Annotated in this window: 52 protein-coding genes (1 of these 52 cut by a window edge); 41 read left to right on the top strand and 11 right to left on the bottom strand. The window is 70.9% G+C overall.

Annotated features, from left to right (window positions below):
- Window positions 1–133 precede the first annotated feature (133 nt).
- The 8 genes from ctaD (at window position 134) to ABGB14_RS14405 (ending at window position 9362) form a co-directional block, all read left to right on the top strand.
- On the top strand, window positions 134–1837 hold the full coding sequence (ctaD, locus tag ABGB14_RS14440) for a cytochrome c oxidase subunit I (protein WP_347644123.1): 1704 nt from the start codon (window positions 134–136) through the stop codon (window positions 1835–1837).
- Window positions 1838–1903: 66 nt separating this feature from the next.
- A complete protein-coding gene (locus ABGB14_RS14435) occupies window positions 1904–2137 on the top strand; it encodes a hypothetical protein (RefSeq protein ID WP_347644122.1) in 234 nt (77 codons plus the stop codon).
- Between the two features lie 5 nt (window positions 2138–2142).
- Entirely contained in the window at window positions 2143–3876 is a 1734-nt protein-coding gene (gene frdA / locus ABGB14_RS14430; protein WP_347644121.1) for a fumarate reductase (quinol) flavoprotein subunit, read from the top strand.
- A gap of 25 nt (window positions 3877–3901) precedes the next feature.
- Window positions 3902–4642 carry a succinate dehydrogenase iron-sulfur subunit gene (sdhB, locus tag ABGB14_RS14425; RefSeq protein WP_347644120.1) on the top strand — a complete coding sequence of 247 codons (741 nt, stop codon included), beginning with the start codon at window positions 3902–3904 and terminating at the stop codon, window positions 4640–4642.
- Window positions 4639–5067: a hypothetical protein gene (locus ABGB14_RS14420; RefSeq protein WP_347644119.1), complete on the top strand. Its 429-nt coding sequence runs from the start codon at window positions 4639–4641 to the stop codon at window positions 5065–5067. Before sdhB ends, ABGB14_RS14420 begins: the two co-directional genes overlap by 4 nt.
- Window positions 5064–5405 carry a fumarate reductase subunit FrdD gene (frdD, locus tag ABGB14_RS14415; protein WP_347644118.1) on the top strand — a complete coding sequence of 114 codons (342 nt, stop codon included), beginning with the start codon at window positions 5064–5066 and terminating at the stop codon, window positions 5403–5405. The genes ABGB14_RS14420 and frdD overlap by 4 nt, the downstream gene beginning before the upstream one ends.
- Before the next feature lie 211 nt (window positions 5406–5616).
- Window positions 5617–8271 (top strand): immune inhibitor A domain-containing protein, encoded by a 2655-nt coding sequence (locus ABGB14_RS14410; RefSeq protein ID WP_347644117.1) that lies wholly within the window; start codon window positions 5617–5619, stop codon window positions 8269–8271.
- A 152-nt stretch (window positions 8272–8423) separates the two neighbouring features.
- Window positions 8424–9362, top strand: coding sequence for a diacylglycerol kinase family protein (locus ABGB14_RS14405; RefSeq protein WP_347644116.1), 939 nt, complete (start codon window positions 8424–8426; stop codon window positions 9360–9362).
- Between the two features lie 54 nt (window positions 9363–9416).
- Here the strand turns inward: ABGB14_RS14405 and ABGB14_RS14400 are convergent, their stop codons facing one another.
- Together ABGB14_RS14400 and ABGB14_RS14395 are read right to left on the bottom strand one after the other, a co-directional pair.
- On the bottom strand, window positions 9417–10217 hold the full coding sequence (locus ABGB14_RS14400; RefSeq protein ID WP_347644115.1) for an SWIM zinc finger family protein: 801 nt from the start codon (window positions 10215–10217) through the stop codon (window positions 9417–9419).
- A gap of 2 nt (window positions 10218–10219) precedes the next feature.
- Entirely contained in the window at window positions 10220–13270 is a 3051-nt protein-coding gene (locus ABGB14_RS14395) for an SNF2-related protein (RefSeq protein ID WP_347644114.1), read from the bottom strand.
- 182 nt (window positions 13271–13452) lie between these two features.
- On the opposite strand from ABGB14_RS14395, the gene ABGB14_RS14390 reads away from it, so the two are divergent.
- The 3 genes from ABGB14_RS14390 (at window position 13453) to ABGB14_RS14380 (ending at window position 14901) form a co-directional block, all read left to right on the top strand.
- Entirely contained in the window at window positions 13453–13620 is a 168-nt protein-coding gene (locus ABGB14_RS14390) for a hypothetical protein (RefSeq protein ID WP_347644113.1), read from the top strand.
- Window positions 13621–13696: 76 nt separating this feature from the next.
- A complete protein-coding gene (locus tag ABGB14_RS14385) occupies window positions 13697–14077 on the top strand; it encodes a phage holin family protein (RefSeq protein WP_347644112.1) in 381 nt (126 codons plus the stop codon).
- On the top strand, window positions 14074–14901 hold the full coding sequence (locus ABGB14_RS14380; protein ID WP_347644111.1) for a DUF3618 domain-containing protein: 828 nt from the start codon (window positions 14074–14076) through the stop codon (window positions 14899–14901). The genes ABGB14_RS14385 and ABGB14_RS14380 overlap by 4 nt, the downstream gene beginning before the upstream one ends.
- An 18-nt stretch (window positions 14902–14919) precedes the next feature.
- Here the strand turns inward: ABGB14_RS14380 and ABGB14_RS14375 are convergent, their stop codons facing one another.
- Entirely contained in the window at window positions 14920–15516 is a 597-nt protein-coding gene (locus ABGB14_RS14375) for a TetR/AcrR family transcriptional regulator (protein ID WP_347644110.1), read from the bottom strand.
- A gap of 5 nt (window positions 15517–15521) precedes the next feature.
- The gene (locus ABGB14_RS14370; protein ID WP_347644109.1) at window positions 15522–17069 is read right to left on the bottom strand and encodes an MFS transporter; all 1548 of its coding nucleotides are present in this window, start codon (window positions 17067–17069) and stop codon (window positions 15522–15524) included.
- Window positions 17070–17123: 54 nt separating this feature from the next.
- On the opposite strand from ABGB14_RS14370, the gene ABGB14_RS14365 reads away from it, so the two are divergent.
- From ABGB14_RS14365 to ABGB14_RS14340, 6 genes are read left to right on the top strand one after another with little or no spacing between them, the layout of a single operon-like run.
- Window positions 17124–17843, top strand: a complete 720-nt coding sequence (locus ABGB14_RS14365; protein ID WP_347644108.1) for a DUF1838 family protein — start codon at window positions 17124–17126, stop codon at window positions 17841–17843.
- Complete coding sequence (locus tag ABGB14_RS14360) at window positions 17840–18253, top strand: HIT domain-containing protein (RefSeq protein WP_347644107.1); 414 nt, start codon at window positions 17840–17842, stop codon at window positions 18251–18253. Before ABGB14_RS14365 ends, ABGB14_RS14360 begins: the two co-directional genes overlap by 4 nt.
- A 15-nt stretch (window positions 18254–18268) precedes the next feature.
- Window positions 18269–19450, top strand: coding sequence for a histidine kinase (locus tag ABGB14_RS14355; protein ID WP_347644106.1), 1182 nt, complete (start codon window positions 18269–18271; stop codon window positions 19448–19450).
- Window positions 19451–19483: 33 nt separating this feature from the next.
- Entirely contained in the window at window positions 19484–20233 is a 750-nt protein-coding gene (locus ABGB14_RS14350) for a LytTR family DNA-binding domain-containing protein (RefSeq protein ID WP_132514953.1), read from the top strand.
- A complete protein-coding gene (locus ABGB14_RS14345) occupies window positions 20230–20658 on the top strand; it encodes a hypothetical protein (protein ID WP_347644105.1) in 429 nt (142 codons plus the stop codon). Before ABGB14_RS14350 ends, ABGB14_RS14345 begins: the two co-directional genes overlap by 4 nt.
- A gap of 31 nt (window positions 20659–20689) precedes the next feature.
- A complete protein-coding gene (locus ABGB14_RS14340) occupies window positions 20690–22177 on the top strand; it encodes a cation acetate symporter (RefSeq protein ID WP_347644104.1) in 1488 nt (495 codons plus the stop codon).
- A gap of 9 nt (window positions 22178–22186) precedes the next feature.
- Here ABGB14_RS14340 and ABGB14_RS14335 read toward each other — a convergent pair whose 3' ends face one another.
- Entirely contained in the window at window positions 22187–23218 is a 1032-nt protein-coding gene (locus ABGB14_RS14335) for a LacI family DNA-binding transcriptional regulator (RefSeq protein WP_347644103.1), read from the bottom strand.
- 11 nt (window positions 23219–23229) lie between these two features.
- On the opposite strand from ABGB14_RS14335, the gene ABGB14_RS14330 reads away from it, so the two are divergent.
- The 12 genes from ABGB14_RS14330 to ABGB14_RS14275 all read left to right on the top strand — a co-directional run bounded on the left by ABGB14_RS14330 (window position 23230) and on the right by ABGB14_RS14275 (window position 37595).
- A complete protein-coding gene (locus ABGB14_RS14330) occupies window positions 23230–24387 on the top strand; it encodes a PLP-dependent aspartate aminotransferase family protein (protein WP_347644102.1) in 1158 nt (385 codons plus the stop codon).
- Window positions 24388–24488: 101 nt separating this feature from the next.
- Window positions 24489–25742 (top strand): sugar ABC transporter substrate-binding protein, encoded by a 1254-nt coding sequence (locus tag ABGB14_RS14325; protein WP_347644101.1) that lies wholly within the window; start codon window positions 24489–24491, stop codon window positions 25740–25742.
- Window positions 25739–26647 (top strand): sugar ABC transporter permease, encoded by a 909-nt coding sequence (locus tag ABGB14_RS14320; RefSeq protein ID WP_347644100.1) that lies wholly within the window; start codon window positions 25739–25741, stop codon window positions 26645–26647. Before ABGB14_RS14325 ends, ABGB14_RS14320 begins: the two co-directional genes overlap by 4 nt.
- Window positions 26644–27480, top strand: a complete 837-nt coding sequence (locus tag ABGB14_RS14315) for a carbohydrate ABC transporter permease (RefSeq protein ID WP_347644099.1) — start codon at window positions 26644–26646, stop codon at window positions 27478–27480. The genes ABGB14_RS14320 and ABGB14_RS14315 overlap by 4 nt, the downstream gene beginning before the upstream one ends.
- Before the next feature lie 165 nt (window positions 27481–27645).
- Window positions 27646–27975 (top strand): DUF485 domain-containing protein, encoded by a 330-nt coding sequence (locus ABGB14_RS14310; protein ID WP_347644098.1) that lies wholly within the window; start codon window positions 27646–27648, stop codon window positions 27973–27975.
- Window positions 27976–27992: 17 nt separating this feature from the next.
- On the top strand, window positions 27993–29591 hold the full coding sequence (locus tag ABGB14_RS14305) for a cation acetate symporter (RefSeq protein ID WP_347644352.1): 1599 nt from the start codon (window positions 27993–27995) through the stop codon (window positions 29589–29591).
- 272 nt (window positions 29592–29863) lie between these two features.
- Window positions 29864–31255: an extracellular solute-binding protein gene (locus ABGB14_RS14300; RefSeq protein WP_347644097.1), complete on the top strand. Its 1392-nt coding sequence runs from the start codon at window positions 29864–29866 to the stop codon at window positions 31253–31255.
- 46 nt (window positions 31256–31301) lie between these two features.
- Window positions 31302–32195 (top strand): sugar ABC transporter permease, encoded by an 894-nt coding sequence (locus tag ABGB14_RS14295; protein WP_347644096.1) that lies wholly within the window; start codon window positions 31302–31304, stop codon window positions 32193–32195.
- Window positions 32192–33019: a carbohydrate ABC transporter permease gene (locus ABGB14_RS14290; protein WP_347644095.1), complete on the top strand. Its 828-nt coding sequence runs from the start codon at window positions 32192–32194 to the stop codon at window positions 33017–33019. Before ABGB14_RS14295 ends, ABGB14_RS14290 begins: the two co-directional genes overlap by 4 nt.
- Complete coding sequence (locus ABGB14_RS14285; protein WP_347644094.1) at window positions 33016–34368, top strand: GH1 family beta-glucosidase; 1353 nt, start codon at window positions 33016–33018, stop codon at window positions 34366–34368. Before ABGB14_RS14290 ends, ABGB14_RS14285 begins: the two co-directional genes overlap by 4 nt.
- A 3-nt stretch (window positions 34369–34371) precedes the next feature.
- Window positions 34372–36084: a hypothetical protein gene (locus ABGB14_RS14280; protein ID WP_347644093.1), complete on the top strand. Its 1713-nt coding sequence runs from the start codon at window positions 34372–34374 to the stop codon at window positions 36082–36084.
- Window positions 36081–37595, top strand: coding sequence for an FAD-dependent oxidoreductase (locus ABGB14_RS14275; RefSeq protein ID WP_347644092.1), 1515 nt, complete (start codon window positions 36081–36083; stop codon window positions 37593–37595). The genes ABGB14_RS14280 and ABGB14_RS14275 overlap by 4 nt, the downstream gene beginning before the upstream one ends.
- Before the next feature lie 27 nt (window positions 37596–37622).
- On the opposite strand, the gene ABGB14_RS14270 is transcribed toward ABGB14_RS14275, so the two are convergent.
- On the bottom strand, window positions 37623–39302 hold the full coding sequence (locus tag ABGB14_RS14270; protein ID WP_347644091.1) for a beta-N-acetylglucosaminidase domain-containing protein: 1680 nt from the start codon (window positions 39300–39302) through the stop codon (window positions 37623–37625).
- A 32-nt stretch (window positions 39303–39334) separates the two neighbouring features.
- Here ABGB14_RS14270 and ABGB14_RS14265 point away from each other — a divergent pair, with 32 nt between their 5' ends.
- The 6 genes from ABGB14_RS14265 to ABGB14_RS14240 all read left to right on the top strand — a co-directional run bounded on the left by ABGB14_RS14265 (window position 39335) and on the right by ABGB14_RS14240 (window position 48517).
- Window positions 39335–41203 (top strand): MBL fold metallo-hydrolase, encoded by a 1869-nt coding sequence (locus tag ABGB14_RS14265; protein WP_347644090.1) that lies wholly within the window; start codon window positions 39335–39337, stop codon window positions 41201–41203.
- Entirely contained in the window at window positions 41203–42243 is a 1041-nt protein-coding gene (locus ABGB14_RS14260; protein WP_347644089.1) for a LacI family DNA-binding transcriptional regulator, read from the top strand. The genes ABGB14_RS14265 and ABGB14_RS14260 overlap by 1 nt, the downstream gene beginning before the upstream one ends.
- Window positions 42244–42350: 107 nt before the next feature.
- The gene (locus tag ABGB14_RS14255; protein WP_347644088.1) at window positions 42351–43319 is read left to right on the top strand and encodes an ROK family protein; all 969 of its coding nucleotides are present in this window, start codon (window positions 42351–42353) and stop codon (window positions 43317–43319) included.
- Entirely contained in the window at window positions 43312–44028 is a 717-nt protein-coding gene (locus ABGB14_RS14250) for an SIS domain-containing protein (RefSeq protein WP_347644087.1), read from the top strand. The genes ABGB14_RS14255 and ABGB14_RS14250 overlap by 8 nt, the downstream gene beginning before the upstream one ends.
- Window positions 44013–46637 (top strand): glycoside hydrolase family 38 C-terminal domain-containing protein, encoded by a 2625-nt coding sequence (locus tag ABGB14_RS14245; RefSeq protein WP_347644086.1) that lies wholly within the window; start codon window positions 44013–44015, stop codon window positions 46635–46637. The genes ABGB14_RS14250 and ABGB14_RS14245 overlap by 16 nt, the downstream gene beginning before the upstream one ends.
- Complete coding sequence (locus ABGB14_RS14240; RefSeq protein WP_347644085.1) at window positions 46631–48517, top strand: hypothetical protein; 1887 nt, start codon at window positions 46631–46633, stop codon at window positions 48515–48517. Before ABGB14_RS14245 ends, ABGB14_RS14240 begins: the two co-directional genes overlap by 7 nt.
- Before the next feature lie 93 nt (window positions 48518–48610).
- On the opposite strand, the gene ABGB14_RS14235 is transcribed toward ABGB14_RS14240, so the two are convergent.
- The gene (locus ABGB14_RS14235) at window positions 48611–48997 is read right to left on the bottom strand and encodes a helix-turn-helix domain-containing protein (protein ID WP_347644084.1); all 387 of its coding nucleotides are present in this window, start codon (window positions 48995–48997) and stop codon (window positions 48611–48613) included.
- A gap of 190 nt (window positions 48998–49187) precedes the next feature.
- Between ABGB14_RS14235 and ABGB14_RS14230 the strand changes: the two genes are divergently transcribed.
- From ABGB14_RS14230 to ABGB14_RS14205, 6 genes are all read left to right on the top strand, one after another.
- Complete coding sequence (locus ABGB14_RS14230; protein ID WP_347644083.1) at window positions 49188–50099, top strand: nitrilase family protein; 912 nt, start codon at window positions 49188–49190, stop codon at window positions 50097–50099.
- A 4-nt stretch (window positions 50100–50103) separates the two neighbouring features.
- On the top strand, window positions 50104–51309 hold the full coding sequence (locus ABGB14_RS14225) for a hypothetical protein (RefSeq protein ID WP_347644082.1): 1206 nt from the start codon (window positions 50104–50106) through the stop codon (window positions 51307–51309).
- Window positions 51306–52655 (top strand): amidase, encoded by a 1350-nt coding sequence (locus ABGB14_RS14220; RefSeq protein WP_347644081.1) that lies wholly within the window; start codon window positions 51306–51308, stop codon window positions 52653–52655. The genes ABGB14_RS14225 and ABGB14_RS14220 overlap by 4 nt, the downstream gene beginning before the upstream one ends.
- Before the next feature lie 49 nt (window positions 52656–52704).
- Complete coding sequence (locus ABGB14_RS14215; RefSeq protein WP_347644080.1) at window positions 52705–53103, top strand: hypothetical protein; 399 nt, start codon at window positions 52705–52707, stop codon at window positions 53101–53103.
- A gap of 204 nt (window positions 53104–53307) precedes the next feature.
- Window positions 53308–53508, top strand: a complete 201-nt coding sequence (locus tag ABGB14_RS14210; RefSeq protein WP_347644079.1) for an ATP-binding protein — start codon at window positions 53308–53310, stop codon at window positions 53506–53508.
- Between the two features lie 10 nt (window positions 53509–53518).
- Entirely contained in the window at window positions 53519–54232 is a 714-nt protein-coding gene (locus tag ABGB14_RS14205) for a DUF6882 domain-containing protein (RefSeq protein ID WP_347644078.1), read from the top strand.
- A 42-nt stretch (window positions 54233–54274) separates the two neighbouring features.
- Here the strand turns inward: ABGB14_RS14205 and ABGB14_RS14200 are convergent, their stop codons facing one another.
- The 4 genes in view from ABGB14_RS14200 to ABGB14_RS14185 are tightly spaced (each overlapping or abutting the next) and all read right to left on the bottom strand, a layout consistent with a single transcriptional unit that may run on beyond the window.
- Entirely contained in the window at window positions 54275–54862 is a 588-nt protein-coding gene (locus ABGB14_RS14200; protein ID WP_347644077.1) for an ATP/GTP-binding protein, read from the bottom strand.
- Window positions 54843–55238, bottom strand: a complete 396-nt coding sequence (locus tag ABGB14_RS14195; RefSeq protein WP_347644076.1) for a DUF742 domain-containing protein — start codon at window positions 55236–55238, stop codon at window positions 54843–54845. The genes ABGB14_RS14200 and ABGB14_RS14195 overlap by 20 nt, the downstream gene beginning before the upstream one ends.
- A complete protein-coding gene (locus tag ABGB14_RS14190) occupies window positions 55235–55654 on the bottom strand; it encodes a roadblock/LC7 domain-containing protein (protein WP_347644075.1) in 420 nt (139 codons plus the stop codon). Before ABGB14_RS14190 ends, ABGB14_RS14195 begins: the two co-directional genes overlap by 4 nt.
- Window positions 55651–57336, bottom strand: partial view of a nitrate- and nitrite sensing domain-containing protein gene (locus tag ABGB14_RS14185; protein ID WP_347644074.1) — the 3' portion only. Its footprint extends 699 nt past the window's final position; only the last 1686 of its 2385 coding nucleotides appear in the window; its start codon lies beyond the right edge, outside the window — the gene reads right to left on this strand; its stop codon occupies window positions 55651–55653. The genes ABGB14_RS14190 and ABGB14_RS14185 overlap by 4 nt, the downstream gene beginning before the upstream one ends.

Below are 57336 nucleotides of genomic sequence, written 5' to 3'. Positions count from 1 at the left end.
GATATGGACGCTCGCGCGTCGCGGAACGTCCAAGCTTTGCCGCAAAGGGTAAAGAACGGCTTCCCGAGCGGCGGTCATTGGCGTGGAATGGGTAGATCGGGGCAGTTGGCACTCCGCACGGGAGGGAGCGGCCGTGACGACCGTTCGCGAACCCTCGATCGAACAGGTCAGGCGCCGGCACACCGGGACCGTGATCGCCTCCTGGCTGTCGACGACCGACCACAAGGTCATCGGCTACCTCTACCTGATCACGTCGTTCGGGTTCTTCCTCGTGGCGGGCGTCATGGCCATGATCATCCGAGCCGAGCTCGCCGGGCCGGGACTGCAGCTGGTCAGCCAGCACCAGTACAACCAGCTGTTCACCATCCACGGCACGATCATGCTGCTGCTGTTCGCCACCCCGCTGTTCGCCGGGTTCACCAACGTGATCATGCCGTTGCAGATCGGCGCGCCCGACGTCGCCTTCCCCCGGCTGAACGCGGTGGCGTACTGGTTGTTCCTGTTCGGCGGGCTGATGGTGCTGGCCGGGTTCTTCACCCCCGGCGGGGCGGCCGACTTCGGGTGGTTCGGGTACACGCCGCTGTCGACGTCCGTCTACTCGCCGCAGGTCGGCGGCGATCTGTGGATCATGGGACTGGCTTTGTCGGGGCTCGGCACGATCCTCGGCGCGGTCAACTTCATCACCACGATCATCGCCATGCGGGCGCCGGGCATGACGATGTTCCGGATGCCGATCTTCTGCTGGAACGTGCTGCTGACCTCGATGATGGTGCTGCTGGCGTTCCCCGTGCTGGCCGCCGCGCTGCTCGTGCTCGAGTCGGATCGCAAGCTGGGCACGCAGGTCTTCCTGGCCGAGAACGGCGGGCCGCTGCTCTGGCAGCACCTGTTCTGGTTCTTCGGCCACCCCGAGGTCTACATCATCGCGCTGCCGTTCTTCGGCATCGTCACCGAGGTCATCCCGGTCTTCAGCCGCAAGCCCGTCTTCGGCTACCTGGGGCTGGTCGGCGCCACGATCGCCATCGCCGGGTTGTCGATGACGGTCTGGGCGCACCACATGTTCGCGACCGGGCAGGTGCTGCTGCCGTTCTTCTCGTTCATGACGTTCCTCATCGCGGTGCCGACGGGCGTGAAGTTCTTCAACTGGGTCGGCACGATGTGGCGCGGGCACCTGAGCTTCGAGTCGCCGATGTTGTTCTCGGTCGGCTTCCTGGTGACGTTCCTCCTGGGCGGCCTGACCGGCGTCATCCTGGCCTCGCCGCCGCTCGACTTCCACATCAGCGACACCTACTTCGTCGTCGCGCACTTCCACTACGTGGTGTTCGGCACCGTGGTGTTCGCCATGTTCGCCGGGTTCTACTTCTGGTGGCCGAAGATGACCGGCAAGATGCTCGACGACAAGCTGGGCAAGCTGCACTTCTGGACCCTGTTCATCGGCTTCCACATGACGTTCCTCGTGCAGCACTGGCTGGGGCAGATCGGCATGCCCAGGAGGTACGCCGACTACAGCGCGGCGGACGGCTTCACCTTCCTCAACGAGGTCTCGTCCGTCGGCGCGTTCCTGATCGGCGCCTCGACGCTGCCGTTCCTCTACAACGTGTTCAAGACCGCGAGGAGCGCGCCCAAGGTCACGCTCGACGACCCCTGGGGCTACGGCAACTCGCTGGAGTGGGCCACGAGCTGCCCGCCGCCGCGGCACAACTTCACGTTCATGCCGCCGATCCGCTCCGAGAGGCCCGCATTCGACCTGCACTATCCGCGGGAACGGACGAACGTGCCGCCCGAGGTGGACCCCGGGGCGGACCCCGAGCTCCGGCCCGGCGAGGGTACGAGCGACTGACCTTTCCCGAACCGTGACGTGGTGCTTGTGTGGAGGTGACGTTTCGCCTATCTAGGGAGATCGGCGATGACCGGCACGAAGATCCCCTTCGACCCCGAGACGGCTCCCTGCGGGAAGAAGTCCGGTGGTGAACGCCTCATCGACGACGACGAGTACGGCCTGGTGATCCGCGACCAGTTCTTCGACTGCGGCTGCCGCATGATCCGGCACGAGTACCACGACGGCAGCATCCACCTGTCCGCCATCCGCCACGACGGCAAGCGGGTGAAGGACCCGATCCAGCCCGACCACGGGAAGTGACGTACATGATCGACGTGCTCATCGTCGGAGGAGGCGGAGCGGGCCTGCGGGCGGCGGTCGCGGTCGCCGAGGTGGATCCCGCCCTCAAGGTGGCGGTCGCGTCCAAGGTCTATCCGATGCGCAGCCACACGGTCTCCGCCGAGGGCGGCGCCGCCGGGGTGATCGGCCTCGACGACACCCTCGACGAGCACTGCTACGACACGATCTCGGGCGGGGACTGGCTGCCCGACCAGGACGCGGTCGAGGCGTTCGTGGACGAGGCGCCGCGCGAGCTGATGCAGCTGGAGCACTGGGGCTGCCCGTGGAGCCGCGAGCCGGACGGGCGGGTGGCGGTGCGCCCGTTCGGCGGGATGAAGAAGATGCGCACCTGGTACGCCGCCGACAAGACCGGCTTCCACCTCCTGCACACCCTCTTCCAGACAACGCTGAAATATCAGGACATCATCAGGTACGACGAGTGGTTCGTCACCAAGCTCGTCGTCGACGACGGCCGCGTCCACGGCGTCGTGGCCGTCGAGATCAGGACCGGCCGCATCGAGACCATCCCCGCCAGGACCGTCATCCTGGCCACCGGCGGCTGCGGCCGCGCCTTCCCCTTCACCACGAACGCCGCCATCAAGACCGGCGACGGCATGACCCTCGCCTACCGGGCGGGAGCGCCGCTGAAGGACATGGAGTTCGTCCAGTACCACCCGACCGGCCTGCCGTTCACCGGCATTCTCATTACCGAGGCGGCCAGGGCGGAGGGCGGCTGGCTGATCAACAAGGACGGCTACCGCTACCTGCAGGACTACGACCTCGGCACCCCCACGCCCACGCCGAAGCTGCGCAGCATGGAGCTCGGCCCGCGCGACCGGCTGTCCCAGGCGTTCGTGCACGAGCAGGAGAAGGGCCGCACCGTGGACACGCCGTACGGCCCGGTCGTCCACCTGGACCTGCGCCACCTCGGGGCGGGCAAGATCGACGACCGCATCCCGTTCGTCCGCGAGCTGTGCCGCAGCTACCAGAACCTCGACCCGGCCACCGACCTGATCCCGGTGCGCCCTGTCGTGCACTACATGATGGGCGGCGTCCACACCGACATCGACGGCGCCACCCCCGTCGCCGGGCTGTACGCGGCCGGGGAGACGGCGTGCGTCAGCATCAACGGGGCCAACCGGCTCGGCTCCAACTCCCTGCCCGAGATCCTCGTCTTCGGCCGGCGCGCGGGCGTCGCCGCCGCCGGGTTCGCCCGGTCGCACAGGAGCGGCGAGCCGTCCTGCGTACGCGCCCAGGGGGAGGACGAACGGCGGCGGTTGGAACGCGCGCGCGGGGGCAGCGGGCACGGGGAGCGGATCGCCGACCTGCGCGAGCAGATGCAGCACACGCTCGAAGGAGCGGCGGGCATCTACCGCACGGGCGACGCGCTGGCCAAGGCCGCCGACACGCTGGCCGAGCTGCGCGAGCGCGCCGAGGAGGCCCGCATCGACGACACGAGCACGACGTTCAACACCGAGCTGATCAACCTGCAGGAGCTGCACGCCATGCTGGAGGTCGCGCAGACGATCGTCGCCTGCGCGCTGAACAGGAGGGAGTCGCGCGGCGCGCACCAGCGCACCGACTTCCCCGCCAGGGACGACGAGGCGTTCCTGGCGCACTCGCTGGTGCACCGCGCCCCCGACGGCACGCCGTCCGTCGGCCTGCTCCCCGTGACGATCACCCGATGGCCCCCGGGAGAAAGGGTGTATGGCCGTGACTGAGCCGATGAGCGCGTCTGAATCAGGCGTGACTGATGGCAAGGAGACCAGGACGCTGCGGATGGAGGTGTCCCGGTACCGGCCGGGGGAGGACGACGAGCCGGTGCTCCAGGGATACGACGTGCCGCTCATGCCCGACTGGGCCGTGCTCGACGGGCTCAACTACATCAAGGACCAGCTCGACGGCAGCCTGTCCTACCGCTGGTCGTGCCGGATGGGCGTGTGCGGCTCGTGCGGCATGACCGTCAACGGCGAGCCCCGGCTGACCTGCGGCACCTTCCTCACCGAGTACGGCGACGGCCCGGTGCGGATCGAGCCGCTGAAGGGGTTTCCCGTCATCAGGGACCTGGTCGTGGACATCGACGACTTCCTGGCCAAGCTGTCGTCGGTGCGGCCCTGGCTGGTCAGGGAGGGCGAGGACCTGCCGCTGACCACCGAGTACGCCCAGACGCCCGAGCAGCTGGAGGCGTACAAGCAGTACAGCATGTGCATCAACTGCCTGCTGTGCTACTCGGCCTGCCCGGTCTACGTGCTCGAACCCGACTTCCTCGGCCCGGCCGCCATCGCCCTCGCCCAGCGCTACAACCTCGACTCGCGCGACATGGGGGACCGGTTCGACGTGCTCAACCTGGAGGACGCCGTGTGGGGCTGCACGTTCGTCGGCGAGTGCACCCAGGTCTGCCCCAAGCACGTGGATCCGGCCGAGGCCATCCAGCGGTACAAGCTGACCGCCGCCCTGCGCTCGGTGCTGCCGTGGAGCAGGCGATGACCTCCAAGGAGAAGGTGACCCCGAGCGCCGCCGTACGCACCACCTCGGCCGCCTACCGGCCGCGGACCGACCGGCTGTGGTTCGCCCGCAGCCGCCGCTACACCTTCTTCGTGCTGCGGGAGCTGACCAGCGTCTTCGTGGCGTGGGCGATCGTCTTCACGCTGATGCTCGTGGACGCGGTGCTCGGCGGGTCACTGCGGGACTTCGCCGCGCTGGCCTCCCGGCCCTGGATGATCGCGCTCAACGTCGTCGCCCTGGCCGCGACCGCCTTCCACGCGATCACGTTCCTCAACCTGGCGCCCAAGGCCACCGTCGTCCGGCTGGACGGCTGGCGGGTGCCCGCCTGGATGATCCAGGGCGGCAACCATTCGGCCTGGGTGCTGGTCTCCGCGCTGATCGCCTATTTCATCCTGAGGTCGCCATGAAGCGCACGCCCGAACCGTATCTGTGGTTGTTGTTCAGCGGCGGGGGCGTGGTGGCGGCGCTCGTGCTGCCGGTGCTGGTGCTGCTGTTCGGGGTGCTCATGCCGCTCGGCGTCGTCGACTGGCCCGCCGTCGATCATCTGCGCGCGCTGCTGGACGGCGTGGTCGTACGGGCCGCGCTGCTCGTGGTCGTGACGCTGTGTCTTTTTCACGCGGCCCACCGCATTCGTTTCACCAGTGAAGAGCTGTTCGGCATCGCGAGGTTCGATCGGGCGCTGGCGGTGATCTGCTACGGGGCGGCGCTGGCGGGCGTGGCCGTGGCCGTTTGGGTGATGGCCTGATTGTCGTAGTTTGATCACGTTTCAACAATTCCCTTTACGACCCGTTTAGCCACCCTCTAACGTCCGGCATTGCACACCCTATGGCCATGCGCCCGGCGACCCCGGGCAGAAAGGGTTCCTGGTGCCACGTACAAAGCGCCTGTTAGCAACGCTTCCCGCGGTCGCCCTTCTCGGCGCCGCCCTGACCGTTCCCTCCGCACAAGCGTCGTCGGTGGCGGTTTACGAGCCCGCAGCCTCGGACTTCTACATCAACTACGCTCCGCCCAGGGTCGCGGAAGACCCGAAGGAGCCCAAGCTCGAAGATCCGAAGGCGCGCTCGCTCACCCCGGCGCAGAAGTTCGACAGGAAGTTCAGCAGCGGTAACCCCGCGGCCGGCCGCATTCTCGCCGCGCGCGAGAAGGAGGCCATGAGAACCGGCCGAAACCCCGCTGAATGGATCTTCAAGAAGTCCAAGCAGACCCGTACGGCCAAGCTCCTGACGCTCCTCGTCGAGTTCAACGAGCAGGCCAACGACGACTTCTCCGGATTCAACCGGCTGCGCTCGGTCGGCAGCGCCCCCGACGACTGCGTCGTCGAGCCGCCGGGAACGCTCCTGAACGGTCCCCTGCACAACAACATCCCCGACCCGGCGACGCTGCCGCACAAGGACAACAACTCCTTCTGGGTCAAGGACTTCAGCACCGAGCACTTCAACAAGATGCTCTACACGGACAAGGGCATCACCGAGCGGGTGCGCCCCGACCTGAAGGACCCCCGCGACGGCAGGCCCGGCATCGACATCTCCGGCTTCACCATGAAGAAGATGTACGAGGAGATGTCGAAGGGCGCCTACTCCGTCACCGGCGAGGCGGTCGGCTGGGTCAAGGTTCCGCACTCCGAGGCCTGGTACGGCGCCGCGGCCTGCGGCGGCGCTCCCCAGGACATGTCCGGCCACCCCGACAACCAGCTCGGCGCCCAGCAGCTCCCGATCGACTCGGTGAACGCGCTCGTCCAGGCCCAGCCGGACTTCCCCTGGGCCGACTACGACGTGGAGGACGTCTCCGACGCCGACGGCGACGGCAACTTCCAGGAGCCCGACGGCGTCATCGACCACCTGGTGCTGGTGCACGCCGGCAAGGACAAGTCGTCCGACGGCGGCGCCGAGGGCACCTACGCCATCTGGGCCCACTCCAGCGCGGTCGCCGGCGGCTACACCGTCCCCGGCACCGACAAGAAGATCTCCAACTACATCGTGCAGCCCGAGGACTCCGGCGTCGGCGTCTTCGCCCACGAGTACGGCCACGACCTCGGCCTGCCCGACCTGTACGACACCTCGGGAGCGGGCAGCTCGGCCGTGGACTTCTGGGACCTGATGTCCAGCGGTTCCCACTCCGGCCCGATCTTCCAGTCGATGCCCACCCACATGGGCCTGTGGGACAAGTGGGTGCTCGGCTGGGCGAACCCGAAGGTGTTCGACCCCGGTGACCGCTCCAAGCTCGTCACCGTCGGCCAGACCTCCCGCACGCCCAAGCTGACCGAGGACGGCATCCGGGTCAACCTCGCCTCCGCGCCGCTGAAGATGATCGAGCCGCACAGCGGGTCGAACGCCTGGTGGACCGGCCTGGACCAGGAGTGGGCCAACATCGGCATCACCCGCGACGTGCCCGTCCCCGAGGGCTCCGACGTGCGGTTCTGGATGTGGAACAACTACGAGATCGAGTCCGACTGGGACTTCGGCTTCGTCGAGGTCTCCACCGACGGCGGCGCGACGTGGACCCAGCAGAAGGTCTTCGACGAGGCCGGCAACGAGATCACCACGCCCGACGACTACCCGGACCCGAACAAGAACCTCGCCACGTTCGGCAACAAGAAGTACGGCATCACCGGCAACACCGACGGCTGGCGGCACGACTACGTCAACCTGACGCCGTTCGCCGGGCAGACGATCAAGCTGCGGCTGACGTACAACACCGACGCGGCCTTCATGCCGCGCGGCTGGCACGCCGACGACTTCGAGCTCACCAACGACGGCACGTCCGTGTGGAGCGACGACGTCGAGGGCGGGGACAACGGCTGGCACGCCACCGGTGGCACGTTCACCAACACCAGCGGCCAGGGCTGGACCCGCAACAACGGCGAGCGCGAGGTCTCCCGCTTCTACCTGGCGGAGTGGCGCAACTTCGACGGGTTCGACAAGGGCCTGCAGTACACCTACGACACCGACTACTCCCGTGACGGGGCGTGGAAGGTGCAGAAGATCAAGTACAACGCGCCCGGCCTGCTGGTCTGGTACCGCGACTCGACGTACGTCAACAACCACGTGACCGCCGACATCACGGGCCCGCCGAGCCTCGGCCCGAAGGGCAGCCTGCTGGTCGTGGACTCCCACTACGAGCCGCTGCGCCGCACGGGCACCGCGGCCGAGAAGGACCCGACGCTCAACAAGAACCTCCCGGGCCGCGCCCAGACCTCGAACGCCGCGTTCGGGTTCCGCAAGACGTACCCGTTCAAGGAGTGCCTGGAGGCGGCGGACGAGCCGTTCAGCGAGTACTGCACCGACTTCAAGGCGCAGAAGGGCGTCAAGACCTTCACCGACGCGAAGACCTGGTACCCGGGCATCGAGCTGATCGACAACGGGCTGTACTACCGCGACTTCGACGCCTCAGCGGTCGTGCCGTCGAAGGGCGACCAGGCGTACACCACGCGCGTGGTGCACCAGGACGGCACCCCCGCCACCGAGCTGTACGGCCAGGTGGCCGCGGGCTCGGTGCTCGGCACCGGCGACCCCGGTGACGAGGGCAAGGCGCTGGGCGTGCAGTTCCAGCTGCTCACCCCGCTGCCGGGCAACCTGGGCGCCATCGTCCGGGTGGTCCCGCCGAAGAAGTGACCTGCGGGGCCGGCCGTTCCCAGCGGCCGGCCCCACGCCCTGCGCAACCGGCCGGCCGCGTCCAGCGGCCGGCTTCCGCGATCCGCCCTCCGGCCGGCCCGTGTTCAGCGGGCGGCCGAAGGTAGCGGGTTGTGCACTTACGATTGATGACCATGACCGAACTGCGCACCAAGGACGAGCACACCGAGGCGATCCGGAGAGATCGCCGGGTGGCGGTCGTGGTGAACACTCGCTCGCGCCGCGGCCGGCGGCACTATTTCGAGGTGATCGAGCAGATCCACAACCTCGGGTTCGAGCCGCTGGCGGAGCTGTCGGTCTACAACCCCAAGCGGCTGCGCGAGCTGCTCGACACCGCCCTGGCCACCGAGCCTGACCTGCTCATCGTGGGCGGCGGCGACGGCACGCTCTCCTCGGCGGTGCGGCACGTGGCCCACCGCGACGTGGCGCTCGGCGTGCTGCCGCTTGGCACCACCAACAACTTCGCCCGCAGCCTCGGCCTCCCCCTCGACCTGGCTGGGGCGATCAAGGTGTTCGACACGGGCAAGGTGGCCGACATCGATCTCGGCCTGGCCGACGACCGGCCGTTCGCCAACCTGGCCAGCTTCGGGGTGTCGGTCGAGGTGGCGGGCAAGGTCAAGCCGTGGCTCAAGCGCATCGTGGGGCGTCCCGCCTATCCGCTGACGGCGCTGACGATCCTGCCGGGCCACACGCCGTTCCGCGCCTTCATCACCGTCGAGGGGCAGCGGCACGAGCTCCTCACCCACCAGCTCAACATCGCCAACGGCCGCTTCCACGGGGGCTGGCAGGTCGCCAGGGACATCAGCATCGACAACGGCATGCTGGTGGCCTACCAGCTCGGGTCGGGCAAGAAGCTGCGGCTGCTGGGCGAGACCCTGCTCAGGGCGACCACCGGGCGCTGGCGCAGCCTCGCAGGGGGGCCGTTCGTGACGGGCCGCGAGATGCTCCTGGAGACCGATCCGCCGATGGCCGCCGACGTCGACGGCGAGGTGCGGCTGCGCACGCCCATCAGGCTGCGGGTGGTCCCCAACGGGGTGCGCGTCATGGTGCCGTCCTCGTTCGAGGACAACTGAGCCGGCGCCCGACCCCGCTACCTGGCCGCGCTACCTGACCCCGCCGGCCCGGCTTCAGGCGTCGCCCAGGCGCCGGTAGGCGGGCTCCAGTGGGTCCGCCAGGCCGGCGGGCGGCGGGAAGAGGCGCAGGAGGAGGTCGGGGGCGGCGGCGGACGGGCGCCGCTCGGGGCGGTGGGCCGTCGCGCCGGGCGCGTAGAAGTCGGCCAGGCGGTCGGCGAACGGCACGTCGTCCACGTGCAGCGCGTCCACCCCGGCGACCACCATGGCGTCCGCGGCGTCGTCCGCCAGCGAGCCGAGCAGCTGCTCGCGGGTGCGCCCGCGCCAGGCCAGCACCAGGAACGGGTCGTCGTCGAACGACTCGGCCAGCAGATAGAGCACCGCCGACAGGTGCTTGCACGGGAAACCCCAGTCGGGGCACGAGCAGTCCATGTCGAGGTCACGCGGGAACAGGTCGATCCCGAGCGCGGCGAACACCTCCTCGATCTCGGCCGGCATCTCCCCGGCCAGCAGCTTGGCCCGGTGCACGGCCTGCGCCGCGATCGACTCCTCGACGGAGTCCCAGAGCGACTCGCCGTACGCCTCGATCCTGATCACGACGTCGTACGGGTCGCGCCGCGAGCCCTGCACGCCGGCCCGCACCTCCCCGGCCGCCAGGTCGATCGACAGGACCTGGCCCTGCCGGGCGTAGGCGCGGCCGCGCGAGAGCCGTCCCTTGTCGCAGACGCGCTCCAGGATGTCGATGAACCGCCGCGACCACCACGTGGAGCCGATGCTGCCCCGCCGCGTGCGGGCCTTGATGCCGCCCTCGACCCTGATCGGCTGGGCGCCGTCGTACCAGTCCTCGAACGTGACCATGCTCAGCCCACCCCCTCCGCCGTCAGCCGGAACACCTCGCGCAACTCGTCGGTGGACAGGTCGGTGAGCCAGTCCTCGCCGGCCCCGACCACCCGCTCGGCCAGGGCCTTCTTGCGCTCGATCATCTGGTCGACGCGTTCTTCGAGGGTGCCCGCGCAGATGAGCTTGCGCACCTGCACGTTCTTGCGCTGCCCGATGCGGAACGCGCGGTCGGTGGCCTGGTCCTCGACGGCCGGGTTCCACCAGCGGTCGACGTGGACGACGTGGTTGGCGGCGGTGAGGTTGAGGCCGACGCCGGCCGCCTTGAGCGAGAGCACGAACAACATCGGCTCGTCGTCGTTCTGGAACCGGTCGACCAGGCGGTCTCGGGTCTTCTTCGGCAGCCCGCCGTGCAGCCAGAGGACGGTCGTGCCGAGCCGCTGGGCCAGGTACGGCTGAAGCATGGTGCCGAACTCCGCGTACTGCGTGAAAAGCAGTGCTTTTTCGCCTTCCGCCAGGATTTCTTCGGACAGCTGCTCCAACCGGGCCAGCTTGCCCGACCTGCCCGACAGGCGGGAGCCGTCCTTGAGCAGGTGGGCCGGATGGTTGCAGACCTGCTTGAGCCTGGCCATGGCCGACAACACCAGGCCGCGCCGCTCGATGCCCTCACTGTCGTCGATCCTGGCCAGCATGTCGTCGACGACCGCCTGGTAGAGCGTGGCCTGTTCCGTGGTGAGCGGGCACCACTCCTTGATCTCCAGCTTTTCCGGCAAATCGGAAATGATGGACTTATCGGTTTTGAGGCGGCGGAGGATGAACGGGCCCGTCGCCCGCTTGAGCGCCCTGGCCGCCTGCTCGTCCTGCCGCGCCTCGATGGGCTCCTGGAACCTCGTCCTGAACCGTGTGCGCGGCCCCAGCAGGCCAGGGTTGGCGAACTCCATGATCGACCAGAGCTCGGCCAGATGGTTCTCGACCGGAGTGCCCGTCAGCGCCAGCCGGGTGCCCGTGGGGATCGACCGTACGGCCTGGGCCTGCAACGTCCCGCTGTTCTTGATCGCTTGCGCCTCGTCGCACACGACCCTGCGCCATTCGTGGCGCCGGAGCGTCTCCAGGTCGCGCTGGGCGGTGCCGTACGTGGTGATCACCAGATCGGCGTGCTCGATCTCCGCGGGGTCTCGGCCGCTGCCGTGGTGCACGTGGACGCGCAGCCCGGGTGCGAACCTGGCCGCCTCCCGCTGCCAGTTGCCGACCAGCGACATCGGGCACACCAGCAGCGTCGGGGCAGCGGCCCGCTCGTGCACGAGCAGCGCCAGCGTGGTGATCGTCTTGCCCAGCCCCATGTCGTCGGCCAGCACGCCGCCCAGGCCCAGCTCCGACAGGAAGCTCAGCCAGGCCAGGCCCCGCTCCTGGTAGGGCCTGAGTGCGGCGTCCAGTCCCGCCGGCGTGGCCAGCGGCGTCAGCCGCCGCTCGGCCTGCCCGGACAGCAGGTCGCCGAGCACGCCGTCGGCGTCGACCTCCAGCAGCGGCAGCTCGTCGTCATCGGCCCGCACGACGTGACGCAGCAGGTCGGCGGCGCTCGCCTCGCCCGTACGGGCGCCCTCGACGGCCTTGAGCGCCGCCTTGAGCTGCCGCTCGTCCAGCTCCACCCACTGGCCGCGCACCCGCACCAGCGGCACCTTGAGCCGGGCCAGCTCGGCCAGCTCCGCCTCGCTGATCGACTCGTCGCCCACCGCCAGGTCGATGCGGAAGTCGACCAGCTCCCGCATCCCGAACCCCTGGGCCGAGGCCGCCTTCTGCGCCTTCGTCCTCGTGGTGAGCTTCAGCCCCAGCTTCGTACGGCCCGCCCAGCGCGGCAGCTGCACACCGAACCCGGCCGCCTGCAACAGCGGCGCCGCCTGCCTGAGGAACGCGAACGCGCCCGCGGTGTCCAGGGCCAGCTCCCTCGGCTGGGGGACGCGCAGGGCTCGGTCCAGTTCGGGATAGAGCCTGACCGCCCGCCCCAGCCCGGCCAGCAGCTCCCGTTGCGGTTTCCCCGGGAACCCGGCGGGCCCGCCCTCGCGCCACACCTGGGCGGCGGGAACGTACAGGCTGGGGTCGTCGGCGGCCTGCAACGCCAGCTCGACCCGCCACCCGCCGGCCCTGTCATCGGCCTCGCCGTCAGTTCCGGAGGTCCTGTCATCAGTGCCGGCGTGGGTGCCGGCGGGCTCCAGGAGGCGGAAGCACACCCGCGCCGCGCCCTCGGCGGTCGTCACCGCGTCGTGCCACTTCTCAAGCTCTTGCCGCAGGTCGGGCACGTCGGGACAGGCCGGATCGCCGCCGGTCAGCGCGGCCAGCCAGCGCTCGCGCGGCCCTGTGGTGAGGGGCCCTGTGGTGACAGGCCCTGTGGTGACAGGCCCTGTGGTGACAGGCCCTGTGGTGAGAGGTTCGGCCAGCGTCTGTCTGACCAGCGCGTCGGTGAACGTTTCGAGCGCCTCGCGCAGGACGTCCGCGGAGGGCCGTTCGGTACGGGAGGTGCGGCAGGCGGGCGGCATCGCCAGCGCCAGCTCCCGGAAATATCCGGCATCCACCCCTGTCACCACCGGCCACCACGCCGCCCGAGCCATGCCATGAGCGGGGATGAGCCTGGGGATGACCCGGCCCCGGCGTACCAGGTCGCGGGCGAAGGCGGCGACGGCGCTCCAGTGGCGCAGGGTCGCGGTGCCCGCGTGCCCGTCCAGCATCGGCAGGGCCACGGCGGCGGGTGGCACCACGGCGGGAACCTGCCAGAGCCGCAGCCGTGGCCGGGTCACCTCCGCCAGCCGCCCGGTCTCCGGCGAGGGCAGGGGCTCTCTGGCCGAGCCGGGCAGGAGCAGCGCCAGCGTCCGCGACGGCGGGTCGTCGAGCCCGAGGGCGGCGGCGACCACGGCCCAGGAAGCGGCGTGCGGATGCGCACGCGGCGCCGTCTCCCGCCCCGCACCCCATCCCCCGCCCCGCCCCGCACCCCGCTCCGCACCCTGGCTCGTGCGCTCGTCCTGGGTCGTGGTCTCGGCCCAGAAGGCGAGCCCGTCGCCGGCCCAAACTCCGTGTACCCGCACCCTGGCAGGTTACCGCCGCCGCCGTGGGCAGCCCGCCCGCATCGCGCCCCGTGGGCCGCCCGCCCGCATCGCGGCACCCGCCACGGAGCCGCGCCCGTGGATCGCGTACGCGGCCCCGCCCGTGCGGCATGACGCGTCGGTTCGGCCGCGTGGACGCGGACATGCGCGCGTAGCATGGAGGTATGAACCCTCCCGGATCGTGGTGCGAGCGTCCCAAGCCGCAGGCTCCCTCGTGCGAGCTCCCGTCCCCGTGGAGCAAGCCGAAGCAGCCGGGCAACTGGTGCGAGGCCGACAAGAACGACCCCGTGGTGTCCGTCCTGCGCTTCGTCCTCAAGGCCGCCAGGCGCTAGTCCCGCGCGCCATCGGCGCGTGATAGAAGGCCGGTTGTCTGGGTAGTCGCCTTCCGCAGCGGAGGAGGCGATCGTCGTGAACGACACCCACAAGCTGGTCAACGACCTCTCCGAGCAGGTCTCCCGGCTGGTCAAGGACGAACTGCGCCTGGCCAGGATCGAGCTCCGGGAGAAGGGCAGGCACGCGGGGTTCGGCGCGGGGCTGTTCGGCGCGGCGGGCGTGACCGCGCTGTTCGGCGCCGGCGCCCTCGTGGCCGCCGTCATCATGCTGCTCGCCCTTGTCCTGCCCGGCTGGGTGGCCGCCGCGATCGTCGCGGTGGTCCTGTTCGTCGTCGCCGCCGTACTCGGCCTGACCGGCAGGAAACAGGTGAAACGAGCCGGCCCGCCGGTCCCGGGGGAAACCTTCGCGAGTGTCAGGGCCGACATCGACATGGTCAAGGAGAAGGCTCGGCGATGAGCGAGACCGATCCCGGATACACCGGGGAGCAACACGCAGGAGACGTCGGCGCGCGCAGAGCGACCGTGGGCACGCCGACGGAGCGCGAGTCCATCAACGTCCCCCCGACGAGGGCGGGCGCGGCGGAGAACGCGAGGCACGCCGAGGCCGCCCGTGAGGAACACGAGACCTTCATCCCCGAAGCCCCCATCGCCGACGAGCGGTCCGAGGCCACGGAGAGCCGGCGGACGGAGGAGGAGTCGCTGAAGGGGGAGAGCGGGGCGGACGGCGAGGAAGGGGACGGGGCAGGGGACGAGGAAGGGGACGACGTGCGTAAGGACATCCAGAAGACCCGGAGAGATCTGGGCGAAACCGTCAGCGCGCTGGCGGGCAAGGCCGACGTGAGGTCCAGGGCGAGCCATGCCGCGCAGGCGGCCAAGGGCAAGGCGGGCCATGCGGCCGAAACGGCCAGGGGCAGGGCCGGTCACGCGGCTGAGACGGCCAAGGGCAAGGTGGGTCACGCGGCGGAGACGGCCAAGGGGCGGGCGGCCGGTGCGGCCGCGACGGTCAGGGGCAAGGCTTCGGACGTGGCGGGCAAGGTGCGCGAGAGCGCTCCTGAGGCCAGGGACGTCGCCACGCAGGCGAGGAAGCGGCCCGCGCTGCTCGTCGCCGCCATCGGCGCCGTGATCGGTTTCCTGTGGCGCCGGATGATGATGAAGCGGCGCGCGCGGAGACAGGCGGCCCGGCCCTGGGCGATGATGAGGCGGCGCGCGCGGAACGGAGCGGCCCGGCTCCGGTCGCTGAAGGGGCGGCGTGCGCGGAACCGCGTGGCCCTGCCCCGGTGAGGCAGGAAGGCGTGACGTTCAGGGTGCGGGAGGGAGCAGGGCCCGGCACAGGACGGTGAGCGTGGTCGCGGTGATCGTGCCGGCGTCGGCGTGGGGGTCGGCGCCCGCGGCGATCCGGCGCTGGGCTTCGCCGAGGATGCTCCACCCGAGGTGGGCGACCAGGTCGGGCTGCTCGTGGCCGGCCTCGGCCAGGACGCCCCGCAGTGGCGCGATCATCGTCTCGTGGAGCCGGTCGAGGCGTTCCTGGCACGCGGGCGGCAGGTCGACGGAGGCCAGCGCGCGCAGCAGCGCGTAGTCGGGGCTCGTCACGAACGACATCGTCACCTCCCCGAACGCCCGCACCTGCTCCTCCAGGCCGCTCGCCCGGGAGACCGCGTCCTCCAGCCCGGCGGTCCAGCGCGGGATGGCGTCCTCGACGAGCTGGGCGAGGATGTCGGAGGTCGAGGAGAAATAGCGGTAGACGCTGGAGCGGGCCAGCCCAACGCGCGCGCCGACGGCCGCCGGGGTGAGCCGCGCGGGGCCCTCGGCCACCAGGATCTCCATGGCGGCCGCCAGCAGGGCCGCGCGCTGGCCCGCCCGATGGTCGGCCACCGTCGCCGCGCTAATCCTCGGCACCGGACTCACTCCTCCTTGCGACGCCTGCCTCCAGTATCGGGCAGCAGCAGGGTGGCGCCGACGCCCGCGAACAGCACGATCCCGGTGACGACGGTGACTCGGCGGGTGGCGTCGGCGGCGGCCGCGACGGCGGCGGCGTGCTGCGCGGGGTTCCTGATCCCCGCGATGGCCGCGCCGCCGCTCTCCCGTACGGCCTGCCCGAGCGCGGGCTCGTGGGGGAGGCGGTCGGCCATGGCCGCGCCGAGCCCGGTGACCAGCACCGAGCCGAGCACCGCGATGCCGATGGCGGCGCCGAGCTGGCGGATGGTGCTCTGCAGCCCCGAGGCCGCGCCCGACTGGTGGGCGGGCACGTCGGCCAGCATCACGTTCGGCAGCTGCGCGGAGGCGAACCCCACGCCGACGCCGTACGTGACAAGCCAGGGCACCAGGGTCCACGGGCCGAGGGAGGGGGAGACGGCCAGGCCGATCGCGATCGCGGCGGCCGCTTCGAGGGTGAGCCCCAGCCGGACGATGAGCCGGGGCGTCAGCGGCAGTTTCGGCACGATGCCGCCGGCCAGGAACGTCCCGGCCGCCAGCGAGGCGATGATCAGGCCGGCTGTGAACGCGGTGAACCCGATGGCCGCCTGCAGGAACAGCGGCAGCACGAGGATGAGGCCGAACTCGCCGAGCGTGATGATCATCGCGGCCGCGCCGCCGTACCTGAAGGAGGGGACGGCGAACAGCGACAGGTCCAGGACGACCGGGCGGCCGGCCCGGGCCCTGGCCCGCTCGACCAGGACGAACGCGGCGAGGGAGAGCGCGGCCAGCCCGAACGCGAACGGGATCGGCGACAGGCCGTCGAACGGCCAGGCGGGGCCCGGATCGCCGGCGGGTGTGAACCAGCCGTACCGCTGGCCCTCGATCAGCCCGAACACGAGCGCCGACGTGCCGAGCACCGACAGCAGCACGCCTGGCACGTCGGCGCCGCCCGGGCCCGGGTCCTTCGACTCGGGCACTTTGACCGTGCCGAGCAGGACCAGCAGGCCGATCGGCAGGTTCACCCAGAACGCCCAGCGCCACCCGAAGTCGGTCACGACCCAGCCGCCGAGCAGCGGCCCGAGCGCGGCCATGCCGCCGATGATGGAGCCCCACACGGCGAACGCGACGGTTCTGCGCGGGCCGGTGTAGAGCGCGTTGATGATCGCGAGGGTCATCGGCACCACCATGGAGGCGCCCACGCCCTGGAGCACCCGCGCTCCGATGAGGAGCGCGCCGCTGCCCGCCGCGGCGGCCAGCATGCTGGCGGCCAGGAACACGATCAGCCCGATGGCGAACGTCCTGCGCCTGCCGCGGGCGTCGCCCATGCGGCTGAGCGGGATGAGCAGGGCGGCGAACGACAGCGAGTAGATCGAGTTCACCCACTCGACGTCGGTGGCCGCGAGCCCGAGGTCGGCCATGATCGCGGGAACGGCCACGTTCACGATCGTCGCGTCGATGATGATCATCGACATGCCGACGCCGAGCACGAAGAGGGGGAGCCAGCTCTGCCGGGTCCGCTCAGTTAGCGACACCATGTCCCCAACATAGCAACACCATGTCGCGAAAAAGGACGGGCTAGGCTCCAGATCATGGACTTCATCCGGGTGCGCGCGTCCGCCGACGGGGCGGAGACGATCTCCTACTGGACCGGCGACGTCTACGGGTGGCAGGACGACGACGGCCCCCACCACCTGTTCGGGTTCGAGGGGCTCAACGTGGCCAGGGCGGTGCGGGCCGACGGCGGCTGGCAGCTGCTGACCAGGGAGGCCGCCCTCTACCTCGACCCGAAGACCCGCCAGGTGCTCGACACCTGGGACAACCCGCTGACCGGGCGGTCGGTCGAGGTGCAGCACGTCTTCAACGACCCGGTCAACCAGCGGCTCGGCGGCTACCCGGTGCCGGAGACGCGCCTCGGCGACCAGGTGGTCTACAACGTCGACATCCGGCTGGCCTACCCCTCGCCGCTCAAGGTCGCCGACTATCCGGACAACTCCGCGAGCGACACGTACCGCGCGATGGAGTTGTTCCAGTTCTTCGCCGCCGTGGAAGACCTCGACTCCGGCGCGCCCGGCGTGCCGTGCGTGTTCTCGTGGTGCCGGGTCTCGCCGTGGCTGCCCTGGATGGCGATGGGGCGGCGCGGAGGCGGGCTGGTCTACCACTGCAGGGGCGCCAAGGTGGCCGAGGCGCCGCGGCGGCTGAGCGAGCAGGTGAGCGAGCGGGCGGGCGAGCGGTTCCTGCACGCGCCCGCGGAGTGGTCGGGCCCCAACATGACGAGCTGGACGGCGTTCGCGGACCGGGCCGGCCGGTGAGCGCCGACCTGTTCTGCGAGATCGTCGCGGGTGAGCGGCCGGCCCACGTCGTGCACTCCGACGACGTGACCGTCTCCTTCCTCGACGCGCGCCCCGTCTTCAAGGGTCACGTGCTGGTCGTGCCGAGGGTCCACGTCGAGACGCTCACCGACCTCGCCGACGTGGGCCCGTTCTTCGAACGGGTGCGCGCCGTGGCGGGGGCGGTGGAGGAAGGGCTCCAGGCCGGCGGGACGTTCGTCGCCATGAACAACCGCATCAGCCAGAGCGTGGCCCACCTGCACGTGCACGTGGTGCCGCGCAACCGGAAGGACGGCCTGCGGGGCTTCTTCTGGCCGCGGACGAAATACGCCTCCGCGGAGGAGGCCGCCTCCTACGCCGACGCGATCGCCGCCGCCCTGCGGCGCGCCTGAGTAAGCTCAGGCCGCGTGGAATACCTCGTCGGGGTCGCCGTCGTGGCCGTGATCGTCAGCGTGCCCGCGATCGTGTTGTGGCGGGTCATGCGGGGCCGCAGAGAGCTGGGCACCAGCCCTGCGGAGCGGGCCACGTTCGAGACCCTGCACACCGCCTCCCTGGCCGGGCCGCCGCTGCGGGCCGGTCTGACCGCCGACGGCGCCGAGCGCGCCTCGCGGCACCTGCGTGCCCTGCTCGGCTCCGCCGCCGTCGCGATCACCGACGGCGAGCGGCTGCTCGTCTACGACGGCGCGGGCGACGACCACCACGCCGACGCGGCCTTCGAGCACGCGGCGGCGACCCTCCAGGACGGCCGCACCCAGGTGCTGACCATCGAGTGCGACCTGCTCGAATGCCCGATCAGGCAGGCCGTGGTCGTGCCGCTCACGACCGACGACCGCGTGGTCGGCACGCTGGCCGCCTACGGGCAGAGCGCCTCGGCCGGGCTGGTCAGGGCCGCGCAGGAGGTGGCCGGCTGGGTCGACTCGCAGCTGGAGCTGGCCGAGCTGGACCGCTCGCGCACGCTGCTCATGGAGGCCGAGGTGCGGGCGCTGCGGGCGCAGATCTCCCCGCACTTCATCTACAACTCCCTGACCACGATCGCCTCCTTCGTCCGCACCGACCCCGAACGGGCCAGGGAACTGCTGCTGGAGTTCGCCGACTTCACCCGCTACTCCTTCCGCCGGCACGGCGAGTTCACCACGCTCGCGGAGGAGCTGCGCTCGATCGACCGCTACCTGATCCTGGAGCGGGCCAGGTTCGGTGACCAGCTCCAGGTCACGCTCCGCATCGCCCCCGAGGTGCTGCCGGTCGCGGTGCCGTTCCTGTGCCTGCAGCCGCTGGTCGAGAACGCCGTCAGGCACGGCCTGGAGAGCCGCAACGGCGTCGGCCGCATCACGATCATCGCCGAGGACGCCGGCGCCGAGTGCCGCATCAGCGTCGAGGACGACGGGCTCGGCATGGACCCCGACAGGCTGCGCCGCATCCTCGCAGGTGACATCGCTCCCAAGGGCGGCGTCGGGCTGGCGAACGTGGACGAGCGGCTGCGCCACGTGTACGGCGACGAGTACGGCCTGGCCGTCGAGACCGGCAGCGGCGCGGGCACCAAGGTCAACATCAGGTTGCCGAAATATCACCCAGGCGTCTCTGCCCGTTGACCTCGCTCTTCCTTGTCGGTTTTATCACTGTCTATGGCACAACTACGGGTCCTCGCGGTCGATGATGAGCTGCCGGCCCTCGAAGACCTGTCCTACCTCCTCCGCGCCGATCCCCGCATCGGCGAGGTGGCCACCGCGCGGGACGGCGCGGCGGCGCTGCGCCTGCTGGACCGGGCCATCGCCGACGGCAGGCCGATCGACGCGGTGTTCCTCGACATCCGGATGCGCGGGCTCGACGGCGTGGTGCTCGGGCGGCTGCTGTCGCAGTTCGCGAACCCGCCGCGGGTGGTGTTCGTGACGGCGTACGAGGAGCACGCGGTGGACGCGTTCGAGATCAAGGCGGAGGACTACCTGCTCAAGCCCGTCCGGCCGGAACGGCTGGCCGAGGCGATCAGGCGCGTGGCGGTGTCGGCCGACGTGCCCGTGGAGGGCGGCGAGTCGGATACGATCCCGGTCGAGCTGGGCGGGGTCACGCGGTTCGTGTCCAGCGCCGACGTCATCTACGTGGAGGCGCAGGGCGACTACGCGCGGCTGCACACGGCCGGGGGCAGCCACCTCGTGCGCATCCCGCTGGCCACCCTGGAGGAACGGTGGGCCTCGGCCGGGTTCATGCGGGTGCACCGCAGCCACCTGGTGGCCGTCAAGCACATCGAGGAACTGCACATCGACTCGGGCAAGTGCACGGTCCGGGTCGGCGACACCGAGATCCCGGTCAGCCGCCGCCACACGCGCGAGCTGCGCGACCTGCTGGTGCGCCGCGCCAGGAAGGGCAGGCCCGAGTGAGCCAGGAGCCCCGCCGTCAGGAATCCCGCCCGGTCCGCAGGACCTCCCTGTCGCGGGAGAACATCTCGCGGCGGGTCACCGTGACGAGCCCGCGCACCGCCGCCGCCCGCCGGCCCCGCTACCCGGCAACCCTGGAGATCGACGAGCAGACCCGGCTCGGCGAGGTCTACATGCGCTCGCTGCTGCGCACCCAGTTCAGGCTGGCGCTGTTCGTGTGCACGGTGCTGGCCTGCGTGATCGGCGGGCTGCCGCTGCTGTTCCTGCTGATCCCCGACCTGAGCGAGGTGCGCCTGCTGGGCGTGCCGCTCGCGTGGGCGGTGCTGGCGGGCCTGATCTACCCGGCCTTCGTCATCGGCGCCTGGTTGTACGTGCGGCAGGCGGAGCGCAACGAACGCCACTTCGCCGAACTGGTCGAACGCCGATGAGCCGGGGCGCCCCCGGGGCGGAGCCGGGCCCATGAGCCTGACGGCGGTGCTGGTGGTCGTGGTCGCGGCCATCCTCATCGGAGCGTTCGGGATCAGGGTCTCGCGCACCACCTCCGACTTCTACGTCGCCTCCCGTACGGTCAGCCCGCTCTGGAACGCCTCCGCCATCGGCGGCGAATACCTGTCGGCGGCCTCCTTCCTCGGGATCGCCGGGCTCATCCTGTCCTTCGGCGTGGACATGCTCTGGCTGCCCGTCGGCTGGACCGGGGGTTACCTGGTGCTGCTGGTGCTGGTGTCGGCGCCGCTGCGGCGCTCGGGAGCGTACACGCTGCCGGACTTCGCCGAGGCCAGGCTCGAGTCGATGACCGTGCGCCGCACCGCGAGCGTGCTCGTCGTGCTGATCGGCGGGCTCTACCTGATGCCGCAGTTCCAGAGCGCGGGCCTGGTGTTGCGGACCATCACCGGCGCGCCCGTGTGGGCCGGCGGGCTGCTGGTCGCGGGCGTCGTCGCGGTGAACGTGCTGTCGGGAGGCATGCGGTCGATCACGTTCGTGCAGGCGTTCCAGTACTGGCTCAAGCTGACCGCGCTGGCCGTGCCGCTGGTGTTCCTGCTGATGGCGTGGAAGGCCGACGGCGCCCCCGGGGTCACCGCGCTGGACGCGGCCACCTGGCAGGTGCCGCTGGGCGGCGGCAAGGAGTACGGGGTGTACACGACGTACTCGCTGATCCTGGCCACCTTCCTCGGCACCATGGGGCTGCCGCACGTGCTCGTGCGGTTCTACACCAATCCCGACGGGCGGGCCGCGCGCCGCACGACGCTGGTGGTGCTGACGCTGCTCGGCGCGTTCTACCTGCTGCCCGCCGTGTACGGGTGGCTGGGCCGCATCTACGCGCCCGACCTGGTGCGTACGGACGCGGTCGTGCTCACCCTGCCCTCCCGCATGATCGGCGGCTCGCTGGGCGACCTGCTGACGGCGCTCGTCACGGCGGGGGCGTTCGCGGCGTTCCTGTCCACCTCGTCGGGGCTGACCGTGTCCGTGGCGGGCGTGATCGCGCAGGACCTGCTCAAGGGCGGGGTGCGCTCGTTCAGGATCGCCACGCTGATGGCGGTGGCGGTGCCGCTGGCCCTGGCGTTGTGGGCGCGGGCGCTGCCCGTGGCGGACGTGGTGGGGCTGGCGTTCGCGGTGGCGGCCTCGTCGTTCTGCCCGCTGCTCGTGCTGGGCATCTGGTGGCGGCGGCTGAGCACCACGGGGGCGCTTGCCGGGCTGTTCGTGGGCGGCGGGCTGGCCTGCGCGGCGGTGCTCGTCACGATCACGGCCGGGCCGTTCGAAGGGCCGGCGGGGGCGCTGCTGGCCCAGCCGGCGGCGTGGACGGTGCCGATCGCGTTCGCGGTGATGGTGTCGGTGTCGTTCCTGACCCCCGACCGGGTGCCGCTCGGCGTGGCCAGGACGATGGTCCGGCTGCACACGCCCGAGGACCTCGACCTCGACCGCGGCGACTGGCGGCCCCGCTCGTCGTGAAGGCGGCCGTCACGGGGGCGGCAGCTCGCCGGAGCCCCTGGCGACCAGTTCCACCGGCACCTTCACCCTGCGGGGCTCCCGGGACGGGTGCAGCAGGAGCTCGACGGCGCTGCGGGCCAGGCGGGTGACGTCGTAGCGGACCACCGTCACCCCGGGGTTGAAGACGCCGGCCAGCGCGAAGTCGTCGAACCCCACGTACGCGGGCCGCTCGGGCCGCTCGCGCAGCGCGTGCAGGATGCCGATCGCGGCCCGGTTGTTGGTGGCGAACAGGGCCGTCGGGGGGTCGGCCAGGTCGAGGAGCCTGCCGACCTCGTACGACACCCGCCGCGGGTCGAACACCCCCCGCACCACGAGCGCGTCGTCGGCCCGCACCCCGGCGGCGCGCAGCGCCTGGCGGTAGCCGGTCGCGCGGTCGTGCACGGAGCTGAGGCCGTCGTCGTCGGAGATCAGGCCGATCCGGCGGTGACCGCCGGCGAGCAGGTGCTCGGTCGCCGCCCGGCCGCCGCGCACGTCGTCGAGCATGACGACGTCGGCCGCCTCCAGGCCTGAGGGCACGCGGTCGACGAAGACCGTGGTGAGGCTCGCGTGCCCGGCCAGCCAGGCGTGGTCGGCCGCCGACGGGACGACGATGAGGGAGTCGACGCCGCGCGTGTACATGGACTCGATCAGCATGCGTTCCTTGTCGGGGCTCTCCTCGTACGAGCCGAACACCACCAGCGCCTCGTGCTCCGCCGCGGCGGCCTCGACCGCGGCGGCCAGGCGGGAGTAGAACTCGTTGGAGATGTTCTCCATCACCAGCCCGAGCGTCAGCATGGTCGCGCCCCTGGCCAGGCGGGCGGCGGCCTCGTTGCGGCGGTAGCCGAGCGTGCTGATGGAGGTCTGCACCCGCTGCCGCAGCGACGCCCTGACGTGCGGCTCCTGGTTGACGACCCGGGAAACGGTCTTGAGGCTGACGCCCGCGTGCCTGGCCACGTCGGCCATGGTCGGCTTGCGCGGGTTCGCTCGCGGGCTCGGCTCCTCAGTCCGCTCCCTCGCTGTCATAGTGTGCCCCCATGGATGACGAATGGATCTGTGGCCGGTTGGGTGAGGACGAGCCGTGGATGCTGGGCGCGGTCAACCCGCCGGTGTTCGAGAACTCGTTGTTCGCGTTCGCGACGGCGGAGGAGCTCGGCGAGGCGGTCAGGAACGAGGACGAGCGCTACGTCTACTGGCGGGGGACCAACCCGACGGTCGATCTCGCTCAGCGTAAGCTGGCCGCGCTCGAGCGGGGGGAGCGGGCCAAGTGTTTCGGCTCGGGCATGGGGGCCATCGCGGCGACGATCTCGTCGCTCGTGTCGGCGGGCGACCACGTGCTGGTGCTGGGCGCGGTCTACGGGCCGACGACTCAGTTCCTGCGCTATCTGGAGAAATTCGGGGTCACACATACGCACGTGGACGACCTCGCGGGGTGTGACAGCGCTATCAGGGCGAGCACGCGCCTACTCTACTTCGAGTCGCCGTCGTACATGGCCTACGCCGTGGTCGACATCGCCGAGGTGGCCGGGTGGGCGCGGGAGCGGGGGCTGGTGAGCGTGATGGACAACACCTGGTCCACGCCGATCTTCCAGAAGCCGCTGACCATGGGCGTCGACCTGGTGGTGCACTCGCTGTCGAAGTACGCGGGCGGGCACAGCGACCTGGTGGGCGGCGTCGTCGTGGGGCCGTCGCGCCTGATCCGGCCGCTGGCGCTGACCGAGTACCAGCTTTACGGCGCCGCCATGTCGCCGCACGACGCGGCCAAGGTGATCAAGGGGCTTCGGACGCTGCCCGTGCGGATGGCGGCGCACCAGGAGCGGGGGCTGGCGGTGGCGGCCTTCCTGGAGGAGCATCCGGCCGTGCGGGAGGTGAACCACCCGGGGTTGCCGTCGCATCCCGGCCACGCGATCGCGCTGCGGCAGATGTCGGGGTTCTCCAGCCTCTTCAGCCTGGTGCTGAACACGGACTCGCCTCAGGAGGTCGCTGGGTTCCTCGATAGATTGCGATATTTCAGGATTGGCGTGTCGTGGGGAGGCTTCGAGAGCCTGGTGAACGCACCCGCGCTCTCCACGGAGGAGAGCGTACGCGCCACCATGGGCATCCCCGTCGGGCTCGTTCGGCTCTCGGTCGGCCTGGAGCCCGCCGACGAGCTGATCAAGGATCTCGGCCAGGCTCTGGGGGATTCCCTCGCCTGAAGGCGGACCCGCCCGGCCCATGGGCACCGGCGATTGACCGCTGAACGCGGCTGACCATAGCGTGACTGACAGCGCTGTCTAGAACACGCGGGAGACCTGCCATGAAAACCCCCCTCCTGGCGGCCTCGGTCGCCGTCACGCTGGTGCTCGCGGGCTGCGGCTCCGGCTCGTCCTCGGGAGAGGTACGGCTGCGCATGATCGAGAGCCTGACCAGCCCCGACCGCACGAAACTGATCAAGAAGCTGATCGCCGACTTCGAGGAGGCCAACCCCGGCATCGAGGTGGAGCTGATCTCGCCCCCGCTCGACAGCGCCGACCAGAAGATCCTGCAGATCCTCCAGACCAAGAAGGACCTGGACGTGCTGGAGGTCCGCGACCACACGGCCAAGTCGTTCTCCAACAACGGCTGGCTGGCCGAGCTGCCCACCACCGGCTGGTCCGGCTGGTCCGACCTGACCGAGCTGGCCCAGAAGAAGGCGGTCGAGGTCGGCGGCAAGCCCTACCTCATCCCGTACGGGTTCTACCAGCGCACGCTGTTCTACCGTACGGACTGGGGCATGAGCCGGCCGCCGGCCACGTGGCAGGAGCTCTACGAGGCCGGCAGGAAGATGACCACGGGCGACCGGTTCGGCTACTCGTTCAGGGGCGGCAAGGGCGGCGCCGACTACGCGGTCATGATGATCAGCGCGTACAACGGCGAGAAGCTCGACCCCGAGAAGTCCTTCTTCCTGAAGGACAAGAGCACCATCTTCTCCACGCCCGAGGCGGCCGAGGCCCTGGAGCTCTTCGTCAAGATCTTCAAGGAGACCTCACCGCCCGACTCGGTGTCGTGGGGCTTCCCCGAGATGGTGCAGGGCTTCACCTCGGGCGTCACCGGCATGCTCATCCAGGACCCGGAGGTGATCAAGTCGGTGGAGGAGAGCGGCGTCACGGCCTGGTCCACCGCCCCCATCCCCAAGGGCCCCACCGGCTACGCCTTCCAGCCCGTCGGCTACGCGGGATGGGGCGCGACCTCCTTCAGCGAGCACCCGAAGGAGGCGGTCAAGCTGGTGCAGTTCCTGTCGGAGTCCGAGCAGAGCATCGCCTTCGCCAAGGGCAACTCGCTCATCCCGATCTCGAAGCAGGCCCAGAACGACCCGCAGTTCTCGCAGGGCGCGTGGAAGGCGTACCTGGAGGCGCAGCAGGACCCCAAGCAGGTCATCACGATCCGGCCGGTGGACTATCCGGGCTGGAGCCAGTTCACCGTCGACTCCGACCGTGACATCCAGGCGCTGATCACCGGCAAGAAAACGGTCGCCGAGGTGCTCAAGTCGTGGGACGCCTTCTGGACGGACCAGGCGAAGAAGGTCTCTTGAGCACGGCACGCACCGCCGCGGGAGGCACCTTCACGATCCGCAGGGCACGGTTCATCCTGCTGTGCCTGCTGCCCGGCGTGGTGTTCGTGGCGCTGTTCACGTACTACCCGATGATCCGCGGCGCGGTGATCGCCTTCCAGCGCTACAACCTGTTCGACCTGACCTCGACCCCGTTCGCCGGCCTGGAGAACTTCCGGGCCGTGCTGGCCGAGGACCGGTTCTGGACGGCGCTGCGCAACACCGGCACGTGGGTGGTCGTGTCGCTGTTCTTCCAGTTCTTCCTCGGCTTCGGGCTGGCGCTGCTGCTGCGCAGGCACTTCCGCGGCCGCGGCCTCTACCAGGCGTGGGTGTTCTTCCCGTGGGCCATGTCGGGGTTCCTCATCGGGCTGCTGTGGCGGTGGATGTTCAACGGCCAGTTCGGCGTGATCAACGACCTGCTGCTCAAGGCGGGCCTCATCGACGAGCGCATCGGCTTCCTCGCCACCCCGGGCTGGGCGATGACCTCGGTGATCGTGGCCAACATCTGGTACGGCGTCACGTTCTTCGCCATCATGATCATGGCCGCGCTGCAGTCGGTGCCCCGCGAGCTCTACGAGGCGGCGTCGGTGGACGGCGCCTCCCGCCTGCGGCAGTTCTGGCACGTGACGCTGCCGCACATCCGGCCCACGCTGGCCCTGATCGTGCTGCTGCGGATCATCTGGATCCTGAACTTCCCCGACCTCATCTACTCGATGACCGGCGGCGGCCCCGCGGGCAGCACCGACATCATCACGACGTTCCTCATCCAGCAGGTCATCGGCGGCGACTACGGCCGTGCGGGCGCGGTCGGCCTGCTCGTGCTCGGCCTGCTGCTCGCCTTCAGCGTCTTCTACCTCAACGCCACCCGATTCGAGAAGGCCCGGTGAACGGCACGATGAGACACGTCGCGACCGCGGTGAAGGCCGTCGTGCTGGGCGCCTGGTTGCTGATCACCCTGTTCCCGCTCTACTGGATCCTCGTCACCTCGCTCAAACCCAAGGCCGAGATCTTCTCGATGCCGCTGAAGTACTGGCCGGGCGAGGTGACGTTCGAGCACTACGAGGAGCTGTTCTCCTTCGCCGACTTCGGCGTCTACCTGATGAACAGCCTGATCGTCTCGCTCGTCTCGGCCGGGGTGGTGACCGCCGTCGGCGTGCTGGGCGGCTACACGCTGGCCCGCTTCGCCTTTCCCGGCAGGGGAGCGGTGATGCTGGCGTTCCTCGTCACGCAGATGATCCCGCTGTTCATCGCGCTCGGGCCGCTCTACCTGCTCATGTCGGATCTCGACCTGCTCAACCGGCTGTCCGGGCTGATGCTGGTGTACGTGGCGATGCTGGTGCCGTTCGCCACGATCATCATGCGCGGCTTCTACGAGCGGGTGCCGGTCGCGCTGGAGGAGGCCGCCCAGGTGGACGGCGCCTCGCGGCTGGTGGCGATGGTCCGGGTGGTGATCCCGGTGATGCTGCCGGGCATCGCGGCCACGTTCATCTTCGCGTTCGTGCAGTGCTGGAACGAGTTGTTCCTGGCGATCACCTTCATCGACAGCGAGGACGCCAAGACCATCCCGGTCGCCATGAACTCCTTCATCACCCAGTACGACATCGACTGGGGCTCGATGGCGGCGGCCACGGTGATCTCCGTGCTGCCGACGCTGGTGCTCTTCGCCGCGATCCGGCGGTACATCGTCGAGGGGCTCACCGCTGGGGCCGTAAAGGGGTGAAAGGGAAAGCCAACCGCTCACCGCGCCATACGGACCTTTCACCGCAGGCCATTCCCACCTAAGCGCCGGACGGCGGCGGCTCGCCGAACAACTCGGCCATGTATCTCCACGACCGGTAGGTTGCGCTCTTACGTTGGGCGTGATCCGCATCACAGTGGAGGGCTCGTGACGACCAAAGAACATGACGCATCGGTTTATGAACAAGTGCAGGGGAGCGATGAGTTCCAGGACCTGAAGAGGCGCTTCCGCCGCTGGACCTTTCCCATGACCGTCGCGTTCCTCGCGTGGTACCTGCTGTACGTGGTGCTGTCGGGATGGGCGCGCGACTTCATGGGGATCAAGTTGTGGGGCGACATCAACGTGGGGCTCGTCCTGGGCCTGCTGCAGTTCGTCTCCACCTTCCTCATCGCGTGGGCGTACTCCAGGCACGCGGAGAAGTCGCTCGACCCGATCGCCGACAAGCTCCGCCACGAGGTTGAGGAGAAGTCGAAGTGAGCTCGACCACCCTGGGGATGATCCTCTTCCTCACGTTCGTCGCCGCCACGCTGGGGATCACCGTCTGGGCGAGCCGGCAGACCAAGACGGCCGCCGACTACTACGCGGGCGGCCGGTCGTTCAGCGGCGCGCAGAACGGCCTGGCGATCGGCGGCGACTACATGTCGGCCGCCTCCTTCCTCGGCATCGCCGGCATCATCGCCCTGTCGGGCTACGACGGGTTCCTGTACTCGATCGGGTTCCTGGTGGCGTGGCTGGTCGCGCTGCTGCTGGTGGCCGAGCTGATGCGCAACTCCGGCAAGTTCACCATGGCCGACGTGCTCGCCTTCCGGATGAGCCCGCGCCCGGTGCGCACCGCCGCCGGCGTGTCCACGATCGTCGTCAGCATCTTCTACCTGCTGGCCCAGATGGTCGGCGCGGGCGCCCTGGTCGGCCTGCTGCTCGGCATCGAGTCGGAGGCGGGCAAGCTCTGGACGATCGTCGGCGTCGGCGCGCTGATGATCGTGTACGTCGTGTTCGGCGGCATGAAGGGCACCACCTGGGTGCAGATCGTCAAGGCCGTGCTGCTGATGACCGGCGCCGCCCTGGTGACGCTGCTGGTGCTGGGCAAGTTCGGCTTCAACCTGTCGGCGCTGCTGAGCCAGGCGGCCACGACGAGCGGCCCGTCGGGCAACACCGGCAGCTTCCTCGTTCCTGGCCTGAAGTACGGTACCGAGGCGCAGGGCCTCGCGGGCAAGATCGACCTGATCAGCCTCGGTCTCGCCCTGGTGCTCGGCACGGCCGGCCTGCCGCACATCCTCATCCGCTTCTACACCGTCCCCACCGCCAAGGACGCCCGCAAGTCCGTGCTGTGGGGCATCGGCATCATCGGCGTGTTCTACCTGCTCACGCTGGTGCTCGGCTTCGGCGCGGCGGCCCTGGTCGGCCGGGAGGAGATCGTCGCCGGCGACCCGGGAGGCAACACGGCGGCGCCGCTGCTCGCGTTGCGGATCGGTGAGGAGATCTTCGGCTCTGTGGGCGGCACGATCCTGCTGGCCTTCATCGGCGCCGTCGCCTTCGCCACGATCCTCGCGGTGGTGGCCGGGCTCACGCTCGCCTCCTCCTCCAGCTTCGCCCACGACCTGTACGCGCACGTCTTCCGGCGCGGCCAGGCCAGCGAGCGGCAGGAGGTCGTGGTGGCCAGGATCTCCGCCCTGGTGATCGGCGCCATCGCCATCGGCCTGAGCATCCTGGCGCAGAGCCAGAACGTCGCCTTCCTGGTGGCGCTGGCGTTCGCCGTCGCCGCCTCGGGCAACCTGCCGGCGATCCTCTACAGCCTGTTCTGGAAGAGGTTCAACACCTCCGGCGCGGTCAGCGCCATCTACGGCGGCCTGCTGTCCGCCCTGGTGCTGGTGATCTTCTCGCCGGTGGTCTCCGGGGGTCCTGCTGCGCTGTTCAAGGACGCCGACTTCTCCTGGTTCCCGCTGAGCAACCCGGGCATCGTCTCCATCCCGCTCGGCTTCCTCTGCGGCTGGCTGGGCACGATCATGAGCAAGGAGTACAACGCCGCCAAGTACGCCGAGATCGAGGTCCGCTCCCTCACCGGCGTCGGCTCGGAGAAGGCCGCCGACCACTGACACCTTTCTCCTCCGAGGGCCCGGCCTCCCCAGGCCGGGCCCTTTGTGCTTTATCGGGCTGTCTCGTAGGGGTTTGCGGGCATTTGGGCGGGCGTCCCACACCCGCTCTTGTCGCTAACGACACAGAAACGCAGTGATGTGAGTGGTTGACGGGATTTCAGCGGTATGGGTACGTTCTCAGATGTGTGAACGTTGCCACACTGGCCTGGCGCCACGTGGCCGTCATCAGCATGCCTGATGCCCCGCTTGCTCAGTGTGGAGGCGAAAACCCCATGAGATCCCCCCTCGTCCGCTGGTCCGTCGTGTCGGTGTCGCTGGCGCTGGCCCTCACCTCGTGTGCCAAGGGCACCGGTGGCGGCACCGCCCCGACCCCGTCGGCCGGCCAGTTCAACCCCGGTGCCACGTTCAGCGGCTCCATCTCCGTGATGGGCTTCGGCGCGACCGACGAGATCGGGACGACCCGCGTCGACCTGGCCGAGAAGGCCCTCGGCGGCGCGAAGATCAAGCTGATCGAGGGTGACCTCGACATCCAGCAGTTCCTGTCCGCCGTCGCCGCCGGCGACCCGCCGGACGTCATCTACGCCAACCGCGACCAGATCGGCACCTTCGCCTCACGCGGCGCGATCATGCCGCTGACCGAGTGCATCAAGGGCGAGTCGATCGACACCTCGATGTACAACGAGAACGCGCTCGGCCAGGTGACGTTCGGCGAGCAGATCTGGGCCGTTCCCGAGTTCAACCAGGTCCAGATCACCATGGCCAACGGCGACCTGCTCAAGGAGGCCGGGCTGACGATCGAGGACGTCAACGGCTCCGACTGGAGCAAGATCACCGCCGCGGCCGAGAAACTGGTCAAGACCCCCGGCGGCAAGCTCAAGGTGATCGGCTACGACAGCAAGCTGCCGGAGTTCCTGCCGCTGTGGGCCAAGGCCAACGGCGCCGACCTGCTGTCGGCCGACGGCAGGACCGCCCAGCTCAACAACCCCGCCGTGGTCAAGGCGCTGGAGTTCGCCGTCGGCGTCTACGACGCGCAGGGCGGCTTCGCCAAGGTCAAGGCCGCGCGCGACTCCGCCGACTTCTTCGGCAAGGGCAACCAGTTCGCCAAGAACGAGCTGGGCGCCATGGCGATGGAGCAGTGGTACGTCAACGTCCTCAACGACGTCTCGCCCAAGGCGTCCCTGGTCTTCGACACCTTCCGCACTCCGCAGGGCCGGCCCCTGGCCTACTCCTCCGGCTCGTCGTGGGCCATCCCCAAGGGCTCCAAGAACCCCGGCGCCGCCTGCCGCTTCGCCAAGACCATGACGCTCGTGGACACCTGGAAGGCCGCCGCCCAGGCCCGCCTGGACAAGCGCAAGGCCGAAGGCAAGCCCTTCACCGGCGTGCTCACCGGCAACGTCAAGGCCGACGCGGAGATCGAGAAGATGCTCACCTCGGGCGGCGAGCCCTGGGACGCGGGCGTCAAGGCCGTCTACGAGGCCAACGAGAACACCTTCAGCCTTCCCGCCAACCCGGCCGACAAGGAGTTCAAGGACGCCTGGCAGGGCGCCGTGAACCGCGTGCTCAACGGCCAGGACGAGCCGAAGGCCGCGCTCGACAAGGCCCAGCAGGACGCTCAGAAGGCGCTCGACGAGGCATGGGCCGGCTGGACGAAGCGTACGAACTGAGATGCCCCGCTCCCGCTCCCACTCCCGGCCCTCGATCAGGTCGTCCATGCGGTTCGTCGAGACCCGGGCGGCGCTGCTGTTCATCAGCCCGTGGATCCTCGGCTTCCTGATCTTCACCGCGTGGCCCGTCATCAACAGCGCCTACCTGTCGCTGACCGACTACGACGTGATCAACGACCCGTCGTTCGTCGGGCTCGACAACTACCGGACCCTCTTCGAGGATCCCAAGGTCGGGCTGGCGCTCAGGAACACGTTCATCTTCATGGTGATGTCGGTCCCGGCCCAGCTGGTCGTCTCCCTGGGCCTGGCGCTGCTGCTCAACAGCGCCACCAAGGCCACCGGCTTCTTCCGCACGGCGTTCTTCCTGCCCAAGATGACGCCGCCGGTCGCCGTCGGCATCCTGCTGCTGATGCTGTTCAACGGGCAGAGCGGCCTGATCAACGGCTTCCTCGGCATCTTCGGCATCGACGGGCCCGCGTGGACCACCGACCCCGACTGGGTCAAGCCCGGCCTGGTGCTGATGAGCCTGTGGACCGTCGGCTCGTCGGTGGTCATCATCCTGGCCGCGCTGCGCGGCGTCCCCCAGGAGCTGTACGACTCCGCCGTCGTCGACGGGGCCGGCTGGTGGAAGCGCACGCTGCGCATCACCGTGCCGATGATCAGTCCCACCCTGTTCTTCCTGTTCATCGTGGACAGCATCAACGCCCTGCAGTCGTTCACGGAGGCGTACACCGCCTTCTTCGGCTCGGGCAACACCACCTACAGCAACGACGCCGCGCTGTTCTACGCCATCTACCTGTTCCAGCAGGCCTTCGAGTTCCTGCACATGGGCTACGCCTCCGCCCTGGCCTGGCTGCTGTTCATCGTGATCATGGCGATCACGGCCGTGCAGATCCTGGTGACCAGGCGGTTCGTCCACTACGAAGGGGGGAACCCGTGAGGCGCGCCCGGTTGGTCCTGACGTGGATCGCGCTGAGCGCGTTCGCCATCGCGTTCATCTACCCGTTCGTCTGGCTGCTCAGCGCTTCCTTCAAGCCGCGCAGCGAGGTGTTCGACAACCGGCTGATCCCCGAGACGTTCACCTTCGACAACTACCTCCAGGTCTGGCAGGAGGCGCCGCTGGCGTTGTGGATGGCGAACACGCTCTTCGTGACCGTGCTGGCGGCGGTCGCCGTGACGATCACGAGCGCGATGGTGGCGTGGGGCTTCGCCTACTTCCGCTTCCCCGGCAGGGGCGCGCTGTTCGGCGTCGTGCTCGGCACGATGATGTTGCCGGGCGCGGTCACCATGATCCCGGTGTTCCTCATCTGGAACTCGCTCGGCATGGTCGGCACGCTGACGCCGCTCTGGGCCCAGAACCTGTTCGGCAGCGCCTTCTACATCTTCCTGCTGCGCCAGTTCTTCCTCGGGCTGCCGCGCGAGCCGTTCGAGGCGGCGAAGATCGACGGCGCGAACAACTGGCAGATCTTCACCAGGATCGCCCTGCCGCTGTGCAAGCCGGCGGTCGTGGTGACGCTGCTGTTCGAGTTCCAGGCGGCCTGGACCGACCTGATGCGGCCGCTCATCTACCTGCGCGACTCCAGCACGTTCACCGTGCCGCGCGGGCTGAAGGCGCTGCTCGACCAGTTCGGGTTCGGCGGCGACTGGCACTGGGAGATCGTCATGACGGCCAGCGTGATCACCACCATCCCGATGATCATCCTGTTCTTCATCGGCCAGAAACACTTCGTCAAGGGCATCGCGACCACGGGGAGCAAGGGATGAGCTTTCCCGGCGGGTTCCTGTGGGGCGCGGGCACGTCCGCGTACCAGATCGAGGGCCACCACGGCAGGGGCGAGTCGGTGTGGGACGTGTTCTGCCGCCGGCCCGGCGCCGTCGAGGGCGGCGGCGACGGCTCCCGGGCGTGCGACTCCTTCGTGCGCTGGCGTGAGGACGTCGAGCTGGTCAAGGAGCTCGGGCTGCGCGCCTACCGCTTCTCCACCGGCTGGTCACGGGTCATGCCCGACGGCGTGCGCTCCGACCCGAAGGCGCTCGACCACTACGAGCGCTTCGCCGACGCGCTGCTCGAAGCGGGGGCAGAGCCCGTGCTCACGCTCAACCACTGGGACATGCCCGCCGCGCTGACCGGCGGCTGGGCCGAGCGCGCCACCGTGGCCGCCTTCGCCGCCTACACCGAGGCGGTCGCCGGGCGGCTGGCCGACCGCATCACCTGGTGGATCACCCAGAACGAGCCGTGGATCATCCAGCTGCTCGGCTACCAGCTCGGCCTGCACGCCCCCGGCGTCGCCGACCTGGGCACGGCCGTCAGAGCCGGCCACCACGTGCTGCTCGGCCACGGCGCGGCGGCCGACGTGCTGCACGCCCACCCCGGCGTGCTGGCCGGTGCGGCGCTCAGCCTCTTCCCCTGCGACCCGGCCACCGACAGCGAGGCCGACCGGGCCGCCGCCACCGGCTCCGACGGCTACGTCAACCGGTGGTACCTCGACCCGCTGCTCGCCGGCGGCTACCCCGCCGACATGCGCGAGCACTGGGAACGGGCGCTCGGCCACGGCCTGGACTTCATCCAGGACGGCGACGAGGCCGCCATCGGCGGGCGCAGCGACTTCCTCGGCGTCAACTACTACACCAGGCGCGTCATGGCCGCCGCGCCGCCCGGCCCGTTCCCCTGGCGGGTCGTCGGGCCCGGCGGCGACGTGGCCAGGACCGACGAGGGATGGGAGATCAACGCGGCGGCGCTGCGCGACCTGCTGATCGGCCTGAGCCGCCGCTTCCCCGCCACGCCGCTGATGGTCACCGAGAACGGCGGCGTCTTCGGCGACACGCCCGCACACGACGGCCGGGTCCACGACAACCGCAGGATCGTTTTCCTGCGCGACCACGTGGCGGCCGTCGGCGAGGCCATCGACGCGGGGGCCGACGTGCGCGGCTACCTCCACTGGTCGCTCATGGACAACTTCGAGTGGGCGCTGGGCTACCGGCCCAGGTTCGGGCTCGTCCACGTCGACTACGCGACCGGCGCCCGGACGATCAAGGACTCCGGGCGCTACTACGCCCGGCTCATCGCCGGGGGCGGCGCCGCCCCCGCCCTGCCCAGGATCGAGGCTTACGGCTAGACCATGCGGATCACCACCACGGACACCGCCTACCACCTGGACAGCGGGCACTACCGGCTGACCGTCTCGCGCACCGACCCCAGCGCCGAGCTGGAAGGCTGGCTGACGCTCAGCCTCATCGCCTCCGTCTCCACCAGGAGCGACCGCGACGAGACGTACGAGACATCGCCGCCCGTGCTCGCCGAGCGCGGCGACGTGGCGGTCTTCGACTTCCCGCAGCGCTCGACCGCGTGGGAGGCCAAGACCGTCCGCCTCACCTGCACCCCCGAGACGATCGCGCTGGAGGTGCGGGTCGAGGGCGACGGCGTGATCGGCGACGTGACGCTGCTCGGCGGGCGGGCCGTGCTCAACACCCGCGCGGCCGGCACGTTCCGCTCGGCGGTGCACGCGCGCGGCGTCTTCAACCCCACGCCCACGCACCCGGTGCACGTGGTGCGTCCCGTGTCGGCGCCGCTCGCCCTCACCGTGATCGGCGACGCCTCGCCTGGCCGCCTGCACGCCGTCTTCTCGCCGCCGCCGCTGGCCCTGGCCTTCAGCAAGGAGGAGCCCGACGGCGGCGCGACCTCCGTACCAGAAGGCCCCTGGCTGGGGGCGTCGGTGCGCGCCGGGATCGCGGACCTGACCTTCACCGAGCTCAGGTACGAGCCGCTCGACGGCGGCGCGCTGCTGCGGCTGGACTACGAGTGCCAGACGGCGGTGAGCGGCGCGTGGACGTCGCCTGCTGTGGTGTTCCGCGCCGCGTCGTCCCCCTGGGAGGCCATCTCCCACCACCGGGAGGACCTCGTCGAGCACGGCCTGGCCCCGCGGGGGCCGGTCGCGGAGCGGCACGACTGGTGGAGCGGGACGATCTTCTGCGGCTGGGGCGCCCAGTGCGCCCGGGCCGACGGACGTTCCCCGGTCGAGCTGTCCCGGCAGGACCTCTACGACACGTGGCTGGCCAGGCTGGAGGAGCACGGCGTCGTGCCCGCCACCGTCGTCATCGACGACCGGTGGCAGCTCACCTACGGCAACCAGGAACCCGACCCCGGCAAGTGGCCCAGGTTGCGCGAGTGGATCGCCGACCGGCACGCGCGCGGGCAGCGGGTGCTGCTGTGGTGGCGCGCGTGGTCGCCCGACGGGCTGCCCGCCGAGGAGTGCGTGACCGACGCCGCGGGCCGCGCCGTCGCCGCCGACCCGTCCAACCCCGCCTACCGGCGCAGGATCGGCGAGATCATGCGCCGGCTGCTCGGCGACCTCGACGCCGACGGATTCAAGATCGACTTCACGCAGTGGTTCCCCAGCGGGTCGCACCTCAAGGCGTACGGCTCCACGTGGGGGCTCTCCCTCCTGCACGAACTGCTCGGCACCATGTACGCCGCCGCCAAACGCGTCAAGCCCGACGCCCTGATGATCACCCATACCCCGCACCCCGCGTTCGCGGACGTCAGCGACATGATCAGGCTCAACGACGTGCTGGAGCTCGACGCCCGCGGCGAGCCCGTGCCCGCCGTCGACCAGCTCCGCTTCCGCCACGCGGTGGCCGTCCACGCCATGCCGGAGCACCTCGTCGACACCGACCAGTGGCCCATGCCGAGCCGGGCCGACTGGCTCGCCTACGCGCGGGAACAACCGTCGCTCGGCGTGCCCGCCCTCTACTACGTGGAGTCCATCGACAACACCGGCGAACCCATCACCGGCGACGACCTGCGCCAGGTGGCGCGGTGGTGGCGGCGATGAGGCAGGCCGAGGTGGTCGTGTACGGCGCGACGTCGGCGGGCGTGTGCGCCGCCGTCGCCGCCGCCCGCCGCGGCCTCGACACCGTGCTGCTCGAACCCGGCCGGCACGTCGGCGGCATGACCTCCGGCGGGCTCGGCTACACCGACATCGGCGACTCGCGCGTGCTCGGCGGGATGGCCGCCGAGTTCCGCCAGGCGGTCGCCGACGCCTACGGCGTGGCTCCCGGCCACTACGCCGGGCCGGAGCCGCACGTCGCCGAGGGCATCTTCGTGGCGTGGCTGGAACGCGCCGGCGTGGAGGTCGTGTACGACGCCCCGCTCCGCACGGTGGTCACCTCAGGGGACCGCATCTTCTCCGCCGTCACCCGCCAGGGCGACTACACCGCCGGCGCCTTCGTGGACGCGAGCTACGAGGGCGACCTGATGGCCGCCGCGGGTGTGTCGTACCGGGTGGGCAGGGAGGACCGCACGCTGCACGGCGAGACCTTCGCCGGGCGGCGCGAGGTCGTGCCCGGCATGCACAACTTCCCGCCGTGGATCTCCCCGTTCCGCGCCGACGGCACGCTGCTGCCGCAGGTCGCCGACGGGCCCATGGCCGAGGTGGGCGCCGGCGACGGCGGCGTCATGTCGTACGGCTACCGCGTCTGCCTGACCAGCGCCGGCGACCGCATACCGATCGAGCGGCGGCCCGGCTACGACGAGGAGCACTGGGAGCTCGGACGGCGGTTGTTCCGCCACTGGCGCGAGCAGGGCGTCGAGCCCCGCGCCGGACGCCTCGTCGGCCTGGCGCCGAACCTCCCGAACGGCAAGTGCGACGGCAACTCGCTCGGGCCGTTCTCTCTCAGCGTGCTCGACCGCTCCGCCTGGGACTACCCCGACGCGGGCCCCGGCGAGCGCGAGCGCATCCGGCTGCACCACCTGCACCACGCCCAGGACCTGCTGTACTTCCTCTCCCACGACCCCGAGGTGCCCGCGAGCGTGCGGGCCGGGCTGGGGCGCTGGGGGCTGCCGCCCGACGAGTTCGCCGACACCGGCCACCTGCCGCACCAGCTGTACGTGCGGGAGGCGCGGCGGATGCTGGGGGACAGGCACCTGACGGAACACGACCTCGTCCGGAGCCGCCCGCAGCCGGACGCCGTCGCGATGGGCTCGTACCACCTCGACATCCGCGAGGTGCAGCGGACCTGGCGGCAGGTGTACGAGCATCCCGCCCCGGTGCCGATGGTCGTCACCGAGGGCTACCTGTCGGTGGGGGTCGCCCCCTACCAGATCCCGTACGCGGCGATCGTGCCCCGGCGCGCGGAATGCGGCAACCTCGTGGTGCCGGTGTGCCTGTCGGCCTCGCACGTGGCGTTCTCCTCCATCCGGATGGAGGTGCAGTACCAGATGCTCGGTCACGCCGCCGGGCTCGCCGCGGCGCAGGCGGCGGGGAGCGGCAAGGCGGTGCAGGACATCGACGTCACCGCCCTTCAGGACGACCTCTCCGCCGCCGGCCAGGTGCTCTCCCTCTGACCGCGCCGCCCTGAGCGGCCGGCGCGGTCAGGGCGTGGCGGAGTGGCCGGCCTGCTCCAGGGCGGCCCGGACGAACGGCGGGATGACCCGGCGCAGGACGTTCGCCTTGTGCTCCTCGGCCCTGGCCAGCGCCCGCGCCACGGCGGCGGCCCGGGCGGGCCGGGCGTCCGGGACGGCGGCGAGCAGGTCGAGGGCCGTCAGGCCCGCCACGGCCATGTCCTTGGCGGCCGCCACCCAGCGGGCCAGCTCCGCGGCGATCGGCCCCGGCACGTCCGGCGGCAGCTCGGCCAGCCGGGTCAGCTCGGCGCGCAGCCGTGCGGACGGCTCGCCCTTCAGCGCGTCGGCGCACAGGGACGTGAGCACCGGGCTCTGGTCGGCGCCGGGAGGCCAGGACGAGCACGCCTCCACCAGCGGCAGCAGCTCCGTGACGCCCGGCAGCAACCGCACCGCGCGCTCGTGGGAGCGGGCCGGGTCGTAGGCCGCCGGATGCCAGGCGTAGTCGGCCACGGTCGTGAGCGCGATCCGCGACGCCGCCGCCTCCACCATCGGGTTGGCCGTGATGCCCTCCAGCGGTACGCCGTCCAGCTCCGTCGCCCGCCCGACCAGCGGACCCAGGAAGACCCGGTCGAAGTCGAAGTCGTTGACCGGGAAGTTGTCCCACAGGGCGACGCGGTGGCCGTAGGAGACCGCTGCGGCGGTCATGTCGCGCGCGGAGATCTCGCCCACCACGATGTCGGACCCGGTCCACCAGACCAGCACGTCCGGCGGCAGCTCGGCGGCGAGCCGGTCGCGGTAGGCCGTCGCGCCGGTGCCGGCGTAGTCGGTGGGCACCATGGTCAGCGGCCGGTCGGCCCCGCGCGTGGCCAGGAACCCCGTGGCGAAGTCGCGGCAGACGGCCGCGTGGGCGCTCGCGCTCGCCCCCTCCCGCGTGCCGAACTCCTCCCTGTCGGGCTCGTGCCGCAGCTCGGGCGGGATGTCGTCGAAGAGCAGCGCGAACTCCCTGACGCCCACCTCCCACACCTGCTCCGCCTTGGCCCGCAGCGCCGCCCGCTCCCCGGCGTCGCTGTAGACCATCGACAGGCCGGGGCTCAGCGCGAACACGAACCTGACGTGCCGCGCCGCCGCCTCCGCCACCAGCTCGGCCAGCCTCGCCAGCTCCTCCTCCGGGTACGGCTCCCGCCACCGCTCCCGGTGGAACGGGTCGTCCTTGGGGGCGTAGACGTAGGCGTTGAGCTTGTGCCTGCCGGAGAAGCGCAGGTGTTCCATGCGGGCGTCGTGGGTCCACGGAGTGCCGTAGAAACCCTCGATGGTGCCCCGGAGCGGCAGGTCGGGCCAGTCGCGTATCTCGGCCTCCGGCACGCACACCCGATGCTCGGAGCAGGGGGCTCCCGGGGCCGCCGTCAGGGCGAGCAGCGTCTGCGCGCCGTAGAAGGCGCCCGCAGGGTCCGCGCCGACGATCAGCACGCGGTCGCGGGCGGCGCTCAGCGTGTATCCCTCCGGCGGCAGCCCGGCCGCGGCGTCCACCCGCACCTCCACCTCCACCGGCCGGGCGTCCCGCCCTTCGGGTGCGTTGGATGACCCGAGAGCGCGCAGGGCGGCGGTGGCGGTGGCGGGGCCGGGCTGGATGCGGCATCCGCTGAGGTCCACGTGCGACCGGCCGACATTGATCGTTTTCGGATGGGGGACGATCCAGTCCAGGGCATGCATTGTGGGAACGATACCGGATACAATCTCGCCCCGTGAGCGAGGATGTGACCGAAGTTTTGCCCGGGGTGTTCCGAATTTTGGACACCTGCCACGTCTATGTCATCGCGGCTCCCGCTCAGCCGGGAGCGGAACGCACCGGGATCGCCATCGACTTCGGCTCCGGCCGTGTGCTCGACCTCCTGGAAGAGCTCGGTCTCGACCGGCTCACCGATGTTCTCATGACACACCACCATCGTGACCAGGCACAAGGCCTGGCCAGGGCGGTGGAGGCGGGCGTGGGCGTGCACGTGCCGCCGGTCGAGCGCGACCTGTTCGAGAAGGTCGGCGACATGTGGCAGGGGCGGCGCATCAGCAACGACTACGACCTGCGCGACGACCGCTTCTCCCTGCTGGAGCCGGTGCGGGTCGACGGCGTGGTGCCCGAATACCGCACGGCCCGCTACGGCGGCGTGGACGTCCGCGTCCTGCCCACCCCCGGTCACACCCCGGGCTCCGTCAGCTACCTGGTGGAGGCCGGCGGCACGAAGGCGGCCTTCACCGGCGACCTGATCTACGCGCCGGGAAAGGTCTGGTCGCTGGCCGCCACCCAGTGGTCCTACACCGAGAACGAAGGCCCCGCGATGGTCGTCCTCAGCTCCGAGCTGCTCCAGCGGGAGGAGCTCGACGTGCTGCTGCCCTCGCACGGCGAGCCGATGACCGACCCCGCGGACGCGCTCGCGCGGCTGTCCACGGCCATGCAGCGCTACGTCGACTTCCGCCGCCCGCACCCCTGGAACGTGCGCGGGCTGCTGGCCGAGCCGTTCATCGAGATCACCCCCCACCTGCTGATGAACAGGAGCAGCCAGTCCTACAGCTACATCCTGCTGTCGGAGACGGGCGCGGCCATGGTGTTCGACTTCGGCTACGACATGTGCACCGGCCTGGTGCACAGCACCGCGCGTGAGGCCCGCCGGCCGTGGCTGGCGTCGCTGCCCGCGCTGCGCGAGCTCCACGGAGTGACTGACGTCGAGGTGGCGCTGCCCACCCACTACCATGACGACCACGTGGCGGGCATGCCCCTGCTGCGCGATGTCGAGGGCACCGAGATCTGGGCGCCGTCCCACATCGCCCCGATCCTGGCCACGCCGCTCCACCACGACCTGCCGTGCCAGTGGTTCGACCCGATCCCCGCCGACCGGGTGCTGGGGCTGGGGGAGACGGTGCGGTGGCACGAGTACGAGATCACGGTGTACGACCTGCCGGGGCACACGCTGTTCGCGGCGGCGTACGCGTTCGAGGTCGACGGGCACCGGGTGCTGGTCACCGGCGACCAGCAGGACGGGAACGGCATCCCGGGGGCCGGGGAATCGGCACGCCAGGAGATCCTGAACTTCCAGTACAAGAACAGGTTCAGGATCGAGGACTACCGCAAGAGCGCCGCACTCTACCGGCGGCTCCGCCCCGACCTCATGGTCAGCGGCCACTGGCGGCCCCGCTGGGTGGACGACGACTACCTGCGCATGCTCACCGAGCGGGGCGAGGAGCTCGTCGCGCTCCACCACGACCTGCTCCCGCTCGACCGGCTCGATGTGGGGGCCGACACGGTGCTGTGCCGCCTGACCCCTTACTATTCGAGCGTCCCCGCCGGGGGCGAGATCACGCTGACGGCCACGGTGCGCAACCCCTGGCCGGGCAAGGCGACGGTCACCGTGGAGCCGGTCGTTCCGCCGGGCTGGCGTCGCGAGCCGGGGCCTTCGACGCTAAGGCTGGACGGAGGGGGTATGGATCAGGTGCGTTTCCGTCTCGGCGCGGACACCGTGCCGCGGCGCCGCGTACGCCTCGCCGTCGATGTGACCATCGGCGATCTGCGCCTCGGGCAACACGCCGAGGCGCTGGTCGACGTGGTCGGGGAAGGGAATTGATGACCGTAGAGCGGCGCCCGTCCCCCAGCCGTTCCCGGCGTCCCACGATCAAGGACGTCGCGGAGGCCGCCGGCGTCTCCCGCTCCACCGTCTCCCGGGCGCTGACCGGTCGCGGCTACGCGGCCAGCGACGTGCGCGAGCGGGTGCTCCGGGCGGCGGCCGAGCTAGGCTACGTGCCCGACGTGATGGCCCGCACCCTCAAACAGCAGGTGAGCAGGTCCGTCGGCGTCCTGGTGAGCGACCTGCGCAACCCGTTCTACGCGGAGCTGGCCGCGGGCGCCAGCAGGGAGGCCCGCGAGCGCGGCTACACGATGGTCCTGGCGGACACGAGCCTGTCGGCCGAGGCGGAGAGCGAGGCCGCGGAGGCGCTCGTGGCGCTCCGGGTGGCCGGCGTGGTCGTGACGCCCAACTCCTCGGCCGTCTCCACCTACCTGGGCGCCCACGGCATCCCGGTCGTCGAGGTCGACCGGCAGTTCGCGGCGGGCTCGACCGACGGCGTCGTGGTCGGCAACCGCGTCGGCGCCCGCACGGCCACCTCCCACCTGGTGGAGCTGGGTCACCGCAGGATCGCGCTGTTCATCGACGAGACCGACTGGACGACCGGCTACGAGCGCTACCAGGGCTATCTCGAAGCGCTCGCGGCGGGCGACATCAAGGTCGAGCCCGAGCTGGTCGTCTCGTCGGGCTGGGACGTCGCCGACTCCCGGCGCAGGGCGCTCGACATGCTGCGCGGGCCCGACCGGCCCACGGCCGTCTTCGCGGCCAACAACGTGCTCGCCGAGGGCGTCTGGCGGGCGATCGGCGAGCTGGGGCTGCGGGTGCCCGGCGACATCAGCCTCGTGGCCTTCGACGACGCGCCCTGGATGAGCATGGTCTCGCCCACGGTCAGCGCGGTCTCGCAGAACACGTACGGTCTGGGCGCGACCGCCGTACGCCGGCTGTCGGAGCGGATCGAGATGCCCGAGGCCGACTCGGTCACCACGGTGCTCAACGTGCGGCTGATCAGCCGCGAGTCCACCGCACCACCCCCCGAGATCTGACATTTCGGCATATGTCGCGTTGACCCGTGGGGAAAGGTCGCCCTAGGATCCCGTGTGGGAACGATGTCACAGTCCTGTGTGCGGCGCCCGTTCCCGTCGGAGGCCCAATGGAGCACGATCTTCCCCCCGTTCTGTCGCTGGACATCGGCGGCACCAAGCTCGCCGCCGGCGTCGTCACCGGCGACGGCCGGATCCACGGCTGGCAGCTCATCCCCACCCTCAGGGACGAGGGGCCGCGGCGCGTGTTGTCCAGGCTCTTCGACCTGGGCAGGAAGGCCATCGCCGAGGCGGGCGCGCCCCACGTGGCGGCCGTCGGCATCTCCTGCGGCGGGCCGCTCGACGCGGCGGCGGGGGTGCTGGAGTGCCCGCCGCACCTGCCCGGGTGGATCGACATCCCGATCGGCGCGATGGCGGCGGAGGCGTTCGGCGTCCCGTCCGCGCTTGAGAACGATGCCACGGCCGCCGCCCTGGGCGAATTCCGTCATGGCGCGGGCCGGGGCACGTCCACGATGCTCTACCTCACCGTGTCCACCGGCGTGGGCGGCGGCTCCGTCATCGGCGGGCGTCTGCACCGGGGCGCGGCCGGCAACGGCGGTGAGCTGGGCCACGTGATGGTCAGGCCCGGCGGCCGCGCGTGCTCGTGCGGCCGGCTGGGCTGCCTGGAGGCGTACGCGTCCGGCACCTCCATCGCCGAGCGCGCCCGCGAGGCCGTCGCCGCCGGGCGGGCCTCGTCCCTGTCCGCCATCGAGTCCCCGACGGCCGAGGACGTCTCCCTCGCGGCGGCCGCCGGCGACGCGCTCGCGAACGAGATCTGGGACGAGACCACCGGGGCGCTCGGCACCGCGATCACCGACCTGGTGAACGCCTTCGAGCCGGAACTCGTCGTCCTCGGCGGCGGCGTCACCCGTTCCGGCGCCCGGCTCCTCGACCCCGTCGCCGCCGCCGTCGCTAGGGACGCCATGCCTCCCGCGGCCCGCGCGGCCCGCATCGAGCTCGCCCAGCTCGGCGCGGGGGTGTGCGTGGTGGGCGCCGGAGCCGTCGCACACGACCTCGTCACAGGAAAGACCGATGCCTGACCTGCCCCCGCTGACCGCACCCTCCACCCCGACCCCGCACGACCCGTCCCCCGAGACGTCCGGAGCGTCCCGCGAGACGTCCGGACCGTCCCCCGAGACGTCCCCGACGTCCCGCGACACGGGCGGAGCCGAGGCGGCCGGGCTGCCGCCCGTGCTGGCCGGGCACGTCGAAGGCCATCTCGCCGCGGCCCGCCGCATGGCGGAGCTGGTCCCGGCCGTCGAGGCCGTCGCGGACCTGCTCATCGAGGCCTTCACCGGCGGCGGCACCCTCTACACGATGGGCAACGGCGGCAGCGCGGCCGACGCCCAGCACCTCACGGGCGAGCTGGTCGGCCACTACAAGCGCGACCGCCACCCGCTGCCCGCGGTGACGCTCACGACCGACGCCACGGTCATGACGTGCATCGCCAACGACTACGCCTACGAAGAGGTCTTCGCCCGGCAGGTCCAGGCCCTCGCCCGGCGGGGAGACGTCGTGGCGGCGTTCACCACCAGCGGAAACTCGCCCAACGTGGTCGAGGCCCTGGCGACCGCACAGAGCAGGGGAGCGGTCACGGTACTCTTCGGCGGCGGCGACGGCGGAGCCGCCGCGAGGCACGCCGACCACCTCCTTCTCGCCCCCTCGTCCGAGACCCCGCGCATCCAGGAGATCCACACACTGATGCTGCACATGATCAGCGACAAGGTCGACGCATGGGCCGCCGCATGACCAGGCCCTCCGACCCCACGCCCGCCGCCCCCACGCCTTCCGACCGCACGCCCGCCGCCCCCATGGCGAACGCCCCCTCGGGCGCGCAGCCCGCCGACCTGCCCCGCGCGCCGCGACCGGCCGCCACCCCCGGCCGCACCCTGCACATGATCGGCAACGCACACCTCGACCCGGTGTGGTTGTGGCCGTGGCAGGAGGGCTACCAGGAGGCGCGGGCGACGTTCTGGTCGGCGATCCACCGCATGGACGAATATCCCGACTTCGTCTTCACCTGCGACCAGGTCGTCCTGCTGTCGTGGGTGGAGGAGTCCGACCCCGAGCTGTTCGCCAGGATCCAGGAGAAGGTCGCCGAGGGCCGCTGGGTGATGACCGGCGGCTGGTGGGTGGAGCCCGACTGCAACATGCCGTCGGGAGAGTCGTTCGTCCGCCAGGGTCTGTACGGCCAGCGCTACCTGAAGGAGAAGTTCGGGGTCACCGCGTCGGCCGGCATGAACGTCGACCCGTTCGGCCACAACGCCATGCTGCCCGCCATCCTGCGCGGGCAGGGCATGGACTCCTACTGCTTCCTGCGCCCCGGGCCGCACGAGAGCGAGTTGCCCGGCACGATGTTCTGGTGGGAGGCGCCCGACGGCAGCCGCGTGCTGGCGTACCGCATCCCGTTCGAATACTGCAGCCCGCCCGGCGAGGTCGCGGGGCAGACCGAGAAGGCGCTCGGCCAGCTCGACCGCTCGCTCGGCGACCTGATGATCTTCTACGGCGTCGGCAACCACGGCGGCGGGCCCACCAAGGCCAACATCGAGTCCATCCACCGCTACGACCGGATGGGCACGTTCGGCGAGCTGACGATGTCGTCGCCGCGCCGCTACTTCGACGAGATGGCCAAACGCCTCGGCGAGCAGGGCCTGGCCGACCTGCCGGTGTGGCGCGACGACCTGCAGCACCACGCGGCCGGCTGCTACTCCGCCCACTCCGGCGTCAAGGCGTGGCAGCGCAGGGCGCAGGCCGCCGTGCTGTCGGCCGAGCGGTGGGCCGCGATCGCCGGCCACGACGCCCGCGCCGACCTCGAACGCGCGTGGAAGCAGGTGCTGTTCAACCAGTTCCACGACGTGCTGCCGGGCTCGGCCATCGAACCCGCCTACGACGACGCCCGCGACCAGCTCGGCGAGGCCGTGGCGATCTCCAAGCGGATCATCACCAGGGCGCACAACGTGATCGCCCGCGACGTCCGCGTGCCCGAGGAGACCGGCACCCAGCCGGTGATCGTCTTCAACCCGCACCCGTGGCCGGTCACCACCCGGGTCGAGATGCAGTACGGCCTCGCCCCCAACGGCGTGCACGTCGTGGACGCCGACGGCGCCGACGTCCCGTGCCAGCGCACCCAGTCGGTGGCGACCACCGACGACAAGGGCCGCGGCGCCACCGTGTTCCAGGCCGAGCTGCCGCCGCTGGGCTACCGCCTCTACCGGTTGCGCCAGGGCCCCGGCATGCACGCGGCCGGCACGCTGTCGGCCTCCGAGCTGCACCTCGAGAACGACGTGCTCCGCCTGGAGCTCGACCCCGCCACGGGCTGGCTGACGAGCCTGCTCGACAAGCGCACCGGCGTGGACCTGGTGGCCGGGGCGGCGGGCGAGCACACCCAGATCTGCGCGGACCCGACCGACACGTGGGGACACCGCGTCGTGTCCTACGACTGGCCTGGCGAGGCGATGGCGACCACCGGCATCGTGCTGCGCGAGAGCGGCCCGCTGCGCGCCCGCATCCGGGTCGAGCGGGCGTGGGGCCGCTCGACGATGACCGAGGAGTTCATCCTGGGCGCGGGCGACGACGACGCGGTCGAGGTGCGGGTCACGCTCGACTGGCGCGAGCGGGCGCACCTGATGAAGCTGCGTTTCCCGGTCGCGCTGGAGAGCCCCGCGGCCACGTACGAGATCCCGTTCGCCCATCTCGGCAGGCCGATCGACGGGGCCGAGGAGCCCGCCCAGTCCTGGGTGGACCTGTCGGGCGCCGTCGACGGCGCGCGCGCCGGGCTGGCCGTGGTGAACAACGCCAAGCACGGCTACGACGTCGCCCCGCCGAGCGCCGGCCGCGACCACAGCATCGGCATCACGGCCGTGCGCAGCCCCGTCTACGCCTGGCACGACCCCCGGCTGCTCGACCCCGACGGCCACTACTCCTACCAGGACCAGGGCACGCAGCGGTTCACGTACCTGCTGGTGCCGCACGCGGGCGACTGGCGCGCCGCCGGGCTGACCCGCCGGGCGGCGGTGCTCGGCTCCCCGGTGCGGGCGATGCTGGAGAGCTTCCACGACGGCCCGCTTCCCCCGGCGCGCGGCTACCTCGACGACGGCGGCGGCCAGGTCATGGTGACCGCGGTGAAGCTGCACGAGGACGCGCCGCGCGATCTGGTGGTACGCGCCGTGGAGAGCACCGGTCGGGCGGCCGCGGCCACGCTCGACATCCCGCTGGCCGGCGTCAGGGTCACGGCCGACTTCGGGCCGAGCCAGATCCGTACGTTCAGGATCCCGCTCGACGATCCGCACTCCGCCGTGGAGACCGACCTGCTGGAGCTCGGCAGCCGCAGGGGCGCGTTCACCGTGGAGTCATGGTGACCGGTCCGCTGGTGATGGCCGACCCCGGCGGCGGCGAGGTGGCCGTCGAGGTGCTGGGCGCGGGGCCGTACGTCATGAGCGGGCGGTGGGGCGAGCGGCGCGCGACCGGCCGCCGCGAGCTGCGCCTGACCATCCGGTACGACGGCGCCGAGCCCTCCGCCGGCACCGTCCGCGTCAGCAGGCGGGTGCCCGCCGCCGAGCCGTGGTGGCTCATTCCCGGCCTGTTCTACGGCGAGAACCGGCCGGCGGCGTGCCGGCGGGTGTTCCCCCGCTTCGAGGCGGGCGCGGACCGGCCCGGCGAGATGGTCTCGGCCCGGTGGGGGTTCCGCGCGGACCGGGCGGCCACCCCCGCCGTCATGGTGTGGGGCGACGAGGCGGGCGCCTGCCTGATCGCGGACGAGGAGTCGGCGCTCGGCACCACCGGCCTGGCCGTCGAGCACGCGGCGGGGGAGGCGACGATCGCGCTGCTCTTCCCGTACCAGGAGTTCCCGATCACCTACTACGGTTCGGCGCTGCCGCTGCCCGCCGAGGCCGCCACGCACGTGTGGCAGCCCGGCGAGTCGCGCGAGCTGACCGTGGCGACGTGCCCGCTGCCGGCCGACCGGCACGCGTACGCGCCGCTGCTGCGCGAGGACCGCGAGCTGCGCCTGCCCGCCGCGCCCGTCGAGCCGTGGCAGGACGTCGAAGAGGCGGCCGGCATCGCCGCCGAAGGCCTCCACCGCTGGCACTACGACCCCGACCCCGGCGTGTTGCTGGAGACGGTCGGGTTCGACCGGGAGGTCAGCGGCGCCGACGGCGAGCGGGTCGACCGGCAGGCCATGCACGTCGGCTGGGTGAGCGGCATCCCGTGGGCGGCCGCGCTGCTGGAGCACGGCCTGCGGACCGACCGGCCCGAGCACGTGGCCGCCGCCTCGCGGGTGATCGACTTCATCTGCGCCAACCTGTCGCCGTCCGGCACGTTCTGGGGCACGTGGTACCGCCGTTCGGGCTGGTCGCAGAGCTGGAGCCACACCAAGGACGCCCTGCACGCCCGCACGCTGGGGGAGGCGACGCTGTTCCTGCTGCGGGCGCTGCGCCACCGGCCCGACCCGGCCTGGCAGGCGGCGGCCCGCTCCAACCTCGACGTGATGGTGGCCCGCCAGCGGCCCGACGGCAACCTCGGCACCCTGCACCACGCGGCCACCGGCGAGGTGCTGTCCTGGTCGGGCGCGTCCGGGCTGACCTGGATCGCGGCCCTGTGCGAGGCGGGCGGCGAGACGTACCTGCGGGCCGCGGAACGGGCCGGCGGCTACTACGCGGCCTTCGTCGAGGACGAGTTCATCTATGGCGCCCCCGAGGACGTCGACCTGGCGCCGACGTCGGAGGACGGCTACGCGGCCGTGATCGCGTACATGGCGCTGCACCGCGCCACGGGCGCCGCCCGCTGGCTCGACCTGGCCCGCCGTGCCGCCGACTGGACGTTCACCTTCCGCTATTCCTACAACGTGCGCTTCGGCCCCCGCACCCCCTTGGGCGTGTACGGCTTCGCCACCCGCGGCGCCGACCAGGCCTCACCGTCCAACCAGCACCTGCACGCCTACGGCCTGGTGTGCACCGACGAGTTGATCGCCCTGTCGGAGGCGCTCGGCGACCCCTACTACGCCGAGCGGGCGTACGAGACGCTGGCCTGTTTCCGCCAGTTGCTGCCCGCCGCCGACGGCGACCTGAACGCCTACCGCGGCATGATCACCGAGCGCTACTACCAGACCGACTGCTTCCAGCCCAAGGGCATGTACCTGACGTTGTCGCACGCCTGGAGCGCCGGGGTGCTGCTGCTGGCCTGCGAGCAGGTGCTCGCCCGCGACCGGGCCCGCCCGGTGGCGGATCACGCCTCCAGGTAGCGCCGGACCTCGCGGCCGTGGCCGCGGGGTCCGGCGACCTGCGGCGTCCGGAACGGCTCCGCGACCGGCCGGAGCTCGTCGAGGCCGGGACGTTCAGGACACCTTGCGCACGAACGCGTCGTCAGGACTGATGGGCCGGCCCATGGCGTTGGTGACGTGGAGCTGGACGGGCAGCTCGTTCTTGACGTCGAGCAGCGCCGAGCGGGGCTCGTCCCCCTCGAAAAGGTGCGTCTCTCCCCACTTTCTGAGGGCCACGATGACGGCGAACAGCTCGCGGCCTTTCGCGGTGAGCGCGTATTCCTGGTAGGCGGACCCGTCGGTCGCCGGGACCATCGTCAGGATGTCCTGGGCCACGAGCTCGCGGAGGCGCGAGGCCAGGATGTTCCTGGCCAGCCCCAGGTTCCGCTGCAGCTCGCTGAACCGGCGGATCCCGTCGAAGGCGTCCCGGATGATGAGCAGCGACCATCGGTCCCCGATCACGTCCACCGTTCTGGCGACAGGACACTCCGCGTGCTCATGACTCACACCCCGTCCTCGCATCGTCCCTCTGTCCGTCGGCTGTCCGAAAATGACTCACCAAGTGGTTGCAAGTTTAAACCTCTCTCCCTTAGGGTCGCCACGAGTGGTTTCAAAATGAAACTGCTTTGGGAACACGGTTCGAGGAGAGGTCATGACGGCACAGCAGGACGCCGGTAAGGACACCAGGGTCAGCCCGGTCCGGGTGGCGGTGGTGCAGTTCGAGCCCCGCGTGGGCGTCGAGAACCTGAAGGCCAACGCATTGGCGGTCGAGCAGCGGCTGACGGCGGCGGCGGAGGCCGGCGCCGGCCTCATCGTCCTGCCCGAGCTGGCCACGACGGGCTACGTCTTCGAGACCCGCGAGGAGGCGTTCGCGCACGCCGAGGCGGTCCCGGACGGTCCCACCGTGCAGGGGCTCGCCCGGTTCGCGGCCGAGCGCGAGGTGTACGTCGTGGCCTGCGTCGCCGAACAGGACGGCGACAGGCTGTTCGACACCGCGGTCCTCGTCGGCCCCGAAGGGTACATCGGCCGCTACCGCAAGACGCACCTGTGGAACACCGAGAAGTTGTGGTTCACGCCCGGCGACGAAGGATATTCGGTGTTCGACACCCGCATCGGCCGGATCGGGCTGCTGGTGTGCTGGGACATCTGGTTCCCCGAGACGGCCCGCATCGTGTCGCAGATGGGAGCGGACATCATCTGCGTCCCCACCGGCTGGGTCTGGACCCCGCCGCCGCTGTACGACGAGAGCGGCGTCTGCATGGCCGCCTACCTGACGATGACGGCGGCGCACGCGAACAACGTCTTCATCGCGACCGCCGACCGGACCGGCCAGGAGCGCGGAGCCGGATTCATGGGCAACTCCCTCATCGCGGGCACGAACGGCTGGCCCATCGACCGCATCGCCGGCCCGGACGAGGACACCATCGTCTACGCCGACGTCGATCTCACCGCGGCGCGGACCGCCCCGATCTGGAACCAGCTCAACGACCTGCACCGCGATCGGCGCACCGACCTGTACGACCAGATGCTCGGCTACCGTGGCGGCGCTCCGCTGCCCCGGTGACGTCATGGCCACCCCCCACGACAGCGGGAGCGTTCCCGCGACGCGCACGGCCACGCGTTTCGCCACGGCGGCCGGCTGCGCCGCCGCCGTGGCGTTCGTGGCACTGACGGTCGCCGCGAGCGCCGGCCTCGCCCCAGGGAAGGCCCCAGGGGAGGTCTGGTACGGCGACTACACCGACGCACGCGGCCTGGCCTCCTGGCTGATCGCCTCCATGAGCGAGCCGCAGTTCTACGCGGCGGCCTCCGCCAGTGCCGGCCTGCTCCTGGGCGGTCTGCTCGCTCATGTGGCACAGAAGAGCTCGCGACGCTGGGCCGGCTTCGTCCAGGCCTGTGGCAGCGGGATCTGGCCGTCGGTGGTGAGCAGCGCGCTCGCCAGCCTGGTCCTCGGCGTCCTCGCCTGGGGATGGACGCTGGAGCCCGGACTGTGGCAACCCCTCTTCGTGACGCTCGTCTCCACAACACCCGCCATGGTCGTCCTGTACGGGCCCGCACCCCGGGTCTGGCTCACGGCCGCCATCTCGGGAGCTCTGCTGACACCCCCCGCGTCGATCCTCGCGATCGACTTCGTCTGCACACCCATGAACCTCCCGCCCGTCGTCGGCGCCACGACGGGAATGTGGGTCGGGGCCGCGGCGGCCTTCCTGATCTGCGGGCGTCTGCCCTGGATGCCGGAGCCCGGCGCCTGGCGGGCCGCTCACCCGAGCGCACCGCCCGCCGGGACCGGCACGACCGTGACGTCCCCCGCGTGGGTGCTCCGCCGCGCGCTGGCCGACTTCAGCGAGGCGCAGTTCTTCGGCAACGAATGGGCGAGCGCGGCGATGATCGGCGGCGCGGTCATCGCCTACGTGGTCAGCCCGTCTGCCCTCGTCCACGGGAGCGGCCTGTTCCTGGCCGTGCTCGCCAGCCAGGTCGTCACGGCGCTCGCCGGCGTGCTGATCTGGCGGCGTCAGTGGCGGGAACTGGGTTTCTACCCGACCTTCGTCCCCGTGGTGTCGGTCGCGCCGGCCGTCGTGCTGACCTTCGGCGGCACTCCCCAGTCCGTCATCGCGGGGGCGCTCGCCGGAGCGCTCGCCGGCCCTCCTCTCGCGGCCGCCATCTCGCGCCGCCTGCCGGTGGGCTTCCATCCGTTCGTCGGGAACGTGGCCTCGATGAGCATCTGCACCGCGCTGCTCGTGCCCCTACTCCACTTCATACCGGGAATCGCCTCATGACTCACACCGTCGGACCCACATCCACGATCACCGATCTCGGCCTGGCCCTGCGCCGCGGGGAGATCACAGCCGTCCACCTGGCCGAGAACGCGCTGCGCGGCATCCACGACCACAACGCGAGCCTCAACGCGTTCACCCTCGTGGACGAGACCGGGGCGTACGAGGCGGCGCGACGAGCGGACGGGGAACTGGCCGCGGGCCTCGACCGCGGGCCGCTCCACGGCATCCCCGTCGCCGTCAAGGACCTCATCGACATCGCCGGCACCCTCACCACCTGCGGGTCCGCGACCTCCTTCGGATCCGTCGCCGAACGCGACGCCGACGTCGTCACCCGGCTCCGTGACCGCGGCGCGGTCATCGTCGGCAAGACCACCCTGCACGAGTTCGCCTACGGCGCGACCGGTGACCGCTCGCTGCACGGGCCCTCGCGGAACCCGCACGATCCCGGCCGGATCTCGGGCGGCAGCAGCGGGGGCAGCGCGGTTGCGGTGGCCGCCGGAATGGTCCCCCTGTCGCTGGGCACCGACACCGCCGGCTCGGTCCGGGTGCCGGCCGCCCTGTGCGGGATCGTCGGGTTCAAACCGGCGTACGACGCCATCTCCAGCGCGGGGGTGTACGACCTGGCGCCCACGCTCGATCATGTCGGCCTGTTCACAGGCTCCGTCGAAGGCGCCCTGCTCGGCTACCAGGCTCTCACCGACCGGCCCATGGCCCCTCTTCCCGGCGACTCGCGGCCGGTCACGGTCGGCTGGATCCGCGCCGGCGACATCGCGACGTGCGACCCGCGGGTCGAAGAGCTGGCGCGCGATCTTGTGGTCCGGGCCGGCTTCGCGCCCGGCCCGGTCCACGGATTCCCGGGATGGGACCGCGACCAGACGCTCTTCGAGGTGTTCTCGACCCTCCAGGGCAGGGAGGCGTACGAGGTGCATCAGCACCACCTGGAACGGGACCGGGAGCTGATCGATCCCGAGGTCCTCGCGCGACTCGAGAAGGGAGGCAGCGTCTCGGAAGCGAGCTACCAGGCGGCCGGCCGAGCGCGCGAGGAGCTGGGCGCGATCGTGGCGGAGCTGCTGCGCACCTATGACGTGCTCGCTCTTCCGACGGTTCCGATCGTGGCCGCTCCTCTCGGCGATCGCAGCGTGCGCGTCGGCCGCGTCGATCTCGAGGTGCGCTCGGCGCTGCTCTCGCTCACCAGCCCGTGGAACATGCCCGGCGTACCGGCGATCAGCATTCCGGCGGGCCGGTGCGACGGGCTCCCGGTCGGCGTGCAGCTCGTCGCCGCCGCGGGGAACGAGCACCTTCTGTTCTGCGCGGCGCGGGCGCTGGAAGCGGCTGCGCCACGGTGAACCTCCGACAGATCCATCGCGGCGGCGACGCCGGTGAAGGGAGACCCCGATGCCATCCATCCAGATCGACCTGCCCCTGACCGCCTCGCCGGCGGCCAAGCAGCGGCTCGCGCAGCGCTTCGGCGAGATCTACGGCGAGATCATGCAGGTCGGCAAGGACCTGCTGACCGTGTCCGTGCACGACGTCGGGGAGGGCGGCGTGTGGCGGTGCCACGAGAGCGCGCCGCCCACGCCCTCGGCCCTCATCATGTGCGACATCCGCGGCGGCCGGCCGGTGGAGACCCGTGCCCGGCTGGCGCAGTCGCTGATCGACGCGTGCGCCGAGATGTTCGACCTGGACGCGCTGTGGGTGAAGGTCGAGTTCACCCAGCACGCGGGCGACGAGATGTACCACCCCCACCTTGCCGGCTTCAACACGGACTGGACCGGGGACGAGCGGGGCCCGTGACGTCAGAGGACCTTGCGCACGGCGGTCGTGCCGACGCCGGCGGGGTCGCCGGTCGTGCTCCTCGGCTGGAGCTCCGGGATCGGGAGACCGAGCTCGTCCACGCCAGACCGATCTCCCTCCTCGCGGCCCGGCACCGTCGACATCGACCTCCGGCCCGACGGCGAGGTGACGGTCTGGGCCTCCCGTTGCGATGTCAACCGCCTCGTGGCCAACCTGCTCGACAACGCGCGACGCCATGCCCGCCACGCGGTACGGGTGGCGATCCGGCGGGACGGCGACACCGTCGAACTGACGGTCGCCGACGACGGAACCGGCATTCCGCAGGCCGACAGGGAGAACGTCTTCGACGAGTTCGTCCGGCTGGGGGGACTCGTCCGGTTCGACGCCGATCGGCGGAGACCTTAGGGTGCCCGTCGTGTCTGAATCGCCTACCTTCACGAATCTCCTCGACGACGCCGCGCTGTTCTCGTTCGAACACCAGCTGCATCTGGAGGAAGTCCTCGGTGAGCACAGCTGGAACGTCGACCTGCAGCAGCCGCGTTTCGGGTTCACCGGCGCCCGCGCCCTCACCTGCACCCGCTTCCACCTGCTCGGCAGCGCCGCCCCCGGCCCGCGCTCGTGGTTGTGGGCCTGGGCCAACCCGTCGGGTTACCCGACTGAGGTGACGGCGGCCTCGGCGGCGCTGCGCGACTTCGGCCGGCGGCACGGCATCCCGGAGCTCGCCTCCGCGGAGGTGCCGTTCGACGCGCTGCCGGGTCCGGCGGAGGATCCGGCCTTCGCCGCAGCGCTCCTCACGGAGGCCGCCAAGGCCGTGAGCGGCCACTGGACCTCCTACAACGGCGACGCCGGCGGCGGCACCCGGGCGGCGTTCCTCATCGAGCACCCGGAGTTCCGGCTCCCGCCGCCCGAGCCGGCCCGGGTCATGCGGGTCCTCCAGGAGGGGATCACCGGCCTGCCCCTGACCGACCGCCGACGCGCCCTGCACGGCTACGCGGTGCGGCGAGGGCTGGGCGTCGACTGGTCCGGCGGCCAGGCGCGGCTGACCGGACCGGGATTCGAGGCGACGGTCGCCTTCGACGAGCAGGGCCGCCTCGCCGAACTCAAGGCCACGATGTCCCGGCCCGGCTGAGCCGTCCTGCGCCGCGGGCGGCCGGACGCCGCCCGCGGTTTCCTAGCTGCCGACCGGTTCCGCGCGGAGCCGGGCCGAGTGCTTGACCAGGGCGATGAGCACCTCGCGGCTGGACTCGCGCTTCCTGGCGTCGCACATGATGATGGGGACCGACGGGTTGAGCTGGAGGGCCAGCCGCACCTCGTCCAGGTCGAACTTCTGCGCTCCCTCGAAGCAGTTGACCGCCACCACGAAGGGCGTGCCGCGCCGCTCGAAATAGTCGATCGAGGGGAAGCAGTCGGCCAGCCGCCGGGTGTCCGCCAGGATGACGGCGCCCAGCGAGCCCTCCGCCAGTTCGTCCCACACGAACCAGAAGCGTTCCTGCCCGGGCGTCCCGAACAGGTAGAGGACATAGTCGTTGCCGAGGGTGATCCGGCCGAAGTCCATGGCCACGGTGGTGGTGCGTTTGGCCTCGACGGAGGTGAGGTCGTCGACGCCGATCCCGCGGTCTGTCAGCACCTCCTCGGTGCGGAGCGGCCGGGTCTCGGAGACCGCGCCGACCATCGTCGTCTTGCCCGCGCCGAAGCCGCCGGCGACAAGGATCTTGATCGCCGTCGGCAGGCGCGGACGCTCAGAGCGATCGAAGGCCATCGAGCACCGCCCTGTACATCTTTATGTCGTGCATGTCCACCTCGGATTGTGGTTCCTGGGCAGAGACGAGTTCGCGGTCGAACAGGTCGCCGAGCAGCACCCGGATCGTGCCGGCCGGCAGATCGAGGTAAGCGGCGATCTCGGCGACGGACTTGGGCTCACGGCAGAGCTGCAGGATGCGCAGATGCTCTGGATCGAGCCCGGCGTCGGGACCCGGCGTCGGCCCCACGGCCAGCGCCATGGAGATCAGGTCGAACCTCCCGTGCGCCGGCTGCGTACGGCCGCGGGTCACGACGTACGGGCGGATGATCTCAGGATCCACCCAGTGCTCGTCCGTGGGCCCGTCAGCGCTGGGCCCACCCATGGGGCCACTCACCGGTCACTCCTGGCGATGGCCTCCGCATTGCGGGCGCCGGAGGTGAGGTACTGGCCCACCCGGGCCACCAGCATCGCCATCTCGTACGCGATGAGACCGATGTCGGCGTTCTGCGCGCACAGCACGGCCAGGCAGGCGCGCTCCCCGGCTGTGGTCACGATGAGGAACTGGGACTTCCACTCCACGACCGTCTGCCGGACCGCCCCACCGGAAATGTGGTCGGAGACGCCCTTGGCCAGGCTCTGCAGCCCGGAGGCGACGGCGGACAGGTGCTCCCCGTCGGTCCGTTGCAACTCGGCGGAAGACGCCATCAGCAGGCCGTCGGAGGACAGGACGATCGCGTGCTCGGCCTCAGGGATGCGGCCGACGAGGTCGTCGAGCAACCAGTTGAGGTCGGTGCCCGAAGTGGGGGTCATGACTCACCTCCCGACTGTTCGTCCATCATCTTGGCCGCTTCGGTGCGGCCGAGACGGGTGCCGGACTGGAAGGATCCCATCATCGCGCGGATCTCCTCCGGAGAGCGCTCGTCATCGTCCTCCTCGATGTCGGGCTGCGTGGGCGTGTCGTCCCGCAGCGCTGGCGCCAGGTTGGCCTGTGGCACGCGCAACGGCAGCCCTGACGGCGTGAACTCGGCCACAGATTGCTGCTCCGGTTCGGCTGGCTTTTCTTCGGATCGTGGCTCCGCTTCCTTCGCCGGTTCGGGGACCGGGGTGGGGACGGGCGTGGGGGCCGGAGCCGGGTTGGGGGACCGGGTCGGGATCGGCGTCGGGGCGAGGTGAGGCCCCTGGTCGGCGGAACGCCGCGCCGACTTGAGCGTGCGTACGTTCTCGCCGACGGCGGGCTTGGTCGCGGTGGCCACGGCGCTCGCCCTGCGCGGCAGCCGCTCGCGGCCGCCGTTCTGCTGGGGCTCGGGCGTGGGGTCGAGCTGCACGAGCTCCTGCGGCAGCAGCACCACGACCGTCGTCCCGCCGTACGGTGACGCCTTGAGCACCACCTGGATGTCGTGCCGCTTGGCGAGCTGGCTGACCACGTAGAGGCCCAGCCGGGCGGTGCCGGTGATGCGGAACTCGGGCGGGTCGGCGATGCGCTCGTTGGCGGACTCCAGGTCCTCCGGCTTCATGCCGAGCCCGCGGTCCTCGATCTCGATCACGTAGCCGTTGGCCACGAGCTGGCCGCTGACCTGCACGCTGGTGTAGGGGGGCGAGAACGACACGGCGTTCTCGATCACCTCGGCCAGCAGGTGGATGACGTCACCGACGGCGCGGCCGATGAGCACGACGTCGCCCATCGGCATGAGCGTGACGCGGGTGTAGTCCTCGACCTCCGCCAGCGCGCCGCGGACCACGTCGACCATCGGGACGGAGCGCCGCCACGTTCGGGCGGGGGACGAGCCGGAGAGCACGATCAGGTTTTCCGCGTTGCGCCGCATGCGGATGGCGAGGTGGTCGAGCCGGAAGAGCTCCTTCAGCTCCTCGGGGTCGGTCTCGCGCCGCTCCATCACGTCGAGCACGGTGAGCTGCCGGTGCACCAGGCCCTGGGTCCTGCGGGCCAGGCTGAGCAGGATGTCACGGATGCTGCGGCGCAGCTCCGCCTGCTCGGCGGCGACGCTGACCGCGGTGCGCTGGACGGTGTTGAACGCCTGGCCCACCTGGCCGATCTCGTCGTCACCGAAGTCGAGCGCCGGGACCTCCTTGGCGAGGTCGACCTCCTCGCCGCGGCCGATGCGCTCGACGACGCCGGGCAGCCGGTCGTCCGACAGCTCGTGAGCGGCGTCGCGCAGCTTCTGCAGTTGTGCAAGCAGGTCACGTGCCGTGGTGATGGACAGGACGATCGAGGCGATGACGGCGATGAGTCCGAGACCGCCGGCGAGGACCAGGCGGACGATCACGTTGACGGCGACGGGCACGGTCCTGTCCACCACGCGGTCGCCCGCGCTGAGCACCATGGTGTTGAAGTCGGCCAGGAAGCGTTCGGTTGCGGACTTCCACTGGTCATCGGTGAACGGTACGTCCAGAGCCGTCGGGTCATGCTCCATGACCTGTGCTTCCATGCTCTGGAGCTGGACGAACGACCGGCCCTTGATCAGGTTGTCGTAGGC

This window comes from Nonomuraea sp. B10E15 (genome assembly GCF_039871615.1).
Taxonomy (GTDB): Bacteria; Actinomycetota; Actinomycetes; order Streptosporangiales; family Streptosporangiaceae; genus Nonomuraea.
The sequence above is the reverse complement of the archived record's forward strand: the minus strand, read 5'-3'. Positions and strand labels throughout refer to the sequence as shown.

Coding starts and splice junctions, on each gene's coding strand:
- ABGB14_RS14295 (WP_347644096.1), top strand. CDS start 31,302: ATGCGGTTCGTCGAGACCCGGGCGGCGCTGCTGTTCATCAGCCCGTGG.
- ABGB14_RS14300 (WP_347644097.1), top strand. CDS start 29,864: ATGAGATCCCCCCTCGTCCGCTGGTCCGTCGTGTCGGTGTCGCTGGCG.
- ABGB14_RS14200 (WP_347644077.1), bottom strand. CDS start 54,862: ATGGCCTTCGATCGCTCTGAGCGTCCGCGCCTGCCGACGGCGATCAAG.
- ABGB14_RS14400 (WP_347644115.1), bottom strand. CDS start 10,217: ATGGTCACGTTCGAGGACTGGTACGACGGCGCCCAGCCGATCAGGGTC.
- frdA (WP_347644121.1), top strand. CDS start 2,143: ATGATCGACGTGCTCATCGTCGGAGGAGGCGGAGCGGGCCTGCGGGCG.
- ABGB14_RS14420 (WP_347644119.1), top strand. CDS start 4,639: ATGACCTCCAAGGAGAAGGTGACCCCGAGCGCCGCCGTACGCACCACC.
- ABGB14_RS14220 (WP_347644081.1), top strand. CDS start 51,306: ATGACTCACACCGTCGGACCCACATCCACGATCACCGATCTCGGCCTG.
- ABGB14_RS14240 (WP_347644085.1), top strand. CDS start 46,631: ATGGTGACCGGTCCGCTGGTGATGGCCGACCCCGGCGGCGGCGAGGTG.
- ABGB14_RS14230 (WP_347644083.1), top strand. CDS start 49,188: ATGACGGCACAGCAGGACGCCGGTAAGGACACCAGGGTCAGCCCGGTC.
- ABGB14_RS14245 (WP_347644086.1), top strand. CDS start 44,013: ATGGGCCGCCGCATGACCAGGCCCTCCGACCCCACGCCCGCCGCCCCC.
- ABGB14_RS14190 (WP_347644075.1), bottom strand. CDS start 55,654: ATGACCCCCACTTCGGGCACCGACCTCAACTGGTTGCTCGACGACCTC.
- ABGB14_RS14285 (WP_347644094.1), top strand. CDS start 33,016: ATGAGCTTTCCCGGCGGGTTCCTGTGGGGCGCGGGCACGTCCGCGTAC.
- ABGB14_RS14260 (WP_347644089.1), top strand. CDS start 41,203: ATGACCGTAGAGCGGCGCCCGTCCCCCAGCCGTTCCCGGCGTCCCACG.
- ABGB14_RS14280 (WP_347644093.1), top strand. CDS start 34,372: ATGCGGATCACCACCACGGACACCGCCTACCACCTGGACAGCGGGCAC.
- ABGB14_RS14405 (WP_347644116.1), top strand. CDS start 8,424: ATGACCGAACTGCGCACCAAGGACGAGCACACCGAGGCGATCCGGAGA.
- ABGB14_RS14370 (WP_347644109.1), bottom strand. CDS start 17,069: ATGGTGTCGCTAACTGAGCGGACCCGGCAGAGCTGGCTCCCCCTCTTC.
- ABGB14_RS14340 (WP_347644104.1), top strand. CDS start 20,690: ATGAGCCTGACGGCGGTGCTGGTGGTCGTGGTCGCGGCCATCCTCATC.
- ABGB14_RS14390 (WP_347644113.1), top strand. CDS start 13,453: ATGAACCCTCCCGGATCGTGGTGCGAGCGTCCCAAGCCGCAGGCTCCC.
- ABGB14_RS14255 (WP_347644088.1), top strand. CDS start 42,351: ATGGAGCACGATCTTCCCCCCGTTCTGTCGCTGGACATCGGCGGCACC.
- ABGB14_RS14275 (WP_347644092.1), top strand. CDS start 36,081: ATGAGGCAGGCCGAGGTGGTCGTGTACGGCGCGACGTCGGCGGGCGTG.
- ABGB14_RS14325 (WP_347644101.1), top strand. CDS start 24,489: ATGAAAACCCCCCTCCTGGCGGCCTCGGTCGCCGTCACGCTGGTGCTC.
- ABGB14_RS14250 (WP_347644087.1), top strand. CDS start 43,312: ATGCCTGACCTGCCCCCGCTGACCGCACCCTCCACCCCGACCCCGCAC.
- ABGB14_RS14225 (WP_347644082.1), top strand. CDS start 50,104: ATGGCCACCCCCCACGACAGCGGGAGCGTTCCCGCGACGCGCACGGCC.
- ABGB14_RS14350 (WP_132514953.1), top strand. CDS start 19,484: ATGGCACAACTACGGGTCCTCGCGGTCGATGATGAGCTGCCGGCCCTC.
- ABGB14_RS14380 (WP_347644111.1), top strand. CDS start 14,074: ATGAGCGAGACCGATCCCGGATACACCGGGGAGCAACACGCAGGAGAC.
- ABGB14_RS14330 (WP_347644102.1), top strand. CDS start 23,230: ATGGATGACGAATGGATCTGTGGCCGGTTGGGTGAGGACGAGCCGTGG.
- frdD (WP_347644118.1), top strand. CDS start 5,064: ATGAAGCGCACGCCCGAACCGTATCTGTGGTTGTTGTTCAGCGGCGGG.
- ABGB14_RS14335 (WP_347644103.1), bottom strand. CDS start 23,218: ATGACAGCGAGGGAGCGGACTGAGGAGCCGAGCCCGCGAGCGAACCCG.
- ABGB14_RS14365 (WP_347644108.1), top strand. CDS start 17,124: ATGGACTTCATCCGGGTGCGCGCGTCCGCCGACGGGGCGGAGACGATC.
- ABGB14_RS14435 (WP_347644122.1), top strand. CDS start 1,904: ATGACCGGCACGAAGATCCCCTTCGACCCCGAGACGGCTCCCTGCGGG.
- ABGB14_RS14270 (WP_347644091.1), bottom strand. CDS start 39,302: ATGCATGCCCTGGACTGGATCGTCCCCCATCCGAAAACGATCAATGTC.
- ABGB14_RS14305 (WP_347644352.1), top strand. CDS start 27,993: ATGATCCTCTTCCTCACGTTCGTCGCCGCCACGCTGGGGATCACCGTC.
- ABGB14_RS14215 (WP_347644080.1), top strand. CDS start 52,705: ATGCCATCCATCCAGATCGACCTGCCCCTGACCGCCTCGCCGGCGGCC.